This window comes from Streptomyces sp. NPDC007917 (assembly GCF_042959105.1).
Lineage (GTDB): Bacteria > Actinomycetota > Actinomycetes > Streptomycetales > Streptomycetaceae > Streptomyces.
The window spans coordinates 115343-171248 of the sequence record NZ_JBIBKK010000010.1 but is presented as its reverse complement, the minus strand read 5'-3'; the positions used below and the strand labels follow the sequence as shown (position 1 = coordinate 171248).

The following is a 55906-nucleotide window of genomic DNA, read 5'->3' as shown; positions in this document are numbered from 1 at the left end:
CGTCGTGATCGACAAGTGCCTGCAGCTGCACGGCGGCTACGGCTACATGATGGAGTACCCCATCGCCCGCCTGTACGCGGACACCCGCGTCACCCGCATCTACGGCGGCACCAGCGAGGTCATGCGGTCCATCATCGCGAAGTCCATGGGCCTGTGAGACCCGGGAGACCCGCGCCGCCTTGGTCTGCAAAACTCCTTGAACCATGAGCGAAGCACCACAAGGCGCACCGCAAGGCGCACCACAGGACGCACCGCACGGCGCGCTGCAGAACCTGCTCGATCTGCTCGACCTGGAACAGATAGACCTGGACATCTTCCGAGGCACCAGCAGCGCGGCACCCCTGGTGCCGCGCGTCTTCGGCGGCCAGGTCGCCGCCCAGGCCCTGGTCGCCGCCGGCCGTACCGTCCCGGCCGACCGCCCGGCGCACTCGCTGCACTCCTACTTCCTGCGCCCCGGCGACCCGAACGCGCCCATCGTCTACACCGTCGACCGCATCCGCGACGGCTTCTCCTTCACCACCCGCCGGGTCGTGGCGGTCCAGCACGGCCAGCCGATTTTCCACCTCTCGGCGTCCTTCCAGCGCCATGAGGAGGGCCTGGAGCACCAGGAGCCGATGCCCTCCGTGCCCGATCCGCTCTCCCTGCCGACCGGCGAGGAACTGCTGCCCCGGTACGCGCACCTGTTCAGCGGCCCGAGCGTGGTCGAGCGGATGCTGGAGGCGCGGGCCGCGATCGATCTGCGCTACGTGGACGCGCCGCCGTACGCGAGCGTCGGGCAGCCGCGTGAGCCGAAGTCGCAGGTTTGGTTCCGGACGAACGGCAAACTGGACGGCGCCGCCGACGACCCCCTCACGCACGTCTGCCTGGTCACCTATGTCTCCGACATGACGCTGCTGGACTCGGTGCTCCTCGCCCACGGGCGCGGCGGCTGGGCGGTCGGCGACATCGTCGGCGCCAGCCTGGACCACGCCATGTGGTTCCACCGCCCGTTCCGCGCGGACGAGTGGCTGCTGTACGACCAGGAGAGCCCGTCCGCGTCCGGCGGCCGGGGGCTGGCCAAGGGCCGTATCTTCACGGCGGACGGGCAGCTGGCGGTCTCCGTGATCCAGGAAGGCGTCATGCGTGTCCCGCGCGCCGCGAAGCCGTCCTGATGTCTGACGCCTGATGCCGCCTGATGCCTGACGCCCTGAGGCCTGACGCGCGTAGCGCGGCCGCTTGTGGGAGAGCGGCCGGCTCGCGTCAGGAGGGCGGGGCCGTGAGCTCCGCCGCGTCCAGCAGGTAGGCGACCATCGGGTCGTAGAACCGCGGGTTGGTGACATGGTCGTCCAGCGGTACCACCACCTGCAGCGTGCCCTCCGCCTCACCGAGGAACAGCGCCGGGTCGTTGCAGTCCGCGTACCCCACCGCGTCGATGCCCCGCTGCCCCGCGCACCCCGCCCAGCCGTGGTCGGCGACCACCAGATCGGGCAGCGGCCGCCCCTCCCGCTCCAGACCGTCCAGGATCGCGGCCATGGGCGCGGGGGAGTGGGTGTGCCACAGCGTCGCGCCGCGCTCCAGCATCGCCACGTCGCAGAACTGGAAGACGTACCCCTCGTCCGCCGTCAGCCCGCCCGGGATCTCCACGATCTCGCACCCCGCGGCCCGCAGCGCCGCCGCCGTGAAGCGGTGCACATCCAGCAGCCCGCCCGGGTGCCCGGTCGCGAACAGCACCCGCTCCCGCGCCTCGGCCGCCTTGCGCAGCACCGAGGCCATCCGGTCCAGCGCCCCGACCGTCAGCTCCGGGTCGATGGTGTCCTGCCCGACGCGGTGCTCCGGGTCGTCCACCACGCCGCAGCGCTCCGCCATGACCGCCAGCACGTCCTGTTCATCGGCCCAGCGGTCGCCCAGTTCCAGGCCCAGCCAGTAGTGCCGGTCGCCGTTCGCGAGCTTGCGGTAGTGGGAGAGGTTGTTGTCCCGGGGCGTGGCGACGTCGCCGGCGATGCGGGTACGGACGAGGTGGTCGATCAGTTCGGCCCGGCTGGGCGCGGAGCTGGGTATCGGCATGCGGTCCATTGTCGCCTGTGCCGCGAGGAAATGGGGGCATCCATTACGGTCCGGACCCTGACAGGATCATGAAGCCAGCCCCGGCTGGGACCTACGCGTCCGGCGGCCGCGGCGGCGGCTTCGCCCCCGGCGGGGCCCGGCGGCGCCGGGGGCTGTCTGTTCGGTAGCCGGTGCGCCGATGGTGACGGGGACGCCGGAGGGCTCTTGAGCGCCGGTGATACGGGCCAGCTCGGTGTCGCTGGAGTGCACCCGGGCGGAGTGCGGAGTGATGCCCGCGTCCGTCATCACACCGGCCATCGCACGGCGCTGGTCGGGCAGGACGAGGGTGACGACGGTGCCGGAGCCACCCGCGCGGGCGGTGCGGCCGCCGCGGTGCAGGTAATCCTTGTGGTCGGCCGGCGGGTCGACATTGACGACGAGATCGAGGTCGTCGACGTGGATGCCCCGGGCGGCGACATTCGTGGCGACCAGCACGCTGACATGGCCGGTCTTGAAGTAGTCCAGAGTCCGGGTGCGCTGCGGCTGGGACTTGCCGCCGTGCAGCGCCGCCGCCCGCACGCCACTGGCCAGCAGATGCTTGGTCAGCCGGTCGACCCCGCGCTTGGTGTCCAGGAACATGATGACGCGGCCGTCGCGGGCCGCGACCCGGGTGACAAGGGTGCGCTTGTCGGTGTCCGCGATGTGCAGCACATGGTGCTCCATCGTGGTGACGGCGCCCGCGGAGGCGTCGACCGAGTGCACGGTCGGGTCGTCGAGGAACCGGCGCACCAACTGGCCGACCGCATGGTCGAGGGTCGCCGAGAACAGCATGCGCTGGCCGTCGGCCGGAACCTGCCGCAGCAGCCGGGTCACCTGGGGGAGAAAGCCCATGTCGGCCATCTGGTCGGCCTCGTCGAGAACCGTGACGCGCACCTGGTCCAGCCGGCAGTCGCCGCGTTCTATCAGATCGTGGAGCCGCCCCGGAGTCGCGACGACCACCTCGGCGCCGTCGCGCAGCGCGCCCGCCTGGCGGCCGATCGACATACCGCCGACCACGGTGGCCAGCCGCAGCCGCAGCGGCCGGGCGTAAGGGGTGAGCGCGTCGGTGACCTGCTGGGCCAGCTCCCGGGTGGGGACCAGCACCAGGGCGAGCGGGCGGCGGGGCTCGGCGCGCTGCCCGGCGGTACGGGCCAGCAGGGCCAGGCCGAAGGCCAGGGTCTTGCCGGAGCCGGTCCGCCCACGGCCCAGGACATCGCGGCCGGCGAGCGCGTTGGGAAGGGCGGCCGCCTGGATCGGAAAGGGTACGGTCACGCCCTGGCGCGCCAGCTCCGCGGTGAGCCCCGCAGGCAGGTCGAGCTCGGCGAAGGAGCCGACGGCGGGCAGGAGGGGAGTGGTGCTCGGCGGCAGGGCGAATTCGTTCCCGTCGGCGGGGGCCGGGGCGGGGGCGGGAACGGGGGACGGGCGGCGATTGCGGGAGCGCGGTGAGGCGCCGCGGGACGAGCGGGCGGGGCGGTTCATGCGGGGCCTTCCTCGTACGGCGCGTTTCGAGGAGGACTCCTCAGCGGGGAGGTTCCCGGGGGCGAGAATGCGCGGAACGTGCCGGAGAGCGGGTGAATGACGGGGCCGTGTACCGAGGCGTCGATCGGTCCTCGGCCGTGGGTGAATGCCGCCGTCCTCGAGTCCGGCCGCGAAGGAGCCGGTGCCGAGTCCGGCCGCGAAGGCGCCGGTGCGGCGGTCAGCCCGCGTGGGGCGGGTGCGGCCAGGCGCGCGCCGGGGCCCGCACCCCTACGGGCGCGGGCCCCGGCTCATGACTGCGTGCTGTGTCAGACGGGCACGATGTTCTCGGCCTGCGGGCCCTTCTGGCCCTGCGTGACGTCGAACGAGACCTTCTGGCCCTCGTGGAGCTCGCGGAAGCCCTGGGTGGCGATGTTCGAGTAGTGGGCGAAGACGTCGGCGCCGCCGCCGTCCTGCTCGATGAAGCCGAAGCCCTTTTCCGCGTTGAACCACTTCACGGTGCCGGTCGCCATGTCATTCTCCTTTGATAGGGGCAGAACCGGAATCCGAACCTTACGGATTCCGCGTCGCCGCAATGACCCCATCCGGAATGACCGGAAAAAACAAATGCGCCTGATCGCTACATCTCGTCAGGCGCACATAAAGTTCATGGGTACCAAAACTGCAACTGATAACACGCTAGCACGTGCGTCGCCGGGATGGGGGCGTCTCCCAGCAGACGCGACATGGACGTGGCGTCCAAAAGGGGCGGCCGTGGCCCTCGGAAACGTACATGGGCCGGGATGCCCGTCCTGCCTACCCTCGGAGCCATGACCACAGCAGACCGCCGCCCCCTCGGCCCCGTCGACTCCTCCCGCATCCCCCGCTACGCGGGCCCCGCGACCTTCGCCCGGCTGCCGCGCGTCGACGAGGTCGGCGGCGCGGCGGACGTCGCCGTGGTCGGCGTGCCCTTCGACAGCGGGGTCTCCTACCGCCCCGGCGCCCGCTTCGGCGGCAACGCCATCCGCGAGGCGTCCCGCCTGCTGCGCCCCTACAACCCGGCCCAGGACGCGTCCCCCTTCGCCCTCGCCCAGGTCGCCGACGCGGGGGACATCGCCGCCAACCCCTTCAACATCGACGAGGCCGTCGAGACCATCCAGGCCGCCGCCGACGACCTGCTCACCACCGGCGCCCGCCTGATGACCCTCGGCGGCGACCACACCATCGCCCTGCCCCTGCTGCGCGCCGTCGCCCGCAGGCACGGCCCGGTCGCCCTGCTCCACTTCGACGCCCACCTCGACACCTGGGACACCTACTTCGGCGCCGAGTACACCCACGGCACACCCTTCCGGCGGGCCGTCGAGGAAGGCATCCTCGACACCTCCGCCCTCTCCCACGTCGGAACGCGCGGCCCGCTCTACGGAAAGCAGGACCTGGACGACGACGCCAAGATGGGCTTCGGCATCGTCACCTCCGCCGACGTCATGCGGCGCGGCGTGGACGAGGTCGCCCAGCAGCTGCGCGAACGCGTCGGCGACCGCCCCCTCTACATCTCCATCGACATCGACGTCCTCGACCCCGCCCACGCCCCCGGCACCGGCACCCCCGAAGCGGGCGGCCTCACCTCCCGCGAGCTCCTGGAGATCCTGCGCGGCCTGTCCTCCTGCCACCTGGTCTCCGCCGACGTCGTCGAGGTCGCCCCGGCGTACGACCACGCGGAGATCACCTCCGTCGCCGCCTCCCACACGGCGTACGAGCTCACCACGATCATGGCCCGCCAGATCGCGGCGGGACGCGCGTGAGGCCTGACGGCGCCTGAGGGGCCTCAGGGGGCGGGGTGCGCCCCGGCGGTGGCAGGAAATAACGTCGGCCGTATGGTGATCGAGGACCTCAAGTACGGCCGGTGTGCTTCTTGCGGAAGCGAAGAGATCTACCAATCGGAGATCTACATCTCCGGTTCCGGGCGGTTCAGCATCTGCAAGCCCGGTACCTTCTTCAAGGCGAGGCGGGCCGAGTTCTCGGCCTTCGTCTGTGCCTGGTGCGGCTTCGTCCAGTGGCACCTGAAGCTCGACGACCGGAATCGTGACTGGCTGCGGAGGACGCTGCCCCCCGTCCCGTCGAGCCCCGCCCAGCCGCCTGCGCCGCCCCAGCCGCCGGAGCCGCCTCAGCCGTCCATGTGACGGCGGGGTGTGCGAGCTGGGCCGGGATGCGGGCCATCGCGGGACCTACCATGGCGGCATGGCGGTTGACCTGTTCGCGGGCATTCCCGTGAACGACTATGCGGCGGCGCTGGCCTGGTACGAGCGGCTGCTCGGCTCAGCGCCGACGTTCATCCCCAACGACACGGAGGCCGTGTGGGAGCTGGCGGAACACCGGTACCTGTACATCGAGCACCGGCCCGGGCACGCCGGCCACGCCCTGCACACCGTCTTCGTCGACGATCTCGACACCCGCGTCGCCGGGATCGCTGACCGGGGACTGAAGCCCATGACTCGCGAGACCTACTCCAATGGCGTGCGCAAGGTCACCTACCAGGACCCGGACGGAAACGAGATCGGGTTCGGCGGCGCCCCGCTCTGACCTCAGCCGGCCTCCGGAGTGGCCCACCGAACGGGGTCCCCCTTCCCGATCCCATGGCAGTTCACTGCCCCGGGTACATCGGGAGCATCAGGTCCAGCCGCTCGGCGTAGTACGGGCGGCCGAGGTCGCGGTAGGCGCGGGCCCACAGGGGGCGCAGCTCCGTGAACCACTCGGAGTTGTCGTGGAAGGCGTCGGTGAGGCCCAGCAGGGCGGCGGCCGGCCGGCCCGCGTCCAACAACCCCGTGGCGTCGGCGAGAACGTCCTCAAGCCCGTGACCATACGCGGGGCCCCGGTCGTCGAACGCGTCGGCCGGCGCCAGCACCCCGATGCCGTACGCGCCGGGCTCATGACGCCACCCGGCCGGGACGGCGAGGTCGAGGGGGACCACCGCGTCGAAGCCGTCGGGGGTGACGCCCGTCTCGGGAGTGGGGTGGACGTCGAGTTCGGCGGCCAGCCGGGCGATCAGGGCACGGTCGGCGTCGTCCAGGTTCTGCCTGCGAAGGCCGAGCGAGAGCATGAACTCCAGGCCGGCCCGGGTGTCCCGGCCGATGACGCGCGCTCCGGGCTCGTCGCCGAACAGCGCCACCGGATGATCGGCGCCCCTGAGCTCCGGCGCCGGCACCACCCACCCCACGTGGGTGCCGGTGCCCAGATGGCCGAACGGAATCAGTTCGGGCGTGGCGTACAGGGGCACGGTCGGCGGGAGCCGTGACGGGCCCGGATAGGCGTACTCCCGGCCGTCGGGCGCGGAAGGGACGGCCTCGAGGTCGAACATGAAGTCGTAGTGGGTCGACAGAAGACCGTCGTCGTACTCACCCTCGTCGGTGAACGCATACTCCCAGGCGATGTCGATCAACGTGGCGAGCGCGGGCGGCGTGGGGAACGAGAACAGGTCGTCGACCCAGGGCGGGAGCGAGGTCATGGCGATCAGTATGCGGTCAGCGGGCAGTTCACGGCCGCCGTGAAGGCAGGCCACTTCGACCACCTCACCGCCTGAATCATCCGGCTCCGAAAACCGGTTGGCGCCCCGCCACCCCCAGGGCAAACTTGCCGCGCATCAGTGCCGTGACACGAGGAGGACCCGCGGGATGAGGACGAACCGGCTCGGCCGCAGCACGGTACAGGTCACGGAGCTGGGGTTCGGGGGCGGGCCGCTGGGTGGGTTGTTCGAGGCGCTGGACGACGAGACCGCCGCGGGCGCGCTGGCCGCGGGGTGGGACCTGGGCATCCGGTACTTCGACACCTCGCCGCACTACGGCATCGGACACTCCGAGCGCCGCATCGGCGACCTCCTCCGCACCAAGCCGCGCGACGAGTTCACGCTGTCGACGAAGGTCGGCCGGCTGCTCGTCCCGCAGGACCCGGCGGGGCGCATGGACGAGGCGTTCCAGGTGCCCGCGACGCACCGCCGGGTGTGGGACTTCTCCCGCGACGGCGTCCGCCGCAGCGTCGAGGACTCCCTCACGCGCATGGGCGTCGACCGCATCGACATGCTCTTCCTCCACGACGCGGAGAAGCACTTCGAGGACGCCCTGCGCACCGGCTACCCCGCCCTCGACGAGCTGCGCGCCGAGGGCGTCGTGGGCGCGATCGGGGCCGGGATGTACCACACCGGCATGCTCACCAAGCTGGTCCAAGAGGCCGACGTGGACGCGGTGATGCTGTCCGGCCACTACACCCTCCTGCAGCACGGCGCCCTCGACGACCTGTTGCCCGCCTGCGCCGAGCGCGGCGTCTCCGTACTCGCGGCGTCGATCTTCAACTCGGGTCTGCTCGCCACCCCGCGCCCCGCCGAGGGCGCGCACTTCGAGTACGCGCCCGCCTCCCAGGAACTGCTGCGGCGGACCCACCGCATCGCGGATGTCTGCGAGGCACACGGCGTGACGCTTCCGCAGGTGGCGATGGCGTTCCCGCTGCTCCATCCGGTCGTCGCGGGCATCGTGGTCGGCATGCGCACCGCCGAGGAGGTGCGGAGCAACCTCGAGTCGTTCGGGGCCGAGATCCCGGACGGGGTGTGGACCGATCTGCGCGGCGAGGGGCTGCTCGACGAGCGGGCGCCGGTGGCCGCGTAAGGCATGTGCACAGCGAGGTCCGAATGCCGCCAGCATGCGCCTACGGAGGCGATCATGCTGGCGGCATGACTGATTCAGCGACGAATGCCTCGACAGATTCCTCGACGACAGACTCGATGGCCATCCTCACCGGCATGTACGCGGCCGAGGCGGAGTACCTGGCGGCCGGAGGCCCGGGTGAGGCGCCGTTCGACATGCTCGCGCCCTTCTTCGCGCCCGATGTCGTACTGCACCAGGCCGATGCCTTGCCCTACGGCGGCACCTGGCGTGGACATGCGGGCATGGAGCGGTTCTTCGTGGAGATGAGCCGGACTTGGGACGTGTTCGACATGGTGGAGCAGGAGTTCCTGGCCACGGGTGAGACTGCGGTGGTGTTCACCCAGGTCCGTGCTCGCACTCGTGCGAGCGGCCGGGAACTCGCCTTTCCCATCCTGCAGACGGTGGCCTTCAAAGACGGGCGGATCGCCGAGGTCCACCCCTTCTACTGGGACACCGCCGCCATCGCCGCCGCCTGCGCGATGCCGAGGCCGAACTGACGGGCCAGGCGAGACGGTTCGTCTGGGACGTTGCTGCCCGTGCATGCAGATGACCAGCGAGCAGTACTGGCGGGGTTCCGCGGCCCGGTGGGTGGTTGGGCTCAGGACAGGCTCCGCTGCGGCGGAGCCTCTTTGAGCTCAGCCGCCTGCCGGGCCAAGGAATCGGGACACCGGGCCAGCCGCCCCCCTTCCCCCTTCTTGCCTGCGCTTTGGACCCGGAGGGTCCGAGACGAAACCCGCACCCGCCCGAGCCGAATGCCGCGAGACGGCGCACAGGCACGGCGAAGCGTAGCGAAGCCCACCACGCAGCGGAGCGTATCCGCACCCGCGAAGCGCAGCGCAGCGAGCCGCACCCGGATACGCGGCCTGAAGGCGGCCTGAGCGGGCGATGACGCGGCCTCAGCCCGGTGGCATCGGCGAGGCCAGGTCATACCTCAACCACTGGATCAGTCCGCGGAGTTGCCCTTCGGTGCCCTCCAGAAGAACGCCAGGAAACCCCGGGATGACATGTGCGCCCAGGCCAACGGAAGTGCTGTTTCTGGGACAACCCCCGTCCCCAGAGCCGTGTCTACCGCTTTGCCGACGCCTTCCCGTTGTGCGTCGGCCTTGACCACCATCGAGTACCGAGAAGGGTCACTTCTGGCATGCCCAAGCACGGAATCATCGCCGCCACCTCCACGCTCGCGCTCGCCCTGGGGGGAGCCTTAATCGCGGCCCCCGCCGCCCAGGCCGCCACCACCACCGCGGCCTCCGTCGTCCACGAGGACAGCGAGCTCTGGTACAAGGGCGCCACCGGACAGACGAACAACCTCAAGGTCTCCGTGGAGGTCGAACAGCGGGGCGAGTGGGAGTCGTACTACGTCATCACCTTCCGCGATCGGGGTGACATCACCATCGATCCGGGCGCGGCGAACTACGACGAGTGCGCGTACCCCTCGGACGCCGACCACACCGTCGTGCGGTGCGCGACCGAAGTCCCCCTCGGCTCCGACGACTCGGACAACTTCGACGTCAACCTCGGTGACGGCGACGACACCGCGACGGTCGACGCCGACAGCAGCGCCTACTCCTCGATCTACGGCGGCCCCGGCGACGACGTGCTCAAGGGCTCCGCGCGGGATGTGCTCCACGGCGGCGACGGCGACGACAGCCTCGACGGCGGCGGCGGTGTCTGGAGCATGGGGCCCTACGGCGATGCGGGTGACGACACCATCACCAACTGCGCGATGGACTGCTACGGCGGTCCCGGCAACGACTCCATGTCCGGAGGCACCAACGACACCGAGAACACCATGTACGGCGAGGACGGGAACGACGTGATCCACGGCCTCTCCGACGCCGACCACATCTACGGCGGCCGGGGCGACGACATCCTCTACGGCGAAGAGGGCAATGACACGATCTACGGCAACAGCGGAAACGACACGATCCACGGCGGCCCCGGCACGGACACGCTCTCGGGCGGCCCGGGCACCAACAAGGTCTACCAGGACTGAGCGGCCCGCTCGGGCGCCTTGGATTTGTGGTGGGTTTGGGACACCGACACGCCGTTGCCACGGCGTGTCGCGGTCTCGTATTCACCACAAGCAAGCGGCAGGACTGGACCTTGCCACTGACGTGAAAGTTTAGCGTCGGAGACATGCAGTACACCCAACTCGGCCGTACCGGCCTGCAGGTCTCCCGGCTGGTGCTCGGCACCATGAACTTCGGGCCCGACACCTCCGAAGAAGACAGCCACGCCATCATGGACCGCGCTCTGGAACTTGGCGTCAACTTCTTCGACACCGCCAACATCTACGGCTGGCGGCTGGGCGAGGGCTGGACCGAACAGATCATAGGACGCTGGCTGGCCAGGACAGGCCGGCGGGACGACATCGTCCTGGCCACCAAGGTCTACGAACCCATGGGCCAGGGCCCGAACACCAGCGGGCTCTCCGCTCTCCACATCCGCCGGCAGGTGGAGGACTCACTGCGCCGGCTCCGCACGGACCGCATCGACCTCTACCAAGCCCACCACATCGACCGGCACACCCCGTGGGACGAGTTCTGGCAGGCCATGGACACCCTCATCGCCCAAGGCAAGGTGCTCTACGTCGGCTCGTCGAACTTCGCGGGCTGGCACATCGCCCAGGCCAACGAGGCTGCCCGGCGCCGTCCTTCACTCGGCCTGGTCAGCGAGCAGTCCCTGTACAACCTGGCCGAGCGCACCGCCGAACTCGAGGTGCTCCCCGCGGCCCGCGACTACGGACTCGGATTCATCCCCTGGTCACCGCTGTACGGCGGCATCCTGGGCGGCATCCTGCGCCGAACCACCGACGGCCGCGGCTCCGGCTCCGAGATCACCGCGCGCCGCCTCACCGCCAACCGCCCGCGCGTCGAGGCATACGAGGCGTTCTGCGATGAGCTGGGGCACCATCCGGCCCACGTCGGTCTCGCATGGCTGCTGCACCAGGACGGGGTGACGGGACCGATCACCGGCCCCCGTACTGTCAGCCACCTGGAACATGCCGCGCAAGCCCTCGACATCCGACTCAGCGCGGACGACCTGGCGCGCCTGGACGAGATCTTCCCAGGACCTGGGGGCCCGGCCCCCGAGGCGTACGCCTGGTGATCCCGGGACGCGCGCCCTGACAGGCGAATTCCGGCACGCGCCAAGGTGGCCCGGTCAGAGTCGGGGCCACCTTGGACCGAGGGGATCAGGCGGGCTGCGGGGCGGGCGTTGCCGCAGCGGCCGCGACGTTGCGGGTCTCGCGCATGATCAGCAGGCCGTTGACCACCATCAGTGTCGCGGTCAGGCAGTGGACGCCCAGCGCGGTGGCCACGGAGCCGTGGTGGGCCAGCACGGTGGCCATGTCACCGTATGCGGCGAGGGCCTCCACCAGCAGCACCCAGCCCAGCGCCCGGCGGTGGCCCGTCACCAGCAGGATGCCCAGGACCAGGGCCATGACGACGTCGCGGATTCCCTTGATGATCAGGAAACCGCCGCCGTCGCCGGACGGCCAGCTCGGCAGGCCGAAGCCCGGTGCCGTCGTCTCCGGGCTCAGGATGAACTCCGTCCCGAACCAGAGGATGAAGAGGATGAAGGCGGCGGCCAGGACGGTGTTGATCTTCTTCAGCGACATGGTTCTTCTCCTTGCGAGTTGTGGGGTCTGAGCAGCGCGGTGTCGGCCCGCCGGTTCAGGCGAGGGCGACGACGAGCAGGGTGAAGGCGGCGATGATGATGGCGACGCGGACGTAGTGGTAGCGGTCCCAGCGGTTCATCTGCTCCTTCCAGTCCTCGGGCCGGTTCTCGGGGGTCCAGGTCTTGCCCCGGTTGTTGATCGGGACGAGCAGCAGGAGCGACATGATCACGCTGAGGATCAACAGCACGCCGGCGGTGACGACGAGGCCGGCGCCGTCGTGGTGCCATCCGGCGATGGCCCAGACCACGGCGAGGACGAGCGAGCCGATGTACCAGAACGGCATCACGGCGCCGAGCATCCGGCCCCCGTGGGCGCGGCCGAGTTGGCCACTGTCCTCGGGGAGGGCGTTGAAGATCGGGTTCATGACGAAGGCGACGGAGAACTCCACCCCCACCATCAGGCCGACGACCACGGTGGTGAAGACCTCGAGTGCGTTGAGCATGATGACGACGCTCCTGGCATCTAGTGTTGCTAGCTGATGAGGCAATGCTAGTGCTACTGCCGATCGTTTGTCTAGCGATGCTAGGATCGAAGCATGTCGGTACAAGAACGCAAGCAGCGCGAACGGGCGGAGCGCGAACGCCTCATCGTGGTGACGGCCCGCGAGCTCGCCGAGCAGCAGGGCTGGGACGCGGTCACCACCCGCCGCCTCGCCGAGCGCATCGAATACAGCCAGCCCGTCCTCTACAGCCACTTCCGCGGCAAGCGCGAGATCATCGGCGCCGTCGCCCTCGAAGGTGCCACCGAGATGGCCGCGGCGGTACGGGCCGCGACCTCCGCCGCCGACGGCCCCCGCGCCCGGGTCGCCGCCCTCGCCCGCGCCTACCTCGACTTCGCCGAGCGCAACCCGGCGGTCTACGACGCCTTGTTCCAGCTCGACGGCGGCCTGGCGTACGCGCAGGAGGACACCCCGGAGCCTTTGAAGGACGCCTTCGCCGCCCTGCTGGAGAGCCTGGGCGAGGTCGCCGGGGACGGTGTCCATCCGGGGCTGTTCACCGAGACGTTCTGGGCGGCCCTGCACGGGCTGGCGACCCTCACCCGGGCGGGACGGCTGCCGCCGGAGCACGCCGAGCGGAGGGTGGAGCTGCTGGTCGACCGGCTCGCCAAGCTCTGACACACCACCCCGGCGGCACGCGGCCGAGCCCCCGGGCGCCGTCGCCCAGGGGCCTGTTCCGTGCCTAGGCCCTGTCGTCAAAGTCCCGCCTGCCCCACGACGCCTGGCACGCGCGCTCGCTGCGTTGTCGGGATCGTCCGAGTAGGCCCACTACGAGGACGACCCTCCGCCTTGCGATCGCACGCACCAGACGCCGTGGGGCCCGCCCTGCGGGCGGACGGCGCTACTTTGACGACAGGGCCTAGGCGCGGGTCCGCTTCGCGACCCAGCCCGCCATCGCCCGTACGCCGATGCCGATCGCGCGCTCGTCCGGGAGGAAGTCGGGGTAGTGCGGGTAGCAGGCGGTGATGGGGGCGCCGGGGGCGCGGACGCCGAGGAAGGTGTAGGTGCCCGGGACCCGGTCCAGGTAGAGGGCGAAGTCCTCGCCGTTGAAGGGGAAGGCGGCGTGGAGCTCGGTGACCGTGTCCCCGCCGAGGGTGCGGCTCAGGTGGCGGGCGAGGGCACGGGCGTCCGGTTCCGGGCAGACCATGGCGGGGAACGGCTCGGCGGGGAAGCTCACCCCGGCCCCCGCGTACGAGCCGGCCAGCCGGCGGATGTCCGCGCGGACCTCCGCGTACCGCTCCTGCGGCCAACAGCGGTAGGACACGCTCACCTTGGCCTCCTGCGCTCTGGCCCGGACGGCCACGAACCGGGCCAGCGGCCCGTCGGGCGTCTGGACATCGGCGACCATCCGCTCCAGGTCCGCGGGGGTCTGCGGCGGTGTCACCGTGGCGAGCGCGCCGATCTCGGCGGCCAGGCGCCGTGCGGCGCCGGGGGCGTCCGGACCCGAGAGGGTCACCTCCGCGCGGTCCTGGCCCGGCAGCCCGTATCCCGGGGTCACGGCGAGACGGCCCACCGGGAACGGACCGCAGTGCAGCGCGTGGATCTCCTCGACGCGGGTGTCGACGAGGGTGCGCTCCAGCACGCCCGCGTCGATCATCGCGCGGGCCCCGGCCAGGGCCTCCTCGGCGGGCTGGAAGAGGAACACCACCGTTCCGCTGAGGTTCCGCCGCAGCCGGGCCAGGACCCGCGCCACGCCGATGGCCACCGTGGTGTGGATGTCGTGGCCGCACAGGTGGGCCGCCGCGGTGCCGCCCCCGACGATGTCGCCGGGCGGCACCGCGTCCATGTCCGCCCGGTACGCGACGGTGCGGCCGGGCCGCGAGCCCCGCAGGACGCCGACGACGCCGTGGCCGCCCACCCCGGTGGTGACGGCCAGCCCCGCGGCCCGCAGCTCGCGGGCCACCACGTCCGCGGTCCGCGCCTCCTGCCCCGGCGCCTCGGGGTGCTGGTGGATGTCGCGCCGCAGCTCGATCAGAGCGGACTCCAGGCGCGCCACCTCGGCGTCCACCGCCCCTTGCGCCACCGGCCGCCCCCGCCCGCCGGCGACGGCCGGCCCCGCGGCTCCCCACCCGATTCCCGCGGCGGCCGCCGTCGCGCCGGCGGCGAGCAGCGTACGGCGTGCGAGGGCGTGTTCCATGGGACGAGTCACTGTCTCTCCTGCCTGTTCCTTCACGTGGTCCGCCGGGACGGTCCCCGGCGGACACACGATCGCCGCACGCGCCCGCCACCGCCCATCCGGCTGGCCACCACGTGGGGGTGGGGGTACCCCCCCACCGCGGAACCGGACCGGGGCCGGCCGCCGTCAGCCGAGGCCGGCCGCCGTCAGCCGGGGCCGGGGCGGCCCGGTCGGCGTGGTGCGGCCAGCAGTGCCAGGCCCAGGGCCAGGATCACCAGCCCGCACCAGGACACCAGCGGCAGCCGCTCGCCCACGACCGTGACGCCCAGCACCGCCGCCACCGCGGACTCGGCCAGGGTGAGGGTGGTGGCCACCGACGCCGGGGTGTGGCGCAGGCCGTGGCCGAAGAGGCGGTAGGCGAGGAAGACGGGGAACACTCCGATGTGGAGGGCCACCGCGGCGCCGCGGACGGTGGCGAGCCACGCCGTGCCGGTGGCGAGCAGGACGGGCAGCACCAGCAGCCCCGCCGCGCCGAACATCGCGCCCATGACCGCGGCGGACGGGTGCCCCCGGCCTATGAGGCGCCCGCCGATGAGCGAGTACGTGGCGTACGACAGCCCCGCGAGCGCGGCGAGCGCGATTCCGGCGGCGTCCATGTGGGCCGGCTCCCCGGTGAGCTGTGGGCCGAGGGTCAGGACGGCGCAGCCGGTCACCGCGGCCAGGGTGGCGACGGCCCAGCGCATGGTCGGCCGGGCCTGCCCCGTGGCCCAGGCCAGCAGACCGGTGAAGACCGGCGCGCTGCCCAGCGCGATCGCAGCGGCCACGGCCACGCCCGTACGCTCCACGGCCGGGTAGAAGCTGAGCGGATTTCCGGCCACCGCGAGCGCGCCGAGGGCGAGGAGCCGCCGCTCGGCGCCGGTGGACGAGGTGAGGAGTGTCCAACTGCCGCGCGTGGTGAAGAACAGCAGCAGGCCGCCCAGGGCCAGGCTCGCGGCGCCGACGGCGGCCGCCGGGGTGCCCGAGGGGGCCATGGAACCGGCGGTTCCGGTGGTGCCCCAGAGCACCGCCGCCGCGAGGATGGGCAGCGGGCCGTCGACGAGGCGGGTCGGGCGTGGGTGCGGGGACGGGTGGAGCGGCGCCGGGCGTGCCGCGGGGGAAGCCGCCGATGAAGGGGACACGCCGGATGAGGCAGGGGTGTGCTGAGCCACAGTCGTGAACTCCGTTGTCGAAACCATCAAAAGGGCTGGATTCGAGAACGGGCGCACAACAGCGGCCCCCGGCGGCCCGCGCGATCAGCGCGTGGCGGCGGCCGGGAGCGGAAGTGAGGTCAAGCCTTCAGCGCGTGCGCCCGATCAGGCGCACGGCGGCGGGGTTACGGCGTGCCAGTAGGTGTCCACGCGGCGATGTTAACCGACGTGCTCGGCCGCCCCTCCGCGGCTGCCCCCGGTCGAGCCGGCCCAGCAGTGCGCGGCGGTCACCCCGGCACGCGACGGATTTGTTGCGGCTGGATGAAATCCGCACACCAGAGCGTTGTGGCCTTCCGGTAGTACAGGCAGACCGGGAGGTCACGGGTGGCGGACGCGATGGCGGACGAGGCGGACATACGGCAGGGCGGGACGCGGCAGGACGGCTGGGCGCGGCGGCTGATCCGCTACTGCTGGCGTTACCGCCGTGACGTGACTCTGGCCCTCGGCGCCTCGCTCGGCGGGATGGCCGTGACGGCGCTGGTGCCGCTCGTCACCAAGCTGATCATCGACGATGTGATCGTCGAGCACGACCGCTCGCTCACCCCGTGGGCCACCCTGCTGGTCGTCGGCGCGCTCGTCGTCTACGGGCTCACCTTCATCAGGCGCTACTACGGCGGCCGGCTGGCGCTGGACGTACAGCACGATCTGCGCACCGAGATGTTCGCGGCGATCTCCCGGTTCGACGGCAGGCGGCAGGACGAGCTGAGCACTGGGCAGGTCGTCGGCCGGGCCACCAGCGATCTGCAGCTCATCCAGGGGCTGCTGTTCATGACGCCGATGATGATCGGCAACGTTCTGCTCTTTGTGATCTCGCTGATCGTGATGGCGGTGCTCTCGCCGCTGCTCACCGTCATCGCGCTCGCCCTCGCCCCCGCCCTGTGGATCCTCGCCTCGCGCAGCCGCACCCGCCTGTTCCCCGCCACCTGGTACGCGCAAGGGGAGGCGGCGGCCGTCGCCGGCGTCGTGGACGGGGCGGTCACCGGTGTGCGCGTGGTCAAGGGGTTCGGGCAGGAGGAGCAGGAGACCGGGAAGCTCCGCGAGGTCAGCCGCCGGCTGTTCGCCGCCCGGCTGCGGACGGTGCGCCTGAACTCCCGCTACACCCCCGCCCTGCAGGCCGTACCCGCCCTGGGCCAGGTCGCCATGCTGGCCCTGGGCGGCTGGATGGCCACCCGCGGCCAGGTCACGCTCGGCACCTTCGTCGCCTTCTCCACCTATCTCGCGCAGCTGGTCGGGCCGGTCCGGATGCTCACGATGGTGCTCACGGTCGGGCAGCAGGCGCGGGCCGGCGTGGAGCGGGTCTTCGAGCTGATCGACACCGAGCCCGTCATCGAGGAGCGCGCCGACGCGCGGGAGCTGCCGGCCGACGCGCCCGCGACGGTCGAGTTCGACCATGTCACCTTCGGCTACGACCCCGCCCGCCCTGTCCTCGACGACCTGTCCCTGCGGATCGAACCGGGCGAGACGGTCGCGGTCGTCGGCGCCTCCGGCAGCGGCAAGTCGACGCTCTCGCTGCTGCTGCCCCGCTTCTACGACGTGTCGGCGGGCGCGGTGCGGGTCGGCGGCCACGATGTGCGCGAGCTGACGTACGAGTCGCTGCGCGCCGCGATCGGGATGGTGCCGGAGGACAGCTTCCTGTTCTCCGACACGGTGCGCGCCAACATCGCCTACGGGGCGCCGGACGCCACCGACGAGCAGATCCGCGCCGCGGCGCGCGCCGCCCAGGCCGACGGCTTCATCTCCGCGCTCCCGGACGGCTATGACACCGAAGTCGGCGAGCAGGGCCTGACCCTCTCCGGCGGCCAGCGCCAGCGCGTCGCCCTGGCCCGCGCCATCCTCACCGACCCGCGGCTGCTCGTCCTGGACGACGCCACCTCGGCGGTGGACGCGCGCGTCGAACACGAGATCCACGAGGCGCTGCGCGGCGTCATGGCGGGGCGTACGACGCTGCTCATCGCCCACCGCCTGTCGACCCTCGCCCTCGCCGACCGCATCGCCGTACTCGACCGCGGCCGCCTCGCCGACGTCGGCACCCACGAGGAGCTGAGCGAGCGCAGCGCCCTGTACCGGCGGCTGCTGACCGACCCGGACGAGCTGAGCGGTATCACCCGCGACCCGGCGGGCAGCGCGGGTCGCTCCGGCGCGGACGGGTTCGCCGGGGCCTTCGGCGGGGAGGCGTCGGCCAGCGGGCTCGCCCTGCCGGAGCTGGACGGCGCGCCCGACACGCCGCCCGCCGACGGCCACCGCCCGGTCACGGCCGAGACCTGGGCCGCCCGGGCGGACCGTGCCGTGGCTCGCGCGGTCATCAGCAGCAGCCTCGCGCGGAGGGACGGCCGCGCCGGGGCCGAGAACGGGGCCGCCGCCGAGTCGGACGGACCGCGTCCGGCTCCCGTCGCCGCTCACGCCGTGGACGGCGACACCCCCGACGGCGAGGCCCGGCCGGACGGCGGCGTGCCACACGACGCGAAGCCGCCGCGCCTCGTCGACGGCGTGACCCCCGAGCTGTGGGTGCGGCGCGCCACGACAGACGGCGACGGCATGGACCGCGACCGGACCGCCGGCGGAGCCGCCGCCGCGCCCGGCCCCGGGATGGCCGGGGCGCTTGCCGGGATGCCCGCCACCCCCGAGCTGCTGGCCAAGGTCGCCGCGCTGCCGCCCGCCACCGACACCCCCGACGTCGACGAGGAGCGGGCCGCGCGCCCCGAGCGGGCGTACGGGCTGCGGCAGCTGCTGCGCGGGTTCGGGGCGCCGCTCGCGGTCAGCCTGGCGCTGGTCGCGGTCGACGCGCTGGCCGGGCTGCTGCTGCCGGTGCTCATCAGGCACGGCATCGACCAGGGCGTCCAGCGGATGGCGCTGGGCGCGGTGTGGGCCGCCTCCGCGCTGGCGCTCGTGATCGTCCTCGCGCAGTGGGCGGCGCAGATCGGCGAGACGCGGATGACCGGGCGGACCGGTGAGCGCGTCCTGTACGCGCTGCGGGTGAAGATCTTCGCCCAGCTGCAGCGGCTCGGCCTCGACTACTACGAGCGCGAGCTGACCGGCAAGATCATGACCCGGATGACCACGGACGTGGACGCGCTGTCGACCTTCCTGCAGACCGGCCTGGTCACCGCCGTCGTCAGCCTGCTCACCTTCTTCGGCATCCTGGTCGCGCTGCTGATCATCGACGTCCAGCTGGCGCTGGTGGTGTTCGCCTCGCTGCCGCTGCTGATCGTCGGCACGTACTTCTTCCGGCGCCAGAGCGTCAAGGCGTACGAGCTGGCGCGCGAGCGGGTCAGCGTGGTCAACGCCGATCTGCAGGAGAGCGTGGCCGGGCTGCGCATCGTGCAGGCCTTCCGGCGCGGGCAGGCGGGCCGGGAGCGGTTCGCGGGGCGCAGCGACGCGTACCGCCGGGCGCGGGTGCGCGGCCAGTGGCTGATCTCGGTGTACTTCCCCTTCGTCCAGCTGCTGTCCTCCGTCGCGGCCGCGCTGGTGCTGATCGTCGGCGCCGGGCGGGTCGGCGAGGGCACGCTGACGGCGGGCGCGCTGGTCGCCTACCTCCTCTACATCGATCTGTTCTTCGCGCCCGTCCAGCAGCTCTCCCAGGTCTTCGACGGCTACCAGCAGGCGAGCGTCTCGCTGCGCCGCATCCAGGAGCTGCTGCGCGAGCCGACGGGGACCCCGCTCGCGAAGGCGCCGCGCGAGGTGCGGGCGCTGCGCGGCGAGGTGGCCTTCGACAAGGTGCGCTTCGGGTACGGGAAAGCCGGTGAGAACAGTGAGGACGCTGTGGAGGCGCTGGCGGGCGTCGATCTGACGATCCCCGCCGGGCAGACCGTCGCCTTCGTCGGCGAGACGGGCGCGGGCAAGTCCACGCTCGTCAAGCTGGTCGCGCGGTTCTACGACCCCTCCTCGGGGGCCGTGCGGGTGGACGGCACGGATCTGCGCGAGCTCGACCTCACCGCGTACCGCAACCGTCTGGGCGTGGTGCCGCAGGAGCCGTATCTGTTCCCCGGGACGGTGCGCGACGCCATCGCGTACGGGCGCCCGGACGCGAGCGACGCCGAGGTGGAGGCGGCGGCCCGGGCGGTCGGTGCCCACGCCATGGTGGCCTCGCTCGACGGCGGCTATCTGCACGAGGTCACCGAGCGCGGGCGCAATCTGTCCGCGGGGCAGCGCCAGCTCATCGCGCTGGCCCGCGCCGAGCTGGTCGACCCGGACATCCTGCTGCTCGACGAGGCCACGGCCGCGCTCGACCTGGCCACCGAGGCCCTGGTGAACCAGGCCACGGACCGCCTGGCGGGCAGGCGCACCACGCTGGTCGTCGCGCACCGGCTGACGACCGCGGCCCGTGCGGACCGGGTGGTGGTCCTGGACCACGGGCGGGTCGTCGAGGACGGTACACACGAGGAGTTGGTGGCCCGCGAGGGGCGGTACGCCGAGCTGTGGCGCACCTTCACGGGGCGTGCCTTCACGGGGGAGACGGCGCCGACGGCCGTCGGCTGACGGCGGGCGGGCGGGCGCCGGACGCGGTCGTCCGGCGGGGGCACCTCCCAGCGGGAGCTGGGTGAGGGTGTGCTGGGCCGCCGGTCCGGCCGGGCCTTGTGCCGCCGCCCGTGACCCCCGTGGTGACTCTCGGCATTCAGCCGGTGTTACCCATCGTTACTTCACGGTTCCATGCCGCTGGCCCTGGCTATCCCCTCCACCTCGCGCCTGTCCCGTTCCCGCTGCTCCGCCTCCGCCGCGACCCGCTGTTTGTGGCGCAGCAGGAAGTCGGGGTCGTCCGCCCGGTCCTGGGGGACCAGGACCTTCATCCCCTTGGCGTGCGGGCTGTCGCCGAGGTCGACGACCACCCGCTCGTCCTGGGAGGTGAGCAGGCCGAACAGCACCAGCAGCTCCGCCTGCAGAGCGGGGGTGAACAGCTCCTTCTCCTCCGGCCCCATGCCGAGTTCGTACGTCCCCCCGCGGACGGCCGGTGAGGTGCTCAGCTCGCGCAGCAGCCGCATCAGCAGCTCCAGCGAGCGCGGATCGATTCGTTCCTGCAATTCGGTCAGATACTGCGTCAGCCGCTCGGCCCGTTCGCTCCGGTCGTGCCGTTCGTCTCGGTCCATGTAGGCAGGATGAGCCATCACAGCCCGCTACGAAAGAGGGCGGAGCCCATAACTCTCCGTATCCGGGCCTCAGTTGGTGGGTCTGGTGGCCCCACCTGTGCCCCGATAGGTTCTCGGCGATCTGTGTGAACCGAACCCATGTGCAGTGAAGGGCAGGCGAATGGCCAAGACATTCAGATGGCTGCTGGCGCTCGTGATGCTCGTCGGGGCGGTCGGCGCGGGCGTCGGCAGCGCGACCGCCGCGCCGGCCACCGCGAGAACGACCACCGCGAGACCGGCCGCCGCCGAGCCGGACATCAAGGACCGAATACTCGCGATACCGGGGATGAGGTTCGTCGAGGAGAAGCCCTACGAGGGCTACCGCTTCCTGGTGCTGACCTACACCCAGCCGATCGACCACCGGCACCCGTCCAAGGGGACCTTCGAGCAGCGGTTCACCCTGCTGCACAAGTCCACCGACCGCCCGACGGTGTTCTTCACCTCGGGCTACAACGTCAACACCAGCCCGCGGCGCAGCGAGCCGACCCAGATCGTCGACGGCAACCAGGTGTCGCTGGAGTACCGCTACTTCACCCCGTCCCGGCCTCAGCCCGCCGACTGGTCCAAGCTCGACATCTGGCAGGCGGCCGGCGACCAGCACCGCCTCTACCGGGCCCTGAAGCCCGTCTACGGCAAGCGGTGGCTGGCCACGGGCGGCAGCAAGGGCGGCATGACGGCGACGTACTACCGCCGCTTCTACCCAGGTGACATGGACGCCACCGTCGCCTACGTCGCGCCCAACGACGTGGTGAACACGGAGGACTCGGCCTACGACCGCTTCTTCGCCTCCGTCGGCACGGCCGAGTGCCGCACCAAGCTGAACGCCGTGCAGCGCGAGGCCCTGGTGCGGCGCGACGAGATCGTCGCCCGCTACCAGAAGTGGGCGGACGAGGAGGGCCAGACCTTCACGGTCGTGGGCAGCGCGGACAAGGCGTACGAGAACGTCGTCCTCGACCTGGTGTGGGCCTTCTGGCAGTACCACCTGGTGAGCGAGTGCGCCGATGTGCCCGCGCCGACCGCCTCGACCGATGAGCTGTACGCCTTCATCGACGACATCTCCGGCTTCGCCGCCTACACCGACCAGGGCCTGCAGACCTACACCCCGTACTACTACCAGGCGGGCACGGAACTGGGCTCGCCCGCCTTCGACACCCCGCACCTGGACGGGCTGCTGCGCTACCCGGGCATCTACACCCCGCGCAGCTACGTTCCCCGGGAGATCCCGATGCGGTTCCGGCCGAACGCGATGCGGGACATCGACAGCTGGGTGCGGCACGACGCACGCCGGATGCTGTTCGTGTACGGACAGAACGACCCGTGGGGCGCGGAGCGGTTCCGGCTCGGCAAGGGCTCCCGGGATTCCTACGTCTACACCGTCGCGGGCGGCAACCACGGCTCGAACATCGCCCAGCTCGCGGCCGACGAGAAGGCCAAGGCCACGGCCGCGGTGCAGCGGTGGGCGGGCGTGGAGCCCGCGGCGAAGCCGCTGGCCGCGTACGACGCGCGGCTCGACCGCCGGGACGTGGAGCGCGAGCCGGCCCTGCGGCCGTAGCGTGAGGTCCTAGCCGCGGAGGGCGGCGAGATAGGACTCGGCGAGCGCGTCGAAGTCCGCTCGCCGCTCCTTCCGCAGGGCGAGCGGACGGGCGGAGGCGGGGTCCAGGAGGTGGCCGAGGGGGCGTACGCGGCGCCGGAAGCCGATGCTCTCCCACCGCGCCGCCCCGCGCTCGTCCCTCGGGTCGACGACGACGGCGCCGCAGCCGTCCACCAGGGTCCAGATCGCCTCGGAGGCGAGGATCGGCCCGAGGCCGAAGCCCCGCCACGCCGGGTCGAGTTCGACGTGGTGCAGCACCAGCAGATCGCCGTCGGGCCGGGTCACGGCCTCGCGGAACTCCTGCCGGTAGCCGCCGTGTGCGAGGTCGTACACGCCGAGGACCTGGTCCGAGAGCTCTGTGCCGTAGCTCTCCGCCGCCTCGAAGGGGTGCGGGCCGAACCGGTCGTCCAGGCGCAGCCGGAAGAGCGTCATCGAGCCGATGACGCCCCCGGCCGTTCGGCCCTTGAACCGCTTCGCCCGGATGGACACCGTCCAGTCGAGGAGGGTGTCCCCGTCCGCGCCGCCGACCGCCTGCGACAGGTGGTACTCCAGGCCGAGCAGCCGGGGGTCGCCCGGCAGGTCGGCGGCGGGGCGTGGCACGGGGCGTGCGGCGGGGGGTCTGTCGGCGGTCACGCGGTTCAGTATGACCGGGCTCAGTACGACAGCCCGTGGCCCCTCGGGTACAGCACCCCGTGCGGGGCGTCCGCGCGCCGCACGGGGACGGGCAGCCTGCCGCGCGGACCGGTCCGGCCCGCGATGACGCGGGCGGCGGCGCGCAGTTCGACGTCCGTCCAGGAGTAGACGGCCAGGGAGGCCGCTGGGGCCTTGTCCGCGGCGCCGGACAGCGACGCGATGTACGCGATGTCGTAGGGATTCCGCAGGGCCACATGGACCAGCGGCACGCCCGTGGCGGCGAGCGCGGAGACCAGGTCGCGCTGACGGGAGCCCTTGCCGACGTCGTACGTCGCGACGATCACCGCGTCCCGCCCCCGCGCCGCCGCGACCGCCGCCTTGATCCGCCCCGGGGCCGGGTCGGGCCCGGGGCCGGTGGACAGGGCCTCGGCGGTGAAGCCGAGGTCGGTCAGGGCGTGGGCGAGGACCGCCGTCGGCGGGCCGCCGGTGCCGGAGGGGGCGGCCGGGTCCGGGCCCACGACCAGCAGCCGGCGGTGGTGGCGGTCCAGCGGCAGCAGGTGGCCGTCGTTGACGAGCAGGGTCGTGGTGCGCTCGGCTATTCGGTCAGCGGCGGCGCGGTGCTCACGGCTGCCGACCGTGCGGTTGACGTCGCGGTCGCTGGTGTGAGGGGCGTCCAACAGGCCATGGCGCGCCTTGAGTTCCAGGATGCGCAGGACGGACTCCTCGATGCGGGCCTCGCTGAGCTCCCCGCCCCGTACGGCCCGGTGGACGCCTGCCCAGGCGCCCGGCAGGTCCGGCGGGTTCAGCAGCTGGTCCGCGCCCGCCTTCAGGGCCAGTACGGGCACCCGGTCGTCGCCGTACTTCTTCCGCACCCCGGCCATGCCGAGGGAGTCCGTCACCACCACGCCGGCGAAGCCGAGTTCGCCGCGGAGCACACCGGTGATGACGGGCTTGGAGAGGGTGGCGGGGACGTCGCGGGGTTCGAGCGCGGGGAACCGCAGATGCGCCGTCATGATCGCGTCGACGCCGGCCGCGATGGCGGCCCGGAACGGCGGCGCGTCCAGCCGCTCCCACTGCGCGCGGGAGTGGGTGATGACCGGCAGGTCGACATGGCTGTCCACGGACGTGTCGCCGTGCCCGGGGAAGTGCTTGGCGGTGGCCGCGACCCCGGCGCTCCGATAGCCCTCGACCTGGGCCGCGACCAGCCGGGCCACGGCATGGGGATCGGCGCCGAAGGAGCGTACGCCGATGACCGGGTTGGCCGGGTCGACGTTGACGTCCGCGACGGGCGCGTAGTTCTGCCGGATGCCGAGCGCGGCGAGCTCGGCCCCGGCGATCCGCGCGGCGGTGCGGGCGTCGGAGTCGCTGCCCCCCGCGCCGAGCGCCATCGCGCCCGGCAGGAGGGTGGCGGGCGCGCCGACGCGGGCGACGATGCCGTGCTCCTGGTCGATGGACAGCAGCGCGGGGACGGGGGTGGGGCCCGCGAGCGCGGCCTTCTGGATGCCGTTGGAGAGGGCGGCGAGCTGGTGGGGGTCGCGGATGTTGTGCGCCCACCCCGCGTACATGAAGCCGCCGACGTGGTACTTCGCGATCAGCTCGGCCGCGTTGGCGACCCCCGTCTCCCTGCGGTTCTGCGCGGCGTCGGCGGGGGCGGGGGAGGTGGCCGAATGGCCGTAGACCCGCACCACGAAGAGCTGGCCTATCTTCTCGTCGAGGGTCATCCGGCCCACGAGCGCCTCGGCCCGCCGGCGGTCGCGCTCCCGGCGTTCGGAGCTGCCGTCCGCCGGGCCCAGGGCGGCGGCGCGGTGGGTCGGCGAGGCCTCCCGGGCGGAGGCGGGCCGCTGCCGGGAGCAGGCGGCGGCCGCGGCCGCGAAGGCGGCGGCCAGCAGGGCGCGGCGGGAGGCCGCGTTGGGGAATGCCGGGTCGTGCACCCGCACTCCTTCCGTCGGGGTCGAGGAGGGGGTGGCTGTGGTCCGCATGGCGCGAACATGCGGAAAATATGGAATAAGTGAGATGGCGTCAATTCAGATGCAGCCAGGTCACCGAGGGGAACAGCCTCGATACCGTCTCGGTCACTTGGCATATGACACCGATCGCGCGATGTTCGAACGGTGTCCGGGAGTGACCGGGTGATGTGACGGGGCGACGCGTGACGGTCAGTCGGCGAAGCGCGGCCGCTCGGGCAGCCGGTCCCTCGGCACCTCGAAGACGGCGATCACATGGAAGGGCGCGAAACACTCCGGCGGCGGCTCGGGGTGCGGGCCCGCGACCGGCTTCAGGGTGTCACCGGCGCGGTGGAGGGTCGCGGACGGCCACTGGGCGCAGCCGGTGGACGCGGACCAGCCGACCAGGGTGGTGCGGGTGAAGTCGGTGTCCCCGGCCCTGTCGATGATCTCCTGGGCCCGCCCGCGGTACAGCCGGGCGAAGGCGCTCAGCTCGTCCCGCCCGCGCAGCACCGCCCGCACCTGCCGGACCGCGCCGGGCCCGCTCGTGAAGTAGGCGAGCCCGGTATCGACACGGCCCTGGCGATACGGCGTGCCGGGCGGGGAGCTCGGGGTGCCGCCGTCGGCGCGGTGATTGGGGGGCACCCCGACGGCGGCAGGCTGCTGGCCGCAGGCGGTGGAGAGGGTGGTCAGCGACGCAGCCAGCAGCGCGGCTGATACCGCTCTGCGGAGACTCACCAGCAGCACACCGCTTGGACGGCCCGCGCCGCGGACCGGTTCCCCGGGAGAGGGGGCACCTCCCGGCGGCAGCTGGGGGAGAGCTGCCGCGGCCGGACGCGAAGGGTGCGGGGCGGGACGCATACGGCCATGGTGGCAGCGGTCGCCGCGGGCCCGGGACGGCGCGCCGTGGGGTGCGCCGAGTGGGTGCCCCCGGACGGACGCGGACGACCCGTTCCGCCGTGGCGGCCGGCAGCCGGTGGCGGCTGCCTCAGGCCGCCCGCTGCGGCCAGTGGGCGCGCAGCAGCCGTACGGTCTCCGTGATGGCCGGGCGGCGGGCCGCGCCCGTGCGCCACAGGGCGTACAGGCGGCGTACCGGCACCGGTTCGAGGGGCAGGGCCAGTACGCCGTCGGGCAGCGGGCCGCGGCCCAGGCGGGGCATCAGGGCGATGCCGAGGCCCGCCGCGACCAGGGCGATCTGGGTGTGGTTCTCCGCCGCCTGATACGCGAGGTCCGGCTCGTGGCCCCAGGCGCGCAGCGTCCGGATCAGCCAGTCGTGGCACACCGTCCCCGGCGGCTGGCAGATCCACCGCTGCCCCGGCAGGTCCTCCCGGCGCAGCCGGCCGCGCCCGGCCAGCGGGTGCCCGGCCGGTACGAGGACATCGCACAGGTCGTCGCCGATGACCGCCCGCTCCAGCCCTTCGGGGGCGGGCAGCGGCGCGATGTCCCAGTCGTGCGCGACCGCGATGTCGAGGACCCCCTGAGCCGCCAGGTCGACGGACAGATGCGGGTCGACCTCGACGAGCCGGGCGTCCAGGGACTCGTGGCGCGCGGCGAGTTCGGCCAGCACCATGGGCAGCAGGCCGCGCGCCGCCGTGGCGAAGGCGCCGATCATCAGCCGCCCGCTGGGCAGCCCGCGCCGCTCCTCCAGGGTGGTCTCGGCCCGCTCCACGATCGCCAGCAGCTGCTGGGCGGTGGCCGCCAGGTGCCGGGCCTCGTCGGTCAGCGCGATGCCACGGCCCTGGCGCTCCAGCAAGGTGGTGCGGGTCTCCCGCTCCAGCTTGGCGATCTGCTGGGAGACGGCGGACGGGGTGTAGCCGAGCGCGGTGGCCGCCGCGCTGACCGAGCCGTGCACGGAGACCGCGTGCAGCGCCCGCAGCCGGGACAGATCCAGCACGATGCCCCTCCCTTTCCGTAAGTCTTCTCCAGCGGGCTTTCAGCAATGCTGAATCCAACCATGAAGGAATCCGCGCTGGTGCTACAAGGTCGGCAGCGGTGATCCTCGACGCATGCGACCAGCACACATTCTCTTGGCCGTCCTCGTCACCGCCGTGTGGGGCGTCAACTTCGTCGTCATCGACATCGGGCTCGACCACTTCCCGCCCCTGCTGTTCTGCGCGCTGCGCTTCCTCGTCGCCGCGCTGCCCGCCGTCTTCCTGGTGGGCCGGCCGAAGGTCGCGTGGAAGTGGGTCCTCGGCGTCGGTCTCGCGCTGGGCGTGGCGAAGTTCGGGCTGCTGTTCATCGGCATGCACGAGGGAATGCCCGCCGGGCTGTCCTCGCTGGTCCTGCAGATCCAGGCGGTGTTCACGGCGCTGTTCGCCGCCGTGGCGCTCGGCGAGCGGCCGAACCGCACCCGGCTGGCCGGCATGGCCGTGGCGCTCGCCGGTATCGCGGTGGCCGCCGTCGACGAGGGCACGTCCGGGCCGCTGCTCGCCTTCGTGCTGGTGATCGCCGCCGCCGTGTTCTGGGGGGTGTCGAACGTCCTGACCCGCAAGGCCGCGCCGCCCGACCCGCTCAGCTTCATGGTCTGGGTGAGCCTGGTGCCGGTGGTGCCGCTGCTCGGCCTGTCGCTGATGTTCGAGGGCGCGGACCCCGACCTGGAGGCGCTGCGCTCGCTCGACTGGACCGGAGCGGGCGTGATCGTCTACGTCGCCTGGATCGTGACCCTCGGCGGCTTCGGCGCCTGGAACTTCCTGCTGCGGACCTACGACGCCTCGGCGGTCGCGCCCTTCACCCTGCTGGTGCCGGTCTTCGGGATGTCCTCGGCCGCGCTGGTGCTGGGGGAGGGCATCAGCGCGCTGCGCTGGCTGGCCGCCGCGCTCCTGGTCGGCGGGGTGGCCCTGACCTCGCTGTCGCTCAGGCCGCCTCGGCGAGCAGCCGCAGCAGATGGTCCCGGGCCGCGGGAAGCAGCCCCGGAAGCTCCGCAGCTTGCGGGTACCACCGCTTCTCGTACTCCCAGCACAGCCAGCCGTCCCAGCCCGCGCGGCTGAGCAGCTCCACGCACTCGGCCAGCGGCAGCACGCCGGCGCCCAGCGGCAGCGGGGTGGTGTCGTCGGCCGAGGCGATGTCCTTGACCTGCACATAGCCCAGGTACGGGGCGAGCGCCGCATGGGTGGCCGACGGATCCTCGCCGCCCAGCCAGGGGTGCATCACATCCCAGATCGCGCCCACGCTCTGGTGGCCGACCAGCCCGAGCACGCGGGTCACATCGGCCCCGGTGCGGTGCGAGTCATGCGTCTCAAGGAGCAGCCGTACGCCCAGGTCGGTGGCGTACGGCGCGGCGGCGGCCAGACGCCGGGCGGCGTTCGCGTCGGCCTCGGCGGCGTCGATGTCACCGCCGCCGGGGAAGACCCGCACATGGGCCGCGTCCAGGTCATGGGCGAGCCGCAGGAGCTCCCGCAGCTCCTCCAGCGCCGACTCGTCCGGCCCCGCCGCGGCGGACCGTACGTACCCGGCGACCGTCAGCACCGCGAGCCCGGCGGCCTTGAACTCCGCCGCCACCCGTGCCCGTTCGGCGGCCCCGATCCCCGGGTGCACCGGCTCCTCGGGGTGCGCCCGCAGCTCGACGCCGTGGTAGCCGGTGTCGGCGGCGAGCCGCACCACGTCCTGTATCGGCAGGCCGGGGACGCCGAGGGTCGAGAAAGCGAGCTGCATACGGGCTCCGGTTCTTCGTGATGGATCAGATCTCCACTGTGCCATCTACCCGGCCGCCAGTCGCCACAGCGAGGTCACCTCCGCCGCGCGGGCCTCGTGCAGCGGATCGTCCGGATCGGTGGCCCGGCGGTGGACGGGACGGGTGTCCAGCCGGTCCACGACCTTCAGGCCCGCCGCCTCGAACGCGGCCGTCAGCTCGGCGCGCGGGCGCAGCCCCAGGTGCTCGGCGAGGTCGGAGAGGATCAGCCAGCCCTCGCCGCCCGGGGCGAGGTGGCCGGCCAGGCCGTCGAGGAAGCCGTGCAGCATCCGGCCGCCCGGGTCGTAGACCGCGTACTCGACCGGCGAGGTGGGGCGGGCGGGCACCCAGGGCGGGTTGCAGACGACGAGCGGAGCCCGGCCGGCCGGGAAGAGATCTTCCCGCACCACGTCCACCCGCCCGGCCAGGCCGAGCCTGGCGATGTTCTCCTCCGCGCACGCCAGCGCGCGCGGGTCCTGGTCCGTGGCCACGACGCGCCCCACGCCCCGCCGCGCGAGCACGGCGGCCAGGACGCCCGTCCCGGTGCCGATGTCGTAGGCCAGGGACCGGTCGCCGGGCAGCGGCGCCTCGGCCACCAGGTCGACGTACTCGCCGCGCACCGGCGAGAAGACGCCGTAGTGCGGATGGATGCGGTCGCCGCCCAGGGCCGGCACCGCGACGCCCTTCGTGCGCCACTCATGCGCGCCGATCAGGCCCAGCAGCTCCCTCAGGGACGTCACCGAAGGCCCTTCGGCCGGTCCGTACGCCTCCGCGCAGGCCTGCCGTACGTCGGGCGCGCGGCGCAGCGGCACGCCGTAGTCGCCGTCCAGCGGGACGAGCAGCATGCCCAGCACCCGGGCCCGCCGGGACTGGGCCTGGCGGTGCTGGTGGAAGGCCTCGGCGGGGGAGGCCGCGGGGGCGCGGCGCCTGCGCGGCCGGCGCGGGCCGCGGTCGGCGCGGCGCGCCATGGCGCTCAGCAGCTGGCGGGCGCCCTGGTAGTCGCCGCGCCACAGCAGCGCGGTGCCCTCGCAGGCCAGGCGGTAGGCGGTGTCGGCCGTCATGCGGTCGTCGGCGGTCGCCACCCGCCGGGGCGGGGGCGCCCCGTTCTCGGAGCGCCATCGGGCGTCGTGGGCCCGCCCGGCTTCGGTCCATTCGATGACCTGATGCGTACTCAGCGGGGGCACCCCATACTCTGATCCAATTCCGGCTGCCCACTCCTTATCCCGCGAAGGGCTCTTGACGCGAGCGATTTTCGGCCGGATGACGCCCCTTCAGACGCCTGGCCGCCTCCGGGGCCCGGTTCTACCATGGGAGCGCTCCCGTGCATCGAGCGCACCCCGTATCAGAGGAGAACAAGGGACACCTTGGAGCCGCCATGATTTGTCATGAGCACAACCAGAGACGGTGGGTGGCACGGGCGTCGGCCGCCGCGTCGGCCGCCGTCCTGATGATCGCCATCCCGCTGGCGGACACCGCCGCCGCCCACGGCTCGGCCATCGGCCCGGCCTCGCGCAACTACGGCTGCTGGAAGCGCTGGGGCAGCGACTTCCAGAACCCGGAGATGAAGACCAAGGACCCCATGTGCTGGCAGGCCTGGCAGGCCGACGTCAACGCCATGTGGAACTGGAACGGCCTCTACCGGGAAGGCGTCGCGGGCAACCACCAGGCCGCCCTCCCCGACGGCCAGCTCTGCAGCGCCGGGCACACTTCCTCGGGCCGCTACAACGCGATGGACGTACCGGGAAAGTGGGAGGCCACGGCCGTCAACAACAGCTTTACCTTCAAGAACCACGACCAGGCCAAGCACGGCGCCGACTACTACCGCATCTACGTCACCAAGCAGGGATACGACGCCACCACCCAGCCGCTGCGCTGGAGCAACCTCGAACTGGTCGCCCAGACGGGCAAGATCGCGCCCGGAGTGGGGGAGCCCTCCACCGACCCCGCGCTGGGCGGGGTCACCGTGTCGATCCCGGTCAACGCCCCCGGGCGCACCGGCCGCCACGTCGTCTTCATGATCTGGCAGGCCAGCCACTTCGACCAGACGTTCTACTCGTGCAGCGACGTCATCTTCCCCGGAGGGTGAGCCGCCAGTCCTGACCGACGAGATCGGCCCCGTAACTGTGGTGCCGCTCCTCGGCGACCAGCTCGAACCCCGCCCGCTGGTAGATCCGGCGGGCGGCGGTCAGGACGTCGTTGGTCCACAGCACCAGCTCGCGGTAGCCCGCCTCGCGGGCGAAGTCCACGCACGCCCCCACCAGCCGGTCGCCGGCGTACAGCGCGCCGTGCCGCTGCACGATCCAGCCGAGATCGCCGGGGCCCGGGCCGCGCAGCCGCACCCGCTCCGGCGTACCGGAGAACGCGCCGCGCGCGGTCGCCGGCGCCTCGCGCAGCCGACGCAGCTGCGGCCGGTCCAGCCGCGCCAGCAGCTTCCCCACCGGCTCTGCGCCGAAGGCGCGAGACGAGGGGCGCGCCCGGCATCCGGCCATGCCGCCCAGCGGCGCGAGGCCGCATCGGGCCAGGCCGCAACCCGGAGCGTTACCCCGCGGCCCGAGGCGGAGCCGTGGACGCGCGGGCCATCAGCTCGGAGCGCACCATCGCCACCCCGCCCGGCGGCTGCGGCTCGCGGCCCAGCGCCAGACGCCCGGCGCGGGCGCCCGCCTCATGGAGGGGCAGCCGGACCGTGGTGAGGGCCGGGACCGCGTCCGCGCTGAAGGGCAGGTCGTCGAAGCCGGCCACCGACACGTCGTCGGGGATCCGCAGCCCCTGGTCGCGCAGCGCCGCGCTGACCCCCAGCGCGATGGTGTCGTTGGCGGCCACGATGGCCGTCAACGCGTCGTCGCGGCGCAGCAGTTCGAGGGTGGCGTCATAGCCGGAGGAGCGGTCGTAGAGCCCGTGGACGGTCAGCCGCTCCGTCCCCTGGCCGAGGCCCGCCGCCGACATGGCCGCGCGATGCCCCTCGAGGCGGTCGCGGGTCGTGGTGCGCTCCGCGGGTCCGGCGACATAGCCGATCCGGCGGTGGCCGAGGGTCAGCAGATGCTCGGTGAGCCGCCGGGCGCCGCCGCGGTTGTCGAAGGTGAGGGTGACCGCGTCCTCGATCGGGGGGCGGCCGCACAGCACCACGCGGGTGCCGGACGAGGCCAGGCGGGACGCCTTGGCGGCGACCGCCGCCATGTGGTCGGGGTGCTCGACCGCGCCGCCGGTGAGCACGACCGCGGCGGCGCGCTGCCGCTGCAGCAGGGTGAGATAGGTGAGTTCGCGCTCAGGGGAGCCGCCGGTGTTGCAGATCACGGCGAGTTTTTCACCGTGGCGGCCGGACTCCGCGCCCGTGGCCGACCCCATCTCGGCCTGCACGGCACCGGCGATGATCCCGAAGAAGGGGTCCGCGATGTCGTTGACGAGCACGCCCACCAGATCCGAGGTGGCGGCGGCGAGCGCGCTCGCCGGGCCGTTGACCACATACTCCAGCTCGTCCACCGCGCGCAGCACCCGGGCCCTGGTCGACTCGGCGACCGGGTAGTTGCCGCTCAGGACGCGCGACACGGTGGCCGCCGAGACCCGTGCCCGTGCGGCCACATCGGCCAGGGTCACTGCCATGATTCCTCCGTTGGATGGTCACCTGGTGGTGCGCCGCGTGCGCTCCTTCGCGCACGCCCATGCTCTCACTGGTCAGGGTGGGTGCCGGAGAGGGACGAGCGCCGCCCGCGCCCCCGCTCCTCCCCTCCCGTTCGAAAGTTTCAGCAGGGGCCCGATTGTGCTCTCCCAGGTCTTGTCCGGTCATCCGGACCATGTCTAGGGTCCTCCCCAGCAAGCGCTTTCCCTCGGCGAGGAGCCCTGTTCATGGCCGCAGCCACCACCCGTATCCGTGCCGCAGTCGTCGGCACTGGAGGCATTGTCTCCGGCAGCCATCTGCCCGCGCTCCGCGCTCAGGCCGAACGCGTGGACCTCGTCGCGGCGGTCGACGTGGACGAGGACCGCCTGGAGGCCTTCCGCGCCCAGGCCGCCGAGCCCGGCCAGACCGCCCAGACCGCCGAGCCCGGTGCGACGGGCCCCGGTTTCACCGTGACCGGCTACACCGACCTGGCCGCCATGCTGGAGGCCGAGCGCCCCGACCTGGTCCTCATCGGCACCCCGCCCTCCCTCCACCGCGAGCAGACCGTGGCGGCCCTGCGCGCCGGGGCCTGGGTGCTGTGCGAGAAGCCGCTGTGCCTCACGCTCGCCGAGTACGACGAGATCGCGGCGGCCGAGAAGCCCGAGGGCGGCCCGTACGCGTCCGTGGTCTTCCAGCACCGCTACGGCTCGGGCGCCGTCCACGCCCGCGAGCTGCTGACCGGCGGTGAGCTCGGCAAGCCGCTGGTCGCCCACTGCCAGACCACCTGGCACCGCGACACCGAGTACTACGCCGTCCCCTGGCGCGGCCGCTGGGACAGCGAGGGCGGCGGCCCCTCCATGGGCCACGGCATCCACCAGATGGACCTGCTGCTCCACCTCCTCGGCGACTGGACCGAGGTACGGGCCATGGCCGGGCGGCTGGTCCACGACGTGGAGAGCGAGGACGTCTCCACCGCGCTCGTCCGCTTCGCGAACGGCGCCATGGCCACCGTCGTCAACAGCGTGGTGTCGCCGGACGAGGTCAGCCGGATCCGTATCGACTGCGCCGACGCCACCGTCGAGCTCACCCACCTGTACGGGCACACCAACGACGACTGGGTCTACACCCCCGCCCCGCACACCCGCGAGGCCGCCGACCGCATCGCCCACTGGCGCACCCCCGCCGCCGACCTGCCCAGCTCGCACACGGCCCAGCTGGGCGTGGTGCTCGACGCGATGCGGGACGGCGTGCGGCCCCCGGGCAGCGGCCCGGACGCCCGGCGCACCATGGAGTTCCTCGCCGCGCTCTACAAGTCGGCCTTCACCGGACGTCCCGTCCACGCCGGCGAGATCGCCCCCGGCGACCCGTACTACGACGCCATGCACGGCAACCACCCCGACTGGGCGCCCGCGACCGCCGCCGCGTCCGCCAAGGAGCAGTGAGAATGACCCAGCCGATCACCGTCACGCACATCCACGGCGAGAGCGTCACGGTCGCCTCCGGGGGCGTCGAGCTGCTGGCCTACGTCTACAAGCCGGACGCCGACCCGTTCGAGTCGCTGAAGCCCTACACCCACCCGCTGCGCACCCTCGCGGGCAACGTGGTCTCCGGCTACCGGCCCAGCGACCACCGCTGGCACAAGGGCCTGCAGATGACCGCGAGCCATCTGTCCGAGCAGAACTTCTGGGGCGGCAACTCCTACCTGGGCCCCGAGCAGGGCTACCAGCGGGTCGAGGAGCGGGTCGGCTCGATGCGCCACGACGGCTTCGAGGAGTTCACCGTCACCGAGGACCGGCTGCGGTTCGCCGAGAAGCTGACGTGGGTGGCCCACCCTTCTGAACAACACAGCGGTGGCCAGGAATGGGCAAAGGAGCTGCGCACCGTCGAGGTGCACTCCGTGGAGCCCGCCGAGGGCACCTGGGCCATCGACTGGTCCATCCGCCTCACCAACGTCCGCGGTGAGGAGCTGCGCTTCGGCTCCCCGACCACCGCGGGCCGCGAGATGGCCGGCTACACGGGGCTGAACTGGCGCGGCCCCCGCGACTTCACCGGCGGGGACGTGTTCGGCCCCGGCGGGCGCGGCGGCGAGGGCGAGAAGGGCGCGTCCGACCTGATGGGCACCCCGGCCGCCGAGGCGCCCTGGATCGCCTTCACCGCCGAGCACGACGACGTGGACGGGCACTCCACGCTGCTGTTCGCGCACGCCCCTCAGAACCTGTCACAGGATGGGGGAGCCGTGCACGCCTCGCACTGGTTCGTACGCTCCGAGCCCATCCCCTCCGTCGCCTTCTCCTGGGCGTTCTTCGAGGAGTTCGCACTGCCCCCGGGCGAGAGCTTCGCGTACCGCTACCGCGTGGTGGTCGCGGACGGCGCCTGGGACCGGGACCGCGCCGAGACCTACCTCAAGACGCACGGGTGGTGAGCGGAGGATGACCGGGATCACCGACCCGCTGCCGGGCGGTGTGGGGCTGTCCCACATCAGCGCGTACGAGTGGGAGGCCGCCGACGGGGTGTGCGGTGGCAGCCCGCACCTCCACCTGGCCTGCACCGAGGCGTATGTGGTGACCGGCGGGAGCGGCGCCGTCCAGACCCTGACCGTCGAGGACGGTTATGCCGTCACGCCGCTGGAGCCGGGTGCCGTGGTGTGGTTCTCGCCCGGCACGGTGCACCGCATGGTGCAGGGCGGCGGGCTGAAGGTGACCGTGCTGATGCAGAACAGCGGGCTGCCCGAGGCGGGCGACGCCGTGTTCACCTTCCCCGCCGAGGTGCTGGCCGACCCCGAGGCGTACGCCGCGGCCGCCACCCTGCCCGCCAAGGAGGGGCCCGAGGCCGACGCCGCGGCCCGGCGCCGCCGGGACCTGGCGGTCACCGGCTATCTGGAGCTGCGCGAGGCCCTGGCGAAGGGCGACGACGGCCCGCTGCGCGCCTTCCACCAGGCCGCGGTGCGGCTGGTCGGGCCCAAGGTGGCCGCCTGGGAGCCCCGCTGGCGCGCCGGCGCGCTCGCCGCCGCGCAGCGCACCGGCGACCATCTGGCCGCCCTCGCGTCGGGCGATCCGGCCCATCTGGCCGGCGCCCGCGTCCGCGCCTCCGGACCCACCCGGCAGGGCGGCTACGGCATGTGCGGCCGGCGCGACGAGTACGAACTGCCCGGCGTCACGCTGCCGTACTACGGCGAGTGACCTGCCACAAAATCGCTGGCCACCACGTTTCGGAAAGATCAGAAGGGAGGCTGGCCACAGCATGCTTCGAATCAGGACAAAGGTGTCCTGCGCCCTGGCCCTCACCTTCACCCTCTGCGCGACCCTCACCGGGTGCGGCGGAGGTGAAGGCGGCGGCTCGGGCGGCAAGGTCACCCTGCGCTTCACCTGGTGGGGCAACCCCGACCGGGCGGCCCGCACCGAGGAGGCCGTCAAACTCTTCGAGAAGAAGAACCCCGGCATCCGCATCAGCACCTCCTTCGCGGGCTTCGACGCGTACAAGCAGAAGCTCGCCACCCAGGCGGCGGGCGGTGACGCGCCCGATGTGATGCAGCTCGACTACCGGATGATCAACCAGTACGCGGACGGCGGTGTCCTGCTCGACCTGGGCACCCACAAGGAGCTGCGCACCTCCCAGATGGACAAGGGGCTGCTGGCCACCGGTGTCGTGAACGACAAGCAGTACGCGATCCCGGTGGCGCGCGGCTCGGAGACCGTGGTCTACGACTCGGTCCTGTGGCGCAAGGCCGGGGTGCCCGAGCCCAAACCCGGCTGGACCTGGGACGACTGGGCGGACGCCATGGTCAAGCTGTCTCGATCCAAGGCGGCCAAAGCCACCGGGCGGGTGGGCGGCACCGACCCGGGCCAGAGCGAGGACGTCTTCGAGATCTGGCTGCGCGGCCAGGGCAAGGTCCTCTACACCGACGACTACAAGCTCGGCTTCACGGCGGACGACCTGGCGCGCTACTGGGAGTGGTGCAGCAAGCTCCGCAAGCAGGGCGCGGTCAGCTCCGCCGAGCAGACCACCCAGATGGACGGCTCGGTGGAGAACACCCCGTTCGGCCGGCTCAAGGCCGTCTCGGACTTCAACTGGGACGCCCCCGCCAGCGGCTATCTGGCGATCATCGGGGAGGGCGTGAAGCTCGCGCCGATGCCGTCGGGCGAGGACGGCACGCCCGGCCAGTACTTCAAACCGTCGATGTTCTTCGGGGCGTCCGCGAAGACCGGCCACCCCAAGGAGGCCGCCCGGTTCATCGACTTCCTGCTGAACGACCCCGAGGCGGGCGCCATCCTCGGCAACTCCCGCGGCATCCCGGCCAACGACTCCATCCGCAAGGTCGTGGCGCCCAAGCTGGAGGGGTTCGACCTGGTGGTCTCGGCCTACCAGAAGCAGTTCGAGGGCAAGCTCAAGGATCCGCCGCCCGCGCCGCCCAAGGGCGACGCGTCGCTGCAGACCACCTTCAGCCGCGACTACGACCAGGTGTCGTTCGAGCAGATGTCGCCGCGTGAGGCGGCCGAGGACTTTGTCACCGAGGCGAAGGCGGAGCTGAGGCAATGACCGCGACCGCGACCCGCCCCCAGCCGGCCCCGGCGAGCGCCGGCCGGTCCGGCAAGCGCCCCCCGAAGCGCGAGCGCCAGGGCGCCGCCTGGGTGTTCCTGTCCCCGTGGGTGCTCGGCGCCAGTGTGCTGACGCTGCTGCCCATGGCCGTCTCGCTGTATCTGTCGTTCACCAACTACGACATGTTCAACGACCCCAGCTGGGTCGGCTTCCGCAACTACATCCAGATGTTCACCGAGGACCCCCGCTTCTGGCGGTCGGTCACCTCGACCCTCACCTATGTCGTGATCGCGGTGCCGCTGCAGCTCGCGCTGGCCCTCGCGGTCGCGCTGGCGCTGAAGTCGGTCAAGCGCGGCAAGGGCTTCTACCGCTCCGCCTTCTACGCCCCCTCGCTGCTGGGCGCGTCCATGTCCATCGCCCTGGTCTGGCGGGCGATCTTCAACGACGGCGGCACGGTGGACAACATGCTGTCCTGGTTCGGCCTGGACATCGGCGGCTGGATCAACAAGCCGGGATGGGCGCTGCTGGCCGTCGCGCTGCTGACCGTCTGGCAGTTCGGCGCCCCCATGGTGATCTTCCTGGCCGGGCTGCAGCAGATACCCGGCGAGCTGTACGAGGCGGCGGCCATGGACGGGGCCGGATGGTGGCGGCAGTTCCGCTCCATCACCCTGCCGATGCTGTCCCCGGTGCTCTTCTTCAACCTGGTGCTGCAGACCATCCAGGCGTTCCAGGTGTTCACCCCGGCCTTCGCGGTCAGCGGCGGCAAGGGCGGCCCCGCGGACTCCACGCTCTTCTACACGCTCTACCTCTACGACCGCGGCTTCACCGCCTCCCACATGGGCTACGCCTCGGCCATGGCCTGGGTGCTGCTGGTGGCCATCGGCATCGTCACCGCGGTGCTGTTCCGCACCTCCCGCTCCTGGGTCTTCTACGCCAACGACGACAACGAGGGGGCCCGATGACCACCGTGGACACCACCCACGCGGTGGCGACGGGCGCCGCGGCCCGCCGCCGCCCGCGCCCCGCCCGGATCGGCCTGCACGCCGTCCTGATCGCCGTGCTGCTGGTGATGCTCTACCCGCTGGCCTGGCTGATCGCGACCTCCTTCAAGCCGGCCGACGAGGTGATCGCCAGCCTCAAGCTGCTCCCCAGCCACCTGGAGTGGAGCAACTACTCCACCGCGCTGGACGGCGTGAACGAGGTCGGCGTCGGCCGACTGCTGTGGAACTCGCTGCTCATCGCGGGCGGCGCGGTGCTCGGCAACGTCATCAGCTGCTCGCTCGCCGCGTACGCCTTCGCGCGGCTGCGGTTCAGGATGCGCGGTCCGCTGTTCGCCTTCATGATCGCGACGATCATGCTGCCGCACCACGCGGTGCTGATCCCGCAGTACATCGTCTTCAACCAGCTCGGCATGGTGAACACCTACTGGCCGATGATCCTGCCGAAGTTCCTGGCCACCGACGCCTTCTTCGTCTTCCTCATCGTCCAGTTCATGCGCTCGCTGCCGCGTGAGCTGGAGGAGGCGGCGCGGATCGACGGCTGCGGGCCGTTCCGCTCCTTCTTCAGCGTCATCCTGCCGCTGACCAGGCCCGCCCTGATCACCACCGCGATCTTCACCTTCATCTGGACCTGGAACGACTTCTTCACCCAGCTCATCTACCTCTTCGAGCCGGAGAAGTTCACCCTCACCCTGGCCCTGCGGTCCTTCGTGGACGCCTCCAGCCAGTCGGCGTTCGGCCCGATGTTCGCCATGTCGGTCTTCGCGCTGCTGCCGATCGTGCTGTTCTTCCTCGCCTTCCAGCGCTTCCTGGTGGAGGGCATGGCCAACTCCGGACTGAAGGGCTGAGCCGCCGTGCCCCACGCCACCACCCGGGAGCCGGGGGAGCTGGTCGGCCCCCGCTTCGCCCTCTTCTCCGACGTGCTGCTGCTGGGCCTTACGACCACCGTCGCCGCTCTGCCGGTGCTCACCGCGCCCGCCGCGATGTCCACCGCCTGCGCCGTACTCGACCAGCGGGTCCGCCATGACCGGACGGTCACCGTCCCGGGCTACTTCCGGGCCCTGCGCGCCCGGCTGCGCACCGGCGACCTGCTGGCCGGGGTGGCCGTCGTGGCCGGCGGCGCGCTGCTGCTGTTCAACGCGCTGCTGGCCGGGGCCGGTCTGCCGGGCGCGGCGGTCTTCCGCCCCGCCCTGCTGGCCGCGGGCGCCCTGCTGGCCGTGGTCCTGCTGCGCGCCTGCGCCCGCCCCGAGTCGGCCACCAGCTGGCGCGAGGCGGCGCGTACGGCGGCGTACGAGACGGTGCGCACACCGCGCGGCAGCGTCGTCCTGCTGATGGCCGTGGCCACCGCGGCCATCTGCGCCTGGGCCTACCCGCCGCTGGTCCTCCTCGTCCCCGGGCCCCTCGCGCTGGCCGCGCGGGCCGTCGAGCACTCCGGAGCCACCTCGGCCATTCCTGGGCATTCCCGAACCACCACGGAGCACCACAGATGACACTGCACCGCCGCCACTTCCTCGCCGGGACCGCCGCCGTCGGCGGACTGCTCGCCGCCGCGCCCGAGTCCGCCGCGGAACCGGCCGGGGCCGGGGACAAGGATATTGACAAGGACTTCCTGGCCGTCCTCACCAAGGCGGCCGACGGCCGGGTCGCCGAGGTCCTGGACGGGCGCGCCGCCGCCATCGCCGAGCTGACCGACCAGGGCAAGGCCCGCTGGGCCGCCCGCAGCCTGCGCCTGCTGGCCTCGGTGCACGTATGGGCCGACGCGGCCCACCACCACGACACCGCGCTCATCGCGCCGATGACCGAACTGGCCGACGCGCTGGCCGCCGCGCAGTTCGACGACGGGCTCTACGACCAGGGCGCGGTGCACTCCCCGCCGGACACCGCCTTCTCGATCGTCGACCTGGGGCTGACGTACGGGCTGCTGGACGAGGACGACCACACCTCCACCCGGGGCATCCGGGCCACCCTCAAGACGATCCTGCTCAAGGCGGGCAAGGGCCTGTCCGAGGGCGGGGTGCACACCCCCAACCACCGCTGGAAGATCTGCGCCGCGCTCGCCCGCGTCAACTCCTTCTGGCCCAACGAGAGCTACACCCGGCGCATCGACGCCTGGCTCGCCGAGGGCATCGACCAGTACCCGGCCGGTCAGTACAGCGAGCGCAGCGCCACCTACGCGCCGATCGTCACCAACCCCTCGCTGCTGACCGTGGCACGGCTGACCGACCGGCCGAAGCTGTATGACAACGTGCGCCGCAACCTGGAGGCGACGCTCCACCTCATCGAGCCGAACGGCGAGGTGGAGACGGTGCACTCGCGCCGCCAGGACCAGAAGACGACGAAACACATGTCCGAGTACTGGCTCCAGTACCGGGCCCTGGCGCTCAGGGACAACGACGGGCGGTTCGCGGCCGTCGCCGAGACCATCCAGCGGCGCGGCAAGGATCAGGTCTTCGACGAGACCCCGCTCGGGGACTTCCTCGCCGAGGTGCTGGACCACCCGGAGCTGGCCGCGCCGCTGCCCAAGGCCGCCGAGGCGCCGCAGAAGTTCACGTTCCACGACAAGGACAGCGGGCTGGTGCGGATCGGCCGGGGCACCGCCCGCACCACGATCTTCGGCGGGACCGACTTCCCCGACGTCCACGCCATCTCCTCCGGCCTGTCCACCAACCCGACCTTCCTCAAGTGGCGCAAGGGCGGCGCGATCCTGGACTCGCTGCGGCTGTCCCCGCAGTTCTTCTCCACCGGCCACTTCCGGGCCGAGGACCTGGTGCGCACGGCCGACGGCTGGCGGCTGTCGGCGGAGGTCCGGGCCGCGTTCCACCTGCCGCTGCCGCCGCAGCACCGGCGCCCCGACGGGCAGTACCCGCTGACCGACGACGGCCGGTTCTGGTCCGCGATGGACTTCCCGCACCGGCCCAAGCAGTGGCGCACCCTGCGAACGGAGGTGCGGCTGAGGGAGTCCGGCGGCGGCTGGGACCTGGACTTCTCGGTCGGCCCCTCCGAGGTCCCGCTCGCCCTGGAGCTGTGCTTCCGCCCGGGCGGCACGCTCGGCGGCGTGGAGCCGGTCTCCGGCCAGGCGGACACGTACCAGCTGGTGAAGGGGCACGGGACATACACCGTGGGCGATGACGTGATCACGTTCGGGCCGGGCAACGGCAGCGGACCGCGTCAGCCGGCCACCGTGGACGCGGGGGAGCGCTACAGCTGGATGGCCGGCAGCCTCAATGTCTCCGGCCTCCGTGTGCTGATCACCGGGCGCGCGCCGTTCAGTTACCGCCTGACGCTGCGCTGAAGCGCCGACCGCCCCGTGTCCGCTCTCCAACCCCTCTCTCCTCTGTACATGGGCGGGCCGGGGCGGCTAGCGTGATAGAAAGAAAGCGCTTGCTATGACTGTGGCGACGTCTGATGAGGACTTCGGTGAGGAGAAGAAAACCGTGACACGCAAGACAGTGCGGATCGCTATGAACGGCGTGACGGGCCGCATGGGCTACCGCCAGCACCTCGTCCGCTCCCTCCTCGCCATCCGCGAACAAGGCGGCCTCGACCTCGGCGACGGCACCGTGCTGTGGCCCGAGCCGGTCCTCGTGGGCCGCCGGGACCACGCCCTCAAGGCCCTGGCCGAGCGCCACGGCCTGGACCACTGGTCCACCGACCTCGACGCCGTCCTCGCCGACGACTCGATCGACATCTACTTCGACGCCCAGGTCACCGCCGCCCGCGAGGAGGCCATCAAGAAGGCCGTCGCGGCCGGCAAGCACATCTACACCGAGAAGCCCACCGCCACCGGCCTGGCCGGCGCCCTGGAGCTGGCCAGGCTCGCCGAGGCGGCCGGCGTCAAGCACGGCGTCGTCCAGGACAAGATCTTCCTCCCGGGCCTGCTCAAGCTGAAGCGCCTCATCGACGGCGGCTTCTTCGGCGAGATCCTCTCGGTGCGCGGCGAGTTCGGCTACTGGGTCTTCGAGGGCGACTGGCAGAGCGCCCAGCGGCCCTCCTGGAACTACCGCTCCGAGGACGGCGGCGGCATCGTCGTCGACATGTTCCCGCACTGGGAGTACGTGCTGCACGAGCTCTTCGGCGCCGTACGGACCGTCCAGGCGCAGGTCACCACCCACATCCCCACCCGTTGGGACGAGCAGGGCAAGCCGTACGACGCCACCGCCGACGACGCGGCCTACGGCATCTTCCAGCTCGAGGGCGGCGCCGTCGCCCAGATCAACTCCTCCTGGGCGGTCCGCGTCAACCGCGACGAGCTGGTCGAGTTCCAGGTCGACGGCACCGAGGGCTCGGCCGTCGCGGGGCTGCGGCGCTGCCGCGTCCAGCACCGCTCCGCCACCCCCAAGCCGGTGTGGAACCCCGACATCCCGCTCACCGAGTCCTTCCGCGACCAGTGGCAGGAGGTCCCGGACAACGAGGAGTTCGACAACGGCTTCAAGGCGCAGTGGGAGCTGTTCCTGCGCCATGTCGTCCTCGACGAGCCCTGGCACTGGGACCTGCTGGCCGGCGCGCGCGGCGTACAACTCGCCGAGCTGGGCCTGAAGTCGTCGGCGGAGGGCCGCCGCCTGGACGTCCCGGAGCTGAGCCTGTGACCATCCACCTCCCCGCCGAGGGCGGCGCCACCCGCCCGTACGAGCCCCGCACCCAACCCGCGTCCTTCGCCTCAGGCGGAGCGCCGCTCGCCTCCCGTACGGTCTTCTCCGCCGCCCACGTCGTCGCCGACCCGTACGCCGATGTGACCCCCGACAGCCCCGCCGCCGTCGACTGGGACGCCACCCTCGCCTTCCGCCGCCACCTGTGGTCCCACGGGCTCGGCGTCGCCGAGGCCATGGACACCGCCCAGCGCGGCATGGGCCTGGACTGGTCCGGCGCCGCCGAGCTGATCCGCCGCTCGGCCGCCGAGGCCAAGGCGGTCGGCGGCCGCATCGCCTGCGGCGTCGGCACCGACCAGCTGCCCGCCACCGAGATCGGCTACCCGTACAGCCTCGACCAGGTCAGGGCCGCGTACGAGGAGCAGCTCGAGGTCGTCGAGACGGCCGGCGCCCAGGCCATCCTCATGGCCTCCCGGGCCCTGACCGCCGTGGCCAAGAGCCCCGACGACTACCTCGAGGTCTACGGCCACCTGCTGCGCCAGGCCGCCGAGCCGGTCGTCCTGCACTGGCTCGGCCCCATGTTCGACCCGGCCCTCGAAGGCTACTGGGGCGCCACCGACCTCGACGCCGCCACCCGCACCTTCCTCGACGTCATCGCCGCCCACCCCGACAAGGTCGACGGCATCAAGGTCTCCCTGCTGGACGCCCAGCGCGAGATCGAGCTGCGCCGCCTGCTACCGGACGGCGTGCGCTGCTACACGGGCGACGACTTCAACTACCCCGAGCTGATCGCGGGCGACGACCAGGGCTTCAGCCACGCCCTCCTCGGCATCTTCGACCCCCTGGGCCCGCTGGCCGCCGAGGCGGTGCGCCGGCTGGACACCGGCGATGTGGCGGGCTTCCGCGGCCTGCTCGACCCCACCGTCGAGCTGTCCCGCCACCTCTTCCAGGCCCCGACCCGCTTCTACAAGACGGGCGTCGTCTTCCTGGCCTGGCTGGCCGGCCACCAGTCCCACTTCACGATGGTCGGCGGCCAGCAGTCGTCCCGTTCGCTCCCGCACCTGGCGCGGGCGTACGAACTGGCCGACGGACTCGGCCTGTTCCCGGACCCGGCCCTCGCGGAGTCGAGGATGAAGAGCCTGCTGACGGTGTACGGAGTGGCGCAATGACCGGTGACCTGACCAGGCTGAGCCTCAACCAGGAAACGATCAAGCAGTGGTCGCTGCCCGAGCTGGCCGAGGGCTGCGTCAAGGCGGGCGTCCCCGGCGTCGGCCTGTGGCGCGCGCCGGTGCAGGAGTACGGCGTCGAGGCGGCCGCGAGGCTGATCCGCGACGCGGGCCTGGCCGTCACCTCGCTGTGCCGGGGCGGCTTCTTCACCGCCATCGACCCGGACGAGCGCGCCGCCGCCCTCGCCGACAACCGCGCCGCCATCGACGAGGCCGCCACCCTCGGCACCGACACCCTCATTCTGGTCTCCGGCGGCCTCCCACCCGGCAGCCGCGACCTCTTCGCCGCCCGCGAGCGCATCGCCGACGCCCTCGCTGAGCTCGCCCCCTACGCCGCCGACCGCGGCGTCCGCCTGGCGATCGAGCCCCTGCACCCCATGTACGCCTCCGACCGCTGCGTCGTCTCCACCCTCGCCCAGGCCCTCGACCTGGCCGAGCGCTTCCCGGCGGACCAGGTGGGCGTCGTCGTCGACACCTACCACCTGTGGTGGGACGACACCATCGCCGCTCAGATCACCCGCGCCGGCGCCGGCGGCCGCATCGCCTCCTTCCAGCTCGCCGACTGGATCACCCCCCTCCCCGAGGGCGTCCTCCTGGGCCGCGGTCAACTCGGCGACGGCTCGGTCGACTTCCGCTGGTTCCGCGAGCGCGTCGACGCGACGGGCTTCGACGGACCGATCGAGGTGGAGATCTTCAACCCGGCCCTGTGGGCCCGGGACGGCGCGGAGGTACTGGCGGAGGTGGCCGACCGCTACCGAACGCTGGTGCTGTAGCGGCTGTTTGATCAGATGACCGGCGGTCGGCCCAGCCGGGTCATCCGCCAAACGGTGGCCCACCGCATCGGCCGACGCGGTGGGCACGGCGTGCGCAGGCCCTCGACGAAGCCGCCGAACCATGCCCGCAAACCGGCCGCCGACCTGGTGCGGGCCAGGGTCAGCGCGGTCCAGGTCCCCAGGTAGACGGGGACGAGGAGGGCGGGAAGGTGCCGCTTGGCCAGCCAGACCCGGTTGCGGGCGACCATGCGGTGGAAGACCGCGTGCCGGGTCGGCGACGTCCACGGATGCTGGAGCACCAAGCCCGGCTCGTAGAGCACCTTCCAACCCGCGTCCAGGGCCCGCCAGGACAGGTCGGTCTCCTCATGGGCGTAGAAGAACGGCTCGGGCCAGCCGCCGATCTCCTCCAGCATCCGCATGGACAGGCCGTGGCCGCCGCCGAGGAACGTGGTCACCCACCCGCCGCGCAGCGGATCCGAGCTGCGCAGACGGGGGACGTGGCGGCGCTGGGTGCGGCCCCGCTCGTCGGCGATGCGGAAGCTGACGATGCCCAACCGCGGGTCGGACTCGTACAGCTCCACCAGCCGGGTGAAGACGTCCGTGCTGATCAGCAGCCCGTCGTCGTCCAAGTCCACCACCACATCGACATCCCCGAACTCCTTCAGCCGGGCAAGGGCGGCGTTCCGGCCGCCGGCGATGCCCAGGTTCTCCGGCAGTTCGACACCGGTCACCCCGTCGGGGAGGGGCGGCAGCGGCGAGCCGCTGCCGACGACCACCACCCGCGCTGCGGGGGTGTCCTGCTTGGCGACTGACGCGAGCAGGTCGGCCAGTTCGGCGGGCCGGGTGCCCATCGTCAGGATGGCGACGCCAACGCGCGGGTTACGCAAGGATGAACTCCGTTCATCGGATCCGGTGCCGGTGATGCTATCCGCCCCGGGGGTCGGCCATCGCCCGCCGCCGAGCGGCGTTCCTCCCCTAAACTGGACGCGGGCCGTGACTGGCGCTGAGGTGGAGCACCACCGGGGAGCGGCCTGACACCGGTTGTCGACGGTCGCCCGCGATTCATCCCCGGGGCCGATGTGAAGCCGGGCGCCGTGGTGATCGATGCCGGATACAACCCGGGCAATGTCGGGGACGTCGATTTCGAGACCGCGCGGGAGCGGGCGAGCCTGATCACCCCCGTCCCGGGCGGGGTCGGCCCCATGACCATCGCCGTGCTCCTCGCACAGACGGTGGAGGCGGCGGCACGGCAGCTCGGGGTGGCTTGAGGCGCTCCGCTGGCGACATCGCCCGCGTCCGCGCCGCCTGGATGCTTACGCGGGCCGCAGGACGCGAAGCATGGTCGCGTACACCGGGGCGTCGGGGAAAGGCTGCTGGTCTCCGATGTTCTCGTAGCCCCACGACTCGTAGAGCGCTTTCACCTTCGGGTGGGTCGGCTCGACCAGGAGCGTCACTCGTTCCTCTGCGCGGCCGGACAAGAGTTCTTCGTGGATTCGGTGAGCGGTGCCGGTCTTCCGCCATGGCGAGCGCACCATCAGCTCGCACAGGGCCATGGTCCGCGTGCCGTCCTCGCGGGTCATCTCCTCGGGAAGCGGTTCGAGCATCCCGGCCCACCAGCGGGAGCGGGGCGGGAGTGGTGTGCCGTAGGCGTAGCCGACGGGCTCGTCGCCGTCCCAGCCGATGACGACTTCCCAGGGGTCGCGGGAGACATGGCCCTCCAGCCGTTCCTCGAACCGCTCGATGGAGAAGAACGGGTCGGAGATCCGGTCCGCGTAGACCTCGGCGTATACATCGGTGAGGGTCTGCCCGATGGCGTTGAGGTCTTCGCGTCCGTAGCGGCGTAGCTCCACGGTGGTCGGTGAGGTGGTCACAGGGTGGGTCCTTCCGGGTCAGGCGGTGCGGGCGTTCCACTCACGGGTGATGCGTGCGCCGGGAGCCGCCGTGTTGAGCTTGGCGGTAAAGGTGTCCAGCAGATGGGGGATGCGGCCCGCGCTGGTGGATCCAGGCGGGGGGATGACGGCGGCGGCGGTGTTGCATGCCTGTTCGGGGTCGCCCTGGCCGAGTTGGGCGAAGGCGATGTTGACGGCGTAGAAGGCGCGGTTCCGGTGCTGGTCCGGGCGGAGGGCGGCGACGCAGCGGTGAAGGTGGTACTCGGCCCGTTCGGGCTGGTTGAGCCACAGGTAGGTGATGCCGGTCAGGCCGTCGAGTTCGCTGCGGGTGTAGAAGTCCATCGAGGCGGGGCGCCACTCGTGGGGGTCGGCTCGTTCGAATGCCTGCTCTGCCCGTTCCAGGGCGCGCTGGGCGCGCGTGTGTTCTCCGATCCCGGGGAGAGAGACCGCGAGGCGCGCGTGGCTGAGGGAGGCATACAGGGGGTCTCGGCGGTGTGCGCTAGCGGACATGGCGGCCTCGGCCGCGGCTACAGCGTCCGGCCAGTGGTCGCGTTGCTTGGCGAGCATGCTGGCGTATTGCCAGATCTGGTGCTGTACCTGCCCGTCTCCGGAGAGCCCGGCAAGGTGGGTCGCTCGCTCCAGGTGGCGTTGTGCGCGGACGGGTTGCCGGGAGTCGACCGTGGCCCACATGGCCATGGCGGTGGAGGCGGCGCCGAGGGCGTAAAGGCGGCTTCGGATGCGGCTGGTGGCGCTGCCGTTCCGCTGGAGGTCGACGGTCTCGTCAGCAAGGGCTATCGCGCGTTTCTCCAGCTCGGGGCCACCACCTTCCTGGTCGTCCAGCTTCGACAGGTCTGCGAGTTCCTGGCGCAGGCGTTGAACATCGCTGGTGCCGACGGTGGAACGGGCGCTGGCGGGCGGCGCTGCCACGGCGAGGGCTGCGGCCGGGACAACGGTCACGAAGGTACGGCGGCGCAAGACATCCTCCTGCGATGACGCTAAGACCGCTTCGTTGCGACCTCGTGGCACAAAGCCTAGGCGGACAGGGTCCAGTCCGGTGAGGTGCTGGATGGCCGCGCGGGTGACGGCGTTGGGCCAGCGGATCCGGCCGGCTTTCCAGTCCCGGACGATGCGCCCGTCGTATGTGCCGGGACTGCCGGTGAGCGTTTCCTTCGCCTTGCTCACGGCCTGGGCAAAGGAGTTGGAGCTGTGGCCGTGAGCCTCCATCCACTCCGCTAACGCTGTGTTACGTGTGGTGCTCATAAACGCACGGTAGCGGATGCGGCACCCACCGTCAGGCAAAGGGAAGGTCAAGTCCACCTAGGAGCTGCTGGCGGGAGCCTGGGCTGTCTCCTAACCCCCCTGCGCCTGGCGCCGGTTAAGTGGTCGTACGTCCCCGGACCGCGCCTCATTCCCCGGTAGGCACGGTCCGGGGCACCGCCCCCTGACCATGGCGAGACGGCATGAAGATGACGATCAGGCCCCGCACGACGGGGCACCCCGGCTACTCCGAAACCCACCCCCGCACCGAGCTGACAGCGCCCCTGGCCCGCAAACTCGTCGGCAACGCATGCGCCACATGGGGCCTGACTGAAGAGGCGACGCAGGCCGCAGCTCTGGTGATGGCCGAACTCGTCTCCAACGCCGTACGGCACGCCTGGGGCGCCCGCGTCCGGGTCATCGTGGACCGGCCGGCCGATGACCGCGTGTACGTCGCGGTCGTCGACCGCGCCCCGCACCGCACACCCGAGATGCGTACGCCGGACGGCGGGGCCGAGCACGGTCGCGGGCTGCTCCTGGTCGACATGCTCAGCGACCGGTGGGGCTATGACGTGCTCGGACCGGCGGGGCGCCCATGGGGGAAACGGTGCTGGGCCGAACTGAAATCGGCTGCCCCGGAGAACCACGACGCGCCCTGCGAAAGGAGCAGGTCTTGACCGTTCCGCTCCCGACAACCGACGTGGACTGGACCGCGCTGCGGAACTTCGCCATGCTGCGTGGCCAGCTCAGAGTCTCCCTGACCCCGAAGTGCAACGAGAAGTGCTGGTTCTGCCACAACGAGGGGGACGTCCCGCCGCCCTTCACGCACCTGCACCGTGATGCGCGTCCCCGCGAGCGTGAGATGGCTGCCGAGGACTTCCTGAACGTCCTGGGCGACCTGATGGACGCGGGGCTCAAGCGGGTGTACTTCACCGGTGGGGAGCCCCTCATGTCGCCCCTGGCCCGGCCGGTACTGACCCGGCTTCCGGAGCGCGGCCCGGACGCGACCTACACCCTGATCACGAACGGAACGCTGGTGCGAACGCACCAGGAGTGGCTTTCCACGACCGCCCTGGACAAGGTGAAGGTCTCCCTTCACTACTTCTCGGACGCGTCGCTGAAGGCCATCGCGAACACCCGCATCGGCATCACGACCATCCTCGACGGCATCGAGGCGGCCCGCCAAATGTTCGAGCGGGTGGAGCTGAACACGCTGGTTCAGCGCGAGAACGAACACGAGTTGCACGACATCTTGGCCTTCGCTCTCGACCGGCGCATGCCCGTCCAGTTCATCGAGCTGGTGGACACCGACTTCAACGCCGACCGGAAGAGCTCAGCGATCGGCGCCCAGGGCATCATCGACCACCTTCGCACCCTGACGAGCGACGAGGAGATCGAAGTCTCCGGGGTTGGGCAAGGGCGGCGGATCTTCCGCATAGACGGTATCGAGATCGACGTCATTCATCGCGCACTCGGGCGCCATCACGTCGGCCAGTGCGGCACCTGCCCGGTCAAGCCCAAGTGCGTTGAAGGGTTCTGGTCCCTGCGCGTCGACCACGCCGGCGGAATCCAGCCCTGCCTTCTGCGGGACGACCTCCGGATGGACATCCGGCCCCTGCTGGGCGATCCGAAGGCGATCCCCGCGGCCGTCGCCCGGCACGTCTCCGCCTTCACCGAGGGCACGCTGTGAGCGCCCCGCGCGACCCATACGCGCCCGAGGCAGGCGAAGTTCGCCGAGGGCCGTTCCTGGTCCTGGAAGGCGTCTCGGGGGTCGGGAAGTCGACGCTCGCCCGCCTGCTGGCCGAGCGGCTCGGCGCCACGGCGATCCACACCCTCGCCGATCCGCACACCGCCTGGTCCGACACGGTCAACCGGGTGCTTCGGCCGCTGCCGCAGTTTGCCTTCTACCTCTCCGGTCTCCTGCACGTCTCCGACGTCGTACGGCAGGCCCTCAACACGCGGCCGGTGGTCGCCGACCGGTACGCCTCCTCGGTCATAACCTGCCACGCGGCCGTCAACCAAGTCGGCCTGGACCAGGTACGCGGGCTGATCACGCCGTTCCTGCCCTACCTCACGGCGCCGGACGCCACCTTCTACCTGATCGGCTCCGACAGCGCGTTGAAGGAGCGGATGGGGACGAAGACGGACGTGAAGCAGGACGACACCGACCTGTTCGACGTCCCCGGCCGCCTTGGCCGGCTCCGGGAGAACTTCCTGTCCGTTGCTGAGACCGATCCGAGCGCGGTCATGATCCGGACCGACGACCGCAGCCCGGACGACTTGGCCGACGTCGTCGTCGAGCACCTGGAGAGCAGGCGTGCTTAACCCGATCGACACCGACACCATCATCTGTGACGGCCGCGTCGCCGGCGCGTTCCCGGGCGAGATCCACGAGGGTGTGGCCTGGTGGGTCGCCGCCTGCTTCGTCGTGGTGAGCCGGGCTCGGCAGATGGCCGTGGCCCACGACGGCCACAGCGCCACGATCGAGTTCCACCGGCGATTCTGTCGGGGCGCCATCAACGCCGAGCACTTCGGCTGCCAGGTCTCCAGCCTCGGCACGGCCGATGAAGCCCACCTCCTGAACGCCATGAGGGAACTCGGGGACGTCCCTGGCGCCCTGCTGACCACGACCGACCACGGCGGACGGCAGTCCATCACCATCCGTCTCTACGGCGCGAACGGCCAGCCGGTCACCGAGGACACCGGCTTGGCCAGGCTGCGGCAGATGATCGCCTCCGACCGGGTTCCCATCCCGGTGAACGACCAGGCCAAGGGCCACATCACCGAACGCCGAGACCTGGCGGGCGCGCTGTGATCGACGCGGCCGAGATCATCCGAAGCGAGACCAGCATCCTGTTCGTCACTCTGGACTCCCTGCGCTACGACGTCGCCCGCGCGGCCCTGCACGCGGGTCGGACACCGCGCCTGGCGAAGATCCTCCCCGGCGGGGTGTGGGAGGAGCGCCGCACTCCCGGCACCTTCACGCTGCCCGCGCACATGGCGTTCTTCTCCGGCTTCCTACCCAAGCTCCCGCAGCCCGTACAGCCTCCCCGGCTGTGGGAGTGCCGTCCGCCCGCGTTCAAGACAGTCGATGCGGGCACGTTCGTCTTCGACGCGCCGAACCTCCTCGCCGGGCTCGCGCAGCATGGCTACCGCACCGTGTGCATCGGCGGCGTGACCTATTTTTCAAGGGAGACCCCGCTCGGGTCGGTGCTGCCCGACATGTTCCACGAGGACCACTGGCGACCGGAGTTCTGCTCCCCGGAACCGGACTCCGCACGCCACCAGGTTGACCACGCGTTGGCTGTCGCCGAGCAGTACGTTCACCGGCCACTGATGCTGTTCGTCAACATCTCCGCCACCCACGTCCCCCACGGCCACTACAACGGCGACAGCTCCGACTCCTGGCTGTCGCAGGCCGCCGCGCTCGCGTACGCGGACGAACACCTCGGCCGCCTGGTCGACGGGCTCACCAGTAAGAAGAGATGGCTGATCATCATGTGCGCCGACCACGGCGACGCCTTCGGCGAGGACGGCTACCACGGCCGTGGCATTGCTCATCCCACGGTGCTGAACGTTCCGTTCGCGGCCTGGCTGCCAACGTAGGCGGATACGCTCCGGGGCCATGACCGCAGCATCCGACCCGGGGGCGCGGTGCGACGCCTCCGTCATCGTGGCCCGTGACACCCACGGCATGGTGGCCGTCCTGACCGCCGAATTCCCACAGCATGGCAGCGAGTACCTGTTCCTGCCCGGGGGCCGCCGGGAGCCCGGCGAGACACCGGAAGACTGCGCGCGGCGCGAGCTGCGCGAGGAAGCCGGTGTCACCGCCGAGACCTGGCGCTCCTTGGGCTCGTACGCCATCACCCTCGACTCCACTGCCCGAATCCACCTGTTCCTGGCCGAAGGCCTCACCCTGGGGCCGCAGCAACTCACTTCCAGCGAGGAGAACTTCAAACTCATGTGGTGGCCCTTGGCCGACGCGATCCAGGCCGCCACCGAGGGGCGCTTCCTGCTACAGGCAGGCCCCTTGGCGCTGCTGCTTGCCCAGCAGGTCACCGCAGCCTGACAGAAGCTGCTCCCTACCCACAGAGCCGGTTGTATGGGAGCTGAGGGCAGGTCAGGCCGCGAGGGCCGACCGGGCCGCTGTGAGGGCCTGTTCGGCGTAGCCGCGGCCGAAGAGGACCGCGTGGACCAGCAGCGGGAAGAGCTGGTGCAGGGCGATGCGGTCCGTCCAGCCGGCGGCGAGTGGGGCCGCTTCCTGGTAGGCGGCCAGCACGTGGTCCAGATGAGGGCAGCCGAAGAGGTGGAGCATGGCCAGGTCGGTCTCGCGGTGGCCGCCATGGGCGGCCGGGTCGATCAGCCAGGTCTGGCCGTCGGCGCCCCACAGGACGTTGCCGTTCCACAGGTCGCCGTGGAGCCGGGCGGGCGGCTCGGTGGGGCCGGACAGGTCGGGGAGGAGCTCGCAGACGCGTTCGACGAGGGCGGCCTCGGTGGGGCGCATCGTGCCCTCGTCCACCGCGCGGCGCAGATACGGCAGCACGCGGTGCTCGGCGTACCAGAGGGGCCAGTCGGTGCCGGGGACGTTGCGCATCGGGGCGAGGCCGATGTACGCGTCCTGGAGCCCGCCGGGCGGCGGGGCGCCGAACGCGGGGGCGCCGGCGGTGTGGAGGGCGGCCAGGTCGCGGCCGAACCGGGTCGCGGCGCGGGCGCTGGGCGGGCCGGTGGGGATGTGTTCGGTCACCAGCCAGTGCGGGTCGTGGCCGTGCACCGCCGGGACGCGGACCGTACCGGCCTCGGCCAGCCAGCGCAGCCCCGCGGCCTCGGCCTGGGCGGCGCCGGGGTCGCTGCCGCGCTTGACCATGACCACCTGCCCGCCGTCGAGCACGACTTCGGCGAGCGTTCCCGACAGCGGGCGCCGGCCGGTCACCGGGCGGCCGGTGAGGCGGGCCGCCGCGGCTCCCGGGTCTTCGTCGTCCGCGGACGCCGTAGGAGGCATGGTCATCAGCGTACGGCGTCGAGGGCGGGGTAGTCGGTGTAGCCGGTGGGGCCGCCCACGTACATCATGTACCGGTCGCGGACCGGGTTCACGGGCGCGCCCGTGCGCAGCCGTTCGACCAGGTCGGGGTTGGCGAGGAAGGGCCGGCCGAGGGCGATGAGATCGGCCCCCGAGGCCAGGAGCCGCTCCGCCGCCTGCCGTCCGCCGTCGGCGGGGATCTGCTCCTTGGGCAGGACCGGGTTGCCGATCAGGGTGCCGGGCCAGTCCGCGCGGAGGCGCTGGAAGAGGGGCCGGTCGGGGTCGGCGAAGACGATGTGCAGGTAGGCCAGGCCGCGGTCGGCCACGCGGGCGAGGAGCGCCGGGTAGAGCACGTCGGCGTCGGTGTCGGCGATGCCGTTGACGGTGGTGGTGCCCGGCGAGATGCGCAGGCCGACCCGCTCGGGGCCGATCGCCTCGGCGACGGCCTCGACGACCTCGACCACGAACCGGACGCGGTTGTCCACGCTGCCGCCGTACGCGTCACCGCGCCGGTTGGTGTTGGGGGCGAGGAACTGGTGGAGGAGGTGGCCGTTGGCGCTGTGCACCTCGACCCCGGCGAACCCCGCGTCGAGCGCGCGCCGGGCCGCAGTGGCGAAGTCGCCGACGGTGGTCCGGATGTCGTCGAGCGTCATCTCGCGGGGGGTGACCGAGTCCTTGCGGCCGGTGGGGGTGTGGATCGTCTCCGGCAGCGGGATCGGGGACGGGGCGACGGGGGTCAGCCCGCTGGTGTCGGGGTGGCCGACCCGGCCGCCGTGCTGGATCTGGAGGAACATCGGGCCGCCTCCCGCGGCGGCCACCGCCTCGGTGACCCGCCGCCAGCCGGCCACATGGGCGTCGGTGTGGATGGCGGTGATGTTGGGGTAGGTCTGGCCGACCGCGTTGGGGGTGGAGGCCTCGGCGATGATCAGCCCCGCGGAGGCGCGCTGGGCGTAGTACTCGGCCATGAGCGGTGTGGGGCTGCCGTCGGCGGCGGCCCGGTTGCGCGTCAGCGGCGCCATGACCAGGCGGTTCGGCAGGTCGAGGGGGCCGAGGCGGGTGGGGGTGAAGAGGCGGGATGTGGTCGCTGTGTTCGTCATGCGGGTAACGTAGAACTTGCCATTGATGTCAGATTCAAGCCCGCCCGGTGTGAGGTGCGTCATGCGGATCGGTGAGTTGGCCCGGCGTACGGGCGTGAGCGAGAGGTCGCTGCGCTACTACGAGCAGCAGGGGTTGCTGATGGCGCGCCGGACGCCCGGCGGCCACCGCGAGTACGGGGAGGGCGCCGTCGACCGGGTGCTGCGTATCCAGGAGTTGTACGCCGCGGGGCTGTCCAGCTCCCGGATCGCGCAGTTGCTCCCGTGCATGAGGGACGCGGACGGCGGCCCGTCCGAGATCGCCGACGACCGCCTGGTCACGGACCTCACGGCGGAGCGGGACCGCATCGACCGCATGATCCAGGACCTCCAGCGCTCGCGCGCGGTCCTGGACGAGGTGATCGACACGGCCTCGGGCCACCCCGCCCCTCTCACGCCCGGGGCGCCCGCCGGCACGCCTGCTGGTTCTCCGGGGCGGAGCACGGCAGATGACCGTGGCGCTCGATGAGGTTCCGTCCGGTGTCACCGGCCAGGAAGTCCAGGAACTTCGATGTGAGGGAGTTGGGCGGCGGGGCCCCGTAGGTGTAGGCGTACTCGGGCTCCCAGAAGGGGTACCTCCCGTCCCTGACGGTGCCGATGGACGGTTGCTGCCCGTCCAGACGCGGCAGGCGAATATCCTTCCGCTGGCCGGCGCGGTCCTTGGCCGCTTTCAGCTCGGTGTAGCCAATGGCGCCCGGAATCCGGGCCACGGCCTTCAACACCTCTTCCGTTTTGTCGAATTCGCAGCGGATGATGTGCGCATTGTCGAACTTCGGCGTCTTGCAGTCGTCGGACGTACGCGCGGGCTCGGCGGTGCTGCCCAGCACGCGCTTCTCGAACACGCCGCGGGTCCCCGACTTCCCGTCCCGGCTCACCAGCCTGACCGGAAGATCGGGCCCGCCGGGGAGCTGCTTCCAGTTGGTGATGTCGCCGGAGTAGAGCTTCCGCAGGTCCGTGATGGAGAGATTCGGCAGCCGGACCTCTTTGTTCACGACCATGGTGTAGACGGACAGCGCGATCAGATGCTCCTTGAGCTTGGGGTCCCCACTCCCTTGCCGGCCGTCGGAGAAGGAGACGTAGGCGGGGAAGCCGTCCGTTCCCTCCCCGGCGCTTCGGAGCGCGTCCGTTCCGCGGCCGCTGCCCTGGGCGTTGACGGTGATGTGGGCGGCGCCGCGGCAGTCGTCCTCGTACGCCGTGTCCAGATCGTTCATCACCGGTTCGAACGCGGTGGAGCCCACGACGGTGAGCGTCCCCTTGGCGCAGCCCTGGCGCAGCGGGGCCGGTTGCAGCAGCTGGAAGCCGATGGGCTGGAGGATCATGAGGACCACCAGGCTGCCGATGAGCCCGAGCACGCGGTTGCTCGGGCGCCGGAAGTGCTCGTTGTTCCGGATCCTGCCCTCCCTGATGCGGCCGACGACGTGGGGCTCCTTGTCGGTCCCGGCGCCGGTCAGCAACACCAGCAGCTTGAAGTGGTCGCCCTTGTTCAGCGGCACCCTCGGCAGGCAGATCTCACTGCCACGGCAGATGAGCCCCGGATTCGTCTCCGTCCCACGCTGGGGCAGGTACCGCAGCAGATCCGGGTGGCTGGGCTCGGTGACGGCCACGTCCATGACGGTGCGATGGGGGAAGATGGCGGTGAGCCCGCGGTGTTCCGTCGAGGGCGCGGTGATGTAGTCGTCGATGTCGATGCCGCGGAAGCCGTCGTTCTCGATCCGCAGCAGCACGAGCGAGGCCCCGGTGAGGTCCTCCAGCATGCTCAGCCGCTGATGTATGTGGCCGTCGTGCGGGTCGCCGTCGATGCGCGTGTCCATCTGCACGCGGTAGCCGATGCGTTTCCGCCCCGGAATCAGCCGCTCGTACGACAGCCCGCCGACCGTGACCACGACACCGAGCAGCGCCAGAAGATTCTCCGGAGCCACCAGCTCCTTCAGCCATCCCATGATCTTTTCCCCCGTCAGGTCATGAGCTCTGAGGGGGTGAATGTATGTCTCCGGGACGGATACCGGGCCGAAGTGGCCCACCTCTCATGAAGTGTTCGTCTCGCGTTCAACCGTCAAGGCGTCCGCCCGGTGTGCAGGACCTCCCGCTCCCACGCGTGCCGTGGCTGGGTGTGCAGCCGCCAGTAGTGTTCGGCGATGAGATCCGGGTCGAAGTCCGTGCCGGGGGCGACCGGGCCGTCGACGGTCACCGTGGCCACGTG

At 71.8% G+C, this 55906-nt stretch carries 54 protein-coding genes and 3 pseudogenes (2 of these 57 cut by a window edge); 33 read left to right on the top strand and 24 right to left on the bottom strand.

Annotated elements, in window-relative coordinates:
- Both ACFZDL_RS21945 and ACFZDL_RS21940 read left to right on the top strand, forming a co-directional pair.
- Positions 1-157: the 3' portion of an acyl-CoA dehydrogenase family protein gene (locus ACFZDL_RS21945; RefSeq protein WP_353593601.1), read on the top strand. The gene continues 1001 nt to the left of window position 1, outside the view; 157 of the gene's 1158 nt are visible here — the last part of the coding sequence; its start codon lies off the left edge, out of view; it ends in the stop codon at positions 155-157.
- A gap of 46 nt (positions 158-203) precedes the next feature.
- Positions 204-1151, top strand: a complete 948-nt coding sequence (locus ACFZDL_RS21940; protein ID WP_353593600.1) for an acyl-CoA thioesterase II — start codon at positions 204-206, stop codon at positions 1149-1151.
- An 88-nt stretch (positions 1152-1239) separates the two neighbouring features.
- On the opposite strand, the gene ACFZDL_RS21935 is transcribed toward ACFZDL_RS21940, so the two are convergent.
- From ACFZDL_RS21935 to ACFZDL_RS21925, 3 genes are all read right to left on the bottom strand, one after another.
- On the bottom strand, positions 1240-2043 hold the full coding sequence (locus tag ACFZDL_RS21935) for a phosphatase (RefSeq protein ID WP_353593599.1): 804 nt from the start codon (positions 2041-2043) through the stop codon (positions 1240-1242).
- Positions 2044-2109: 66 nt separating this feature from the next.
- A complete protein-coding gene (locus tag ACFZDL_RS21930; RefSeq protein ID WP_353593598.1) occupies positions 2110-3540 on the bottom strand; it encodes a DEAD/DEAH box helicase in 1431 nt (476 codons plus the stop codon).
- 305 nt (positions 3541-3845) lie between these two features.
- Positions 3846-4049 carry a cold-shock protein gene (locus tag ACFZDL_RS21925; RefSeq protein WP_353593597.1) on the bottom strand — a complete coding sequence of 68 codons (204 nt, stop codon included), beginning with the start codon at positions 4047-4049 and terminating at the stop codon, positions 3846-3848.
- Positions 4050-4346: 297 nt separating this feature from the next.
- On the opposite strand from ACFZDL_RS21925, the gene speB reads away from it, so the two are divergent.
- The 3 genes from speB (at position 4347) to ACFZDL_RS21910 (ending at position 6096) form a co-directional block, all read left to right on the top strand.
- The gene (gene speB, locus ACFZDL_RS21920; RefSeq protein ID WP_353593596.1) at positions 4347-5318 is read left to right on the top strand and encodes an agmatinase; all 972 of its coding nucleotides are present in this window, start codon (positions 4347-4349) and stop codon (positions 5316-5318) included.
- A gap of 72 nt (positions 5319-5390) precedes the next feature.
- Positions 5391-5696 (top strand): hypothetical protein, encoded by a 306-nt coding sequence (locus ACFZDL_RS21915; protein ID WP_353593595.1) that lies wholly within the window; start codon positions 5391-5393, stop codon positions 5694-5696.
- A gap of 58 nt (positions 5697-5754) precedes the next feature.
- Positions 5755-6096, top strand: coding sequence for a VOC family protein (locus tag ACFZDL_RS21910; RefSeq protein ID WP_353593594.1), 342 nt, complete (start codon positions 5755-5757; stop codon positions 6094-6096).
- Between the two features lie 61 nt (positions 6097-6157).
- Here the strand turns inward: ACFZDL_RS21910 and ACFZDL_RS21905 are convergent, their stop codons facing one another.
- Positions 6158-7018 (bottom strand): hypothetical protein, encoded by an 861-nt coding sequence (locus ACFZDL_RS21905; RefSeq protein ID WP_353593593.1) that lies wholly within the window; start codon positions 7016-7018, stop codon positions 6158-6160.
- A gap of 166 nt (positions 7019-7184) precedes the next feature.
- On the opposite strand from ACFZDL_RS21905, the gene ACFZDL_RS21900 reads away from it, so the two are divergent.
- The 4 genes from ACFZDL_RS21900 (at position 7185) to ACFZDL_RS21885 (ending at position 11315) form a co-directional block, all read left to right on the top strand.
- Positions 7185-8168: an aldo/keto reductase gene (locus tag ACFZDL_RS21900; protein WP_353593592.1), complete on the top strand. Its 984-nt coding sequence runs from the start codon at positions 7185-7187 to the stop codon at positions 8166-8168.
- A 65-nt stretch (positions 8169-8233) separates the two neighbouring features.
- Positions 8234-8704, top strand: a complete 471-nt coding sequence (locus ACFZDL_RS21895) for a nuclear transport factor 2 family protein (protein ID WP_353593591.1) — start codon at positions 8234-8236, stop codon at positions 8702-8704.
- A gap of 644 nt (positions 8705-9348) precedes the next feature.
- Positions 9349-10200, top strand: coding sequence for a calcium-binding protein (locus ACFZDL_RS21890; protein WP_353593590.1), 852 nt, complete (start codon positions 9349-9351; stop codon positions 10198-10200).
- 143 nt (positions 10201-10343) lie between these two features.
- Positions 10344-11315, top strand: coding sequence for an aldo/keto reductase (locus ACFZDL_RS21885; protein ID WP_353593589.1), 972 nt, complete (start codon positions 10344-10346; stop codon positions 11313-11315).
- A gap of 85 nt (positions 11316-11400) precedes the next feature.
- Here the strand turns inward: ACFZDL_RS21885 and ACFZDL_RS21880 are convergent, their stop codons facing one another.
- Complete coding sequence (locus ACFZDL_RS21880; protein ID WP_353593588.1) at positions 11401-11826, bottom strand: DUF4267 domain-containing protein; 426 nt, start codon at positions 11824-11826, stop codon at positions 11401-11403.
- Between the two features lie 55 nt (positions 11827-11881).
- Positions 11882-12328, bottom strand: a complete 447-nt coding sequence (locus ACFZDL_RS21875; protein WP_353593587.1) for a DUF1772 domain-containing protein — start codon at positions 12326-12328, stop codon at positions 11882-11884.
- A gap of 93 nt (positions 12329-12421) precedes the next feature.
- Between ACFZDL_RS21875 and ACFZDL_RS21870 the strand changes: the two genes are divergently transcribed.
- Positions 12422-13000, top strand: a complete 579-nt coding sequence (locus ACFZDL_RS21870; protein WP_391191938.1) for a WHG domain-containing protein — start codon at positions 12422-12424, stop codon at positions 12998-13000.
- 241 nt (positions 13001-13241) lie between these two features.
- Here the strand turns inward: ACFZDL_RS21870 and ACFZDL_RS21865 are convergent, their stop codons facing one another.
- Positions 13242-14519, bottom strand: a complete 1278-nt coding sequence (locus tag ACFZDL_RS21865; protein WP_353594148.1) for an amidohydrolase — start codon at positions 14517-14519, stop codon at positions 13242-13244.
- 185 nt (positions 14520-14704) lie between these two features.
- A complete protein-coding gene (locus ACFZDL_RS21860; protein WP_353594028.1) occupies positions 14705-15676 on the bottom strand; it encodes a DMT family transporter in 972 nt (323 codons plus the stop codon).
- A gap of 405 nt (positions 15677-16081) precedes the next feature.
- Here ACFZDL_RS21860 and ACFZDL_RS21855 point away from each other — a divergent pair, with 405 nt between their 5' ends.
- Positions 16082-20221, top strand: coding sequence for an ABC transporter ATP-binding protein (locus tag ACFZDL_RS21855; protein ID WP_353594149.1), 4140 nt, complete (start codon positions 16082-16084; stop codon positions 20219-20221).
- A gap of 161 nt (positions 20222-20382) precedes the next feature.
- On the opposite strand, the gene ACFZDL_RS21850 is transcribed toward ACFZDL_RS21855, so the two are convergent.
- The gene (locus tag ACFZDL_RS21850) at positions 20383-20826 is read right to left on the bottom strand and encodes a hypothetical protein (RefSeq protein ID WP_065959555.1); all 444 of its coding nucleotides are present in this window, start codon (positions 20824-20826) and stop codon (positions 20383-20385) included.
- A gap of 160 nt (positions 20827-20986) precedes the next feature.
- Between ACFZDL_RS21850 and ACFZDL_RS21845 the strand changes: the two genes are divergently transcribed.
- Positions 20987-22417 carry an aminopeptidase gene (locus ACFZDL_RS21845; RefSeq protein WP_353594029.1) on the top strand — a complete coding sequence of 477 codons (1431 nt, stop codon included), beginning with the start codon at positions 20987-20989 and terminating at the stop codon, positions 22415-22417.
- Between the two features lie 9 nt (positions 22418-22426).
- Here the strand turns inward: ACFZDL_RS21845 and ACFZDL_RS21840 are convergent, their stop codons facing one another.
- The 4 genes from ACFZDL_RS21840 to ACFZDL_RS21825 all read right to left on the bottom strand — a co-directional run bounded on the left by ACFZDL_RS21840 (position 22427) and on the right by ACFZDL_RS21825 (position 26926).
- Positions 22427-23089: a hypothetical protein gene (locus ACFZDL_RS21840; RefSeq protein WP_353594030.1), complete on the bottom strand. Its 663-nt coding sequence runs from the start codon at positions 23087-23089 to the stop codon at positions 22427-22429.
- A 20-nt stretch (positions 23090-23109) separates the two neighbouring features.
- A complete protein-coding gene (locus ACFZDL_RS21835; protein ID WP_353594031.1) occupies positions 23110-25068 on the bottom strand; it encodes a glycoside hydrolase family 3 protein in 1959 nt (652 codons plus the stop codon).
- A 177-nt stretch (positions 25069-25245) separates the two neighbouring features.
- Positions 25246-25770 (bottom strand): hypothetical protein, encoded by a 525-nt coding sequence (locus ACFZDL_RS21830; RefSeq protein WP_353594032.1) that lies wholly within the window; start codon positions 25768-25770, stop codon positions 25246-25248.
- Positions 25771-26020: 250 nt separating this feature from the next.
- The gene (locus ACFZDL_RS21825; RefSeq protein WP_353594033.1) at positions 26021-26926 is read right to left on the bottom strand and encodes a LysR family transcriptional regulator; all 906 of its coding nucleotides are present in this window, start codon (positions 26924-26926) and stop codon (positions 26021-26023) included.
- Positions 26927-27038: 112 nt separating this feature from the next.
- Here ACFZDL_RS21825 and ACFZDL_RS21820 point away from each other — a divergent pair, with 112 nt between their 5' ends.
- Complete coding sequence (locus ACFZDL_RS21820) at positions 27039-28019, top strand: EamA family transporter (protein ID WP_353594034.1); 981 nt, start codon at positions 27039-27041, stop codon at positions 28017-28019.
- Here the strand turns inward: ACFZDL_RS21820 and ACFZDL_RS21815 are convergent.
- Positions 28009-28683, bottom strand: a pseudogene (locus tag ACFZDL_RS21815) (sugar phosphate isomerase/epimerase family protein); the annotation flags it as partial. The gene ACFZDL_RS21820 and the pseudogene ACFZDL_RS21815 sit on opposite strands and share 11 nt — an antisense overlap.
- Before the next feature lie 45 nt (positions 28684-28728).
- Positions 28729-29883 (bottom strand): methyltransferase, encoded by a 1155-nt coding sequence (locus ACFZDL_RS21810; RefSeq protein WP_391191932.1) that lies wholly within the window; start codon positions 29881-29883, stop codon positions 28729-28731.
- A 191-nt stretch (positions 29884-30074) separates the two neighbouring features.
- Here ACFZDL_RS21810 and ACFZDL_RS21805 point away from each other — a divergent pair, with 191 nt between their 5' ends.
- Positions 30075-30785 (top strand): lytic polysaccharide monooxygenase, encoded by a 711-nt coding sequence (locus ACFZDL_RS21805; protein WP_353594035.1) that lies wholly within the window; start codon positions 30075-30077, stop codon positions 30783-30785.
- Here the strand turns inward: ACFZDL_RS21805 and ACFZDL_RS21800 are convergent.
- Together ACFZDL_RS21800 and ACFZDL_RS21795 are read right to left on the bottom strand one after the other, a co-directional pair.
- A pseudogene (locus tag ACFZDL_RS21800) lies at positions 30766-31143 on the bottom strand (hypothetical protein); the annotation flags it as partial. The gene ACFZDL_RS21805 and the pseudogene ACFZDL_RS21800 overlap by 20 nt on opposite strands.
- A gap of 94 nt (positions 31144-31237) precedes the next feature.
- Positions 31238-32296 (bottom strand): LacI family DNA-binding transcriptional regulator, encoded by a 1059-nt coding sequence (locus ACFZDL_RS21795; protein WP_353594036.1) that lies wholly within the window; start codon positions 32294-32296, stop codon positions 31238-31240.
- 243 nt (positions 32297-32539) lie between these two features.
- Between ACFZDL_RS21795 and ACFZDL_RS21790 the strand changes: the two genes are divergently transcribed.
- From ACFZDL_RS21790 to ACFZDL_RS21740, 11 genes are all read left to right on the top strand, one after another.
- The gene (locus tag ACFZDL_RS21790; protein WP_353594037.1) at positions 32540-33733 is read left to right on the top strand and encodes a Gfo/Idh/MocA family oxidoreductase; all 1194 of its coding nucleotides are present in this window, start codon (positions 32540-32542) and stop codon (positions 33731-33733) included.
- Positions 33734-33735: 2 nt separating this feature from the next.
- Positions 33736-34713, top strand: a complete 978-nt coding sequence (locus ACFZDL_RS21785) for a PmoA family protein (protein ID WP_353594038.1) — start codon at positions 33736-33738, stop codon at positions 34711-34713.
- Between the two features lie 7 nt (positions 34714-34720).
- Complete coding sequence (locus tag ACFZDL_RS21780) at positions 34721-35470, top strand: cupin (RefSeq protein ID WP_353594039.1); 750 nt, start codon at positions 34721-34723, stop codon at positions 35468-35470.
- Between the two features lie 61 nt (positions 35471-35531).
- Positions 35532-36827: an extracellular solute-binding protein gene (locus ACFZDL_RS21775; protein WP_353594040.1), complete on the top strand. Its 1296-nt coding sequence runs from the start codon at positions 35532-35534 to the stop codon at positions 36825-36827.
- The gene (locus ACFZDL_RS21770; protein ID WP_353594041.1) at positions 36824-37789 is read left to right on the top strand and encodes a sugar ABC transporter permease; all 966 of its coding nucleotides are present in this window, start codon (positions 36824-36826) and stop codon (positions 37787-37789) included. Before ACFZDL_RS21775 ends, ACFZDL_RS21770 begins: the two co-directional genes overlap by 4 nt.
- Positions 37786-38673: an ABC transporter permease subunit gene (locus ACFZDL_RS21765; protein WP_391191926.1), complete on the top strand. Its 888-nt coding sequence runs from the start codon at positions 37786-37788 to the stop codon at positions 38671-38673. The genes ACFZDL_RS21770 and ACFZDL_RS21765 overlap by 4 nt, the downstream gene beginning before the upstream one ends.
- 6 nt (positions 38674-38679) lie before the next feature.
- A complete protein-coding gene (locus tag ACFZDL_RS21760; protein ID WP_353594042.1) occupies positions 38680-39315 on the top strand; it encodes a hypothetical protein in 636 nt (211 codons plus the stop codon).
- Entirely contained in the window at positions 39312-41117 is a 1806-nt protein-coding gene (locus tag ACFZDL_RS21755) for a hypothetical protein (RefSeq protein WP_353594043.1), read from the top strand. Before ACFZDL_RS21760 ends, ACFZDL_RS21755 begins: the two co-directional genes overlap by 4 nt.
- Positions 41118-41259: 142 nt before the next feature.
- A complete protein-coding gene (locus ACFZDL_RS21750; RefSeq protein ID WP_353594044.1) occupies positions 41260-42411 on the top strand; it encodes a Gfo/Idh/MocA family oxidoreductase in 1152 nt (383 codons plus the stop codon).
- Positions 42408-43580, top strand: a complete 1173-nt coding sequence (locus ACFZDL_RS21745; protein ID WP_353594045.1) for a dihydrodipicolinate synthase family protein — start codon at positions 42408-42410, stop codon at positions 43578-43580. The genes ACFZDL_RS21750 and ACFZDL_RS21745 overlap by 4 nt, the downstream gene beginning before the upstream one ends.
- On the top strand, positions 43577-44410 hold the full coding sequence (locus ACFZDL_RS21740; RefSeq protein WP_353594046.1) for a sugar phosphate isomerase/epimerase family protein: 834 nt from the start codon (positions 43577-43579) through the stop codon (positions 44408-44410). The genes ACFZDL_RS21745 and ACFZDL_RS21740 overlap by 4 nt, the downstream gene beginning before the upstream one ends.
- An 11-nt stretch (positions 44411-44421) precedes the next feature.
- On the opposite strand, the gene ACFZDL_RS21735 is transcribed toward ACFZDL_RS21740, so the two are convergent.
- Positions 44422-45297, bottom strand: coding sequence for a glycosyltransferase (locus tag ACFZDL_RS21735; protein WP_353594047.1), 876 nt, complete (start codon positions 45295-45297; stop codon positions 44422-44424).
- 162 nt (positions 45298-45459) lie between these two features.
- Between ACFZDL_RS21735 and ACFZDL_RS21730 the strand changes: the two are divergent.
- Positions 45460-45678 (top strand): annotated as a pseudogene (locus ACFZDL_RS21730) (bifunctional 5,10-methylene-tetrahydrofolate dehydrogenase/5,10-methylene-tetrahydrofolate cyclohydrolase); the annotation flags it as partial.
- Between the two features lie 45 nt (positions 45679-45723).
- Here the strand turns inward: ACFZDL_RS21730 and ACFZDL_RS21725 are convergent.
- The gene (locus ACFZDL_RS21725; RefSeq protein WP_353594048.1) at positions 45724-46281 is read right to left on the bottom strand and encodes a GNAT family N-acetyltransferase; all 558 of its coding nucleotides are present in this window, start codon (positions 46279-46281) and stop codon (positions 45724-45726) included.
- An 18-nt stretch (positions 46282-46299) separates the two neighbouring features.
- Entirely contained in the window at positions 46300-47274 is a 975-nt protein-coding gene (locus ACFZDL_RS21720) for a hypothetical protein (RefSeq protein ID WP_353594049.1), read from the bottom strand.
- A 485-nt stretch (positions 47275-47759) separates the two neighbouring features.
- Between ACFZDL_RS21720 and ACFZDL_RS21715 the strand changes: the two genes are divergently transcribed.
- From ACFZDL_RS21715 to ACFZDL_RS21690, 6 genes are read left to right on the top strand one after another with little or no spacing between them, the layout of a single operon-like run.
- On the top strand, positions 47760-48233 hold the full coding sequence (locus ACFZDL_RS21715) for an ATP-binding protein (RefSeq protein WP_353594050.1): 474 nt from the start codon (positions 47760-47762) through the stop codon (positions 48231-48233).
- The gene (locus ACFZDL_RS21710) at positions 48230-49246 is read left to right on the top strand and encodes a radical SAM protein (protein WP_353594051.1); all 1017 of its coding nucleotides are present in this window, start codon (positions 48230-48232) and stop codon (positions 49244-49246) included. Before ACFZDL_RS21715 ends, ACFZDL_RS21710 begins: the two co-directional genes overlap by 4 nt.
- Positions 49243-49881: a thymidylate kinase gene (locus ACFZDL_RS21705; protein ID WP_353594052.1), complete on the top strand. Its 639-nt coding sequence runs from the start codon at positions 49243-49245 to the stop codon at positions 49879-49881. Before ACFZDL_RS21710 ends, ACFZDL_RS21705 begins: the two co-directional genes overlap by 4 nt.
- Positions 49874-50371, top strand: coding sequence for a hypothetical protein (locus ACFZDL_RS21700; RefSeq protein WP_353594053.1), 498 nt, complete (start codon positions 49874-49876; stop codon positions 50369-50371). Before ACFZDL_RS21705 ends, ACFZDL_RS21700 begins: the two co-directional genes overlap by 8 nt.
- Entirely contained in the window at positions 50368-51162 is a 795-nt protein-coding gene (locus ACFZDL_RS21695) for an STM4013/SEN3800 family hydrolase (protein ID WP_353594054.1), read from the top strand. Before ACFZDL_RS21700 ends, ACFZDL_RS21695 begins: the two co-directional genes overlap by 4 nt.
- Before the next feature lie 19 nt (positions 51163-51181).
- The gene (locus ACFZDL_RS21690) at positions 51182-51625 is read left to right on the top strand and encodes an NUDIX hydrolase (RefSeq protein WP_353594055.1); all 444 of its coding nucleotides are present in this window, start codon (positions 51182-51184) and stop codon (positions 51623-51625) included.
- Between the two features lie 51 nt (positions 51626-51676).
- Here ACFZDL_RS21690 and ACFZDL_RS21685 read toward each other — a convergent pair whose 3' ends face one another.
- Complete coding sequence (locus ACFZDL_RS21685) at positions 51677-52561, bottom strand: fructosamine kinase family protein (RefSeq protein WP_353594056.1); 885 nt, start codon at positions 52559-52561, stop codon at positions 51677-51679.
- Entirely contained in the window at positions 52561-53670 is a 1110-nt protein-coding gene (locus tag ACFZDL_RS21680) for an alkene reductase (RefSeq protein ID WP_353594057.1), read from the bottom strand. The genes ACFZDL_RS21685 and ACFZDL_RS21680 overlap by 1 nt, the downstream gene beginning before the upstream one ends.
- Before the next feature lie 61 nt (positions 53671-53731).
- Here ACFZDL_RS21680 and ACFZDL_RS21675 point away from each other — a divergent pair, with 61 nt between their 5' ends.
- On the top strand, positions 53732-54175 hold the full coding sequence (locus ACFZDL_RS21675) for a MerR family transcriptional regulator (RefSeq protein ID WP_353594058.1): 444 nt from the start codon (positions 53732-53734) through the stop codon (positions 54173-54175).
- Here the strand turns inward: ACFZDL_RS21675 and ACFZDL_RS21670 are convergent.
- Complete coding sequence (locus ACFZDL_RS21670) at positions 54099-55646, bottom strand: substrate-binding domain-containing protein (protein WP_353594059.1); 1548 nt, start codon at positions 55644-55646, stop codon at positions 54099-54101. The genes ACFZDL_RS21675 and ACFZDL_RS21670 overlap by 77 nt on opposite strands.
- A 113-nt stretch (positions 55647-55759) precedes the next feature.
- Positions 55760-55906, bottom strand: the 3' end of a protein-coding gene (locus tag ACFZDL_RS21665) for an SDR family NAD(P)-dependent oxidoreductase (RefSeq protein ID WP_353594060.1). It continues 513 nt past the right edge of the window; only the last 147 of its 660 coding nucleotides appear in the window; its start codon lies beyond the right edge, outside the window; it ends in the stop codon at positions 55760-55762.

Coding starts and splice junctions, on each gene's coding strand:
- ACFZDL_RS21940 (WP_353593600.1), top strand. CDS start 204: ATGAGCGAAGCACCACAAGGCGCACCGCAAGGCGCACCACAGGACGCA.
- ACFZDL_RS21935 (WP_353593599.1), bottom strand. CDS start 2,043: ATGCCGATACCCAGCTCCGCGCCCAGCCGGGCCGAACTGATCGACCAC.
- ACFZDL_RS21930 (WP_353593598.1), bottom strand. CDS start 3,540: ATGAACCGCCCCGCCCGCTCGTCCCGCGGCGCCTCACCGCGCTCCCGC.
- ACFZDL_RS21925 (WP_353593597.1), bottom strand. CDS start 4,049: ATGGCGACCGGCACCGTGAAGTGGTTCAACGCGGAAAAGGGCTTCGGC.
- speB (WP_353593596.1), top strand. CDS start 4,347: ATGACCACAGCAGACCGCCGCCCCCTCGGCCCCGTCGACTCCTCCCGC.
- ACFZDL_RS21915 (WP_353593595.1), top strand. CDS start 5,391: ATGGTGATCGAGGACCTCAAGTACGGCCGGTGTGCTTCTTGCGGAAGC.
- ACFZDL_RS21910 (WP_353593594.1), top strand. CDS start 5,755: ATGGCGGTTGACCTGTTCGCGGGCATTCCCGTGAACGACTATGCGGCG.
- ACFZDL_RS21905 (WP_353593593.1), bottom strand. CDS start 7,018: ATGACCTCGCTCCCGCCCTGGGTCGACGACCTGTTCTCGTTCCCCACG.
- ACFZDL_RS21900 (WP_353593592.1), top strand. CDS start 7,185: ATGAGGACGAACCGGCTCGGCCGCAGCACGGTACAGGTCACGGAGCTG.
- ACFZDL_RS21895 (WP_353593591.1), top strand. CDS start 8,234: ATGACTGATTCAGCGACGAATGCCTCGACAGATTCCTCGACGACAGAC.
- ACFZDL_RS21890 (WP_353593590.1), top strand. CDS start 9,349: ATGCCCAAGCACGGAATCATCGCCGCCACCTCCACGCTCGCGCTCGCC.
- ACFZDL_RS21885 (WP_353593589.1), top strand. CDS start 10,344: ATGCAGTACACCCAACTCGGCCGTACCGGCCTGCAGGTCTCCCGGCTG.
- ACFZDL_RS21880 (WP_353593588.1), bottom strand. CDS start 11,826: ATGTCGCTGAAGAAGATCAACACCGTCCTGGCCGCCGCCTTCATCCTC.
- ACFZDL_RS21875 (WP_353593587.1), bottom strand. CDS start 12,328: ATGCTCAACGCACTCGAGGTCTTCACCACCGTGGTCGTCGGCCTGATG.
- ACFZDL_RS21870 (WP_391191938.1), top strand. CDS start 12,422: ATGTCGGTACAAGAACGCAAGCAGCGCGAACGGGCGGAGCGCGAACGC.
- ACFZDL_RS21865 (WP_353594148.1), bottom strand. CDS start 14,519: ATGGAACACGCCCTCGCACGCCGTACGCTGCTCGCCGCCGGCGCGACG.
- ACFZDL_RS21855 (WP_353594149.1), top strand. CDS start 16,082: ATGGCGGACGAGGCGGACATACGGCAGGGCGGGACGCGGCAGGACGGC.
- ACFZDL_RS21850 (WP_065959555.1), bottom strand. CDS start 20,826: ATGGACCGAGACGAACGGCACGACCGGAGCGAACGGGCCGAGCGGCTG.
- ACFZDL_RS21845 (WP_353594029.1), top strand. CDS start 20,987: ATGGCCAAGACATTCAGATGGCTGCTGGCGCTCGTGATGCTCGTCGGG.
- ACFZDL_RS21835 (WP_353594031.1), bottom strand. CDS start 25,068: ATGCGGACCACAGCCACCCCCTCCTCGACCCCGACGGAAGGAGTGCGG.
- ACFZDL_RS21820 (WP_353594034.1), top strand. CDS start 27,039: ATGCGACCAGCACACATTCTCTTGGCCGTCCTCGTCACCGCCGTGTGG.
- ACFZDL_RS21805 (WP_353594035.1), top strand. CDS start 30,075: ATGATTTGTCATGAGCACAACCAGAGACGGTGGGTGGCACGGGCGTCG.
- ACFZDL_RS21795 (WP_353594036.1), bottom strand. CDS start 32,296: ATGGCAGTGACCCTGGCCGATGTGGCCGCACGGGCACGGGTCTCGGCG.
- ACFZDL_RS21790 (WP_353594037.1), top strand. CDS start 32,540: ATGGCCGCAGCCACCACCCGTATCCGTGCCGCAGTCGTCGGCACTGGA.
- ACFZDL_RS21785 (WP_353594038.1), top strand. CDS start 33,736: ATGACCCAGCCGATCACCGTCACGCACATCCACGGCGAGAGCGTCACG.
- ACFZDL_RS21780 (WP_353594039.1), top strand. CDS start 34,721: ATGACCGGGATCACCGACCCGCTGCCGGGCGGTGTGGGGCTGTCCCAC.
- ACFZDL_RS21775 (WP_353594040.1), top strand. CDS start 35,532: ATGCTTCGAATCAGGACAAAGGTGTCCTGCGCCCTGGCCCTCACCTTC.
- ACFZDL_RS21770 (WP_353594041.1), top strand. CDS start 36,824: ATGACCGCGACCGCGACCCGCCCCCAGCCGGCCCCGGCGAGCGCCGGC.
- ACFZDL_RS21765 (WP_391191926.1), top strand. CDS start 37,786: ATGACCACCGTGGACACCACCCACGCGGTGGCGACGGGCGCCGCGGCC.
- ACFZDL_RS21755 (WP_353594043.1), top strand. CDS start 39,312: ATGACACTGCACCGCCGCCACTTCCTCGCCGGGACCGCCGCCGTCGGC.
- ACFZDL_RS21740 (WP_353594046.1), top strand. CDS start 43,577: ATGACCGGTGACCTGACCAGGCTGAGCCTCAACCAGGAAACGATCAAG.
- ACFZDL_RS21715 (WP_353594050.1), top strand. CDS start 47,760: ATGAAGATGACGATCAGGCCCCGCACGACGGGGCACCCCGGCTACTCC.
- ACFZDL_RS21690 (WP_353594055.1), top strand. CDS start 51,182: ATGACCGCAGCATCCGACCCGGGGGCGCGGTGCGACGCCTCCGTCATC.
- ACFZDL_RS21685 (WP_353594056.1), bottom strand. CDS start 52,561: ATGACCATGCCTCCTACGGCGTCCGCGGACGACGAAGACCCGGGAGCC.
- ACFZDL_RS21680 (WP_353594057.1), bottom strand. CDS start 53,670: ATGACGAACACAGCGACCACATCCCGCCTCTTCACCCCCACCCGCCTC.
- ACFZDL_RS21675 (WP_353594058.1), top strand. CDS start 53,732: ATGCGGATCGGTGAGTTGGCCCGGCGTACGGGCGTGAGCGAGAGGTCG.
- ACFZDL_RS21670 (WP_353594059.1), bottom strand. CDS start 55,646: ATGGGATGGCTGAAGGAGCTGGTGGCTCCGGAGAATCTTCTGGCGCTG.